This window comes from Pseudomonas sp. GW821-FHT09E04 (genome assembly GCF_059416185.1).
In genome coordinates, this window is sequence record NZ_JBWKOR010000009.1 from 114,137 (window position 1) to 171,807 (window position 57,671).

Consider the following 57,671-nt stretch of genomic DNA (forward strand, 5'->3'; position numbering starts at 1 on the left):
GTCTGCACCCATTCGATCTTCACGCCGAGACTGTCGGCCAAGGATTGCGCCATGGCGATGTCGATGCCTTCGAAACCGCCGTCTGCGCGCTTGAAGGTGTAGGGTTTGTAGTCGCCGGTGGTGCAGACGCGCAACTGGCCTTGTTGCTGGATGGTGTCCAGGTGTGAGACTGGCTCTTGCGCATGGGCGGTGCTGGCCAGCGCCAGCAAACCGCAGAGGATCATCGTGTTTTTTCGAATTGTCATGGAGATCGGGCTTGTGCAGTGGGAGTGCGGGCCAGTGTAGTGAAAGGGTTTGCCGGGTGTCATCCCGCGTCCGGCCCGAGCGTTCCCAGCCATGCCACCAACCCCACAATCAACAGCGCAATAACCAGCTCAAATAACACGCTGCGGCGTAGAGCATTGGCCGCCACCTGATGTTGCCCCGCGCGCAACGATTGTTCCAGCAACGGCCCGAGGTGAAAACGGTTCAGCGCTGCTAAAACCAGCATGCCGGCAAACAGCACGACCTTGATCGCCAGCAGCATCCCGTAGGTGCGGAGCAAGACGTCGTCCAGTGTCGGGCCAACGATGAACAGGTAGTTCAGCACGCCGGTCACCGAGAGGATGAACACAATCGCCGCGCCCACGCCTTCGAAACGTTTGACGGCCTCGGCCAGCGAACGAATACGTGTTTCGCTGAACAGAGCGTCGAGCCGCGACATCAAGATCAACGCCAGCATGGCGCCCATCCACGCACCTGCCGCGAGCAGGTGCAGGATGTCGCTGAGCAGATGCCAGGCGTTATCCATCGCGCCGTGCCCGCTCCAGGCCAGAGAGGCGAGGGCGAGTGCGCCGGCTATCGCCGCCAGCCACACACCCGGCCAGATCATCACGACGATCAGCGCAATCATCCGTACCGCCCACGCCAGCCCGACATCGGTTTCAAACAGCATCATTTGCAGATGCGGCCACAGCGCCGCGAATTCCGTTTCGCCGCTCATGGCGCGGGTCATCAGCACCAGGCCCGCCACAGACAGCAGTGCCCCGATCAACGCCATCCCGCGCAGCATCGGCCGACACCGCAGCGTCGCGTCAACGTTGTACAACCCAAACAACGCCACCCCGAACAACAGCAGCAAATCCACGTACAACGCCATCCGCAGGAGGATGTTGATCAGGTCGGCCATCGGTCACTTCACTTTGAACGTGACGTTGCCGGTGATCGGGTGAGTGTCCGACGACACCGCGCGCCATTCGACCTTGTAGGTGCCGGCCGGCAAAGGCGAGAGCGGGGTGACAAGCATGGTTTTCGGATCGCTGCCGGCGCTGACTTTGGCCTTCATCGGCATCGGCGAGTGGGCCATGCCGGGCATTTCGGTCATCACCAGTTTGGCGCCGGAGAACTGGGTCATCAGGTTCTCCGAGAAGCGCAGTTCGATTTTCTCCGGTGGCGCGCCGTCCGCGCCTTCGGCGGGGGTCGACGACAGCAGTTTCGGGTGGGCCTGAGCCAGGGAGCTCAAGAGCAATCCGGTGGCGAGGATGAAGGTTGTCTTGATCATGCGCATGCGAGGCCTCTTACCGCTCTTCGGCGGTGGTTTTCAGGGGTGGATGAAACGGATTCAGAACCACATCCGCACGCCGAGGACGAGTCGCGCTTCGCTGCGATCCTCGCCTTCTTCCCGTGCGTAATCGGCGGTGTTGCCGTAGGTGCGGTTCCAGGTCACGCCGATGTATGGCGCGAATTCGCGGCGGATTTCATAGCGCAAGCGCAACCCGGCTTCGGTGTTCGAGAGACCGGAGCCGAGGCCGCGTTGCGGGTCGTTTTTGCCATAGACGTTGAGTTCGGCGGTCGGCTGCAGGATTAGGCGATTGGTCAGCAGGATGTCGTAGTCGCCCTCCAGCCGTACGGCGCTCTGGCCGTTTTCGCCGATGAATGCCGTGGCTTCGGCTTCGAAGTTGTACAGCGCCATGCCTTGCAGACCGAACGCGGCCCAGGTTTGCGGGGCGCCGGGTTTGAAGTCCTGGCGCACGCCGCTGACCACGTCCCACCACGGCGAAATCGCGTGGCCCCACAGCGCCTGGATCTCCGCGTCTTCGGTCTTGCCGTTGCTGCGTTCACCCTCGGAACGCAGCCACAGACGATCGATGTCGCCGCCGATCCAGCCAGACAAATCCCAGGCCAGGGTGCTGGCGTCGTCGCCGTTCTGCCATTCGAGTTTGTCGGCGAGGAAGTAAGTGTTGAGGGTGCTGTCGTGCACCTGGTGGCCACCGTGACTGGTGAACACGGCGGCGCGGTCGGCGTCGGTCAGCTTCGGGATCGGCGTGCGGCTTTCAGTTGGCGCGGCGGGCTGCATCATGCCGTCATCCATGCTTTGCATATCGCCCATCTGGCTATGGTCCATGCCCTGCATGTCGTTGGCGGCAAACGCCGAGGCCATCGACAGGAGTGACAACGAAAACACGGCAAATCGAGTCATGGTCGGCGTCCTCATTCTTCCACCCGCACTTCACGGAACATGCCCATTTCCATGTGATAAAGCAGATGACAGTGAAAGGCCCAGCGGCCCAGCGCATCGGCGGTCACGCGATAGCTGCGGCGCGTGCCGGGGGGCATGTCGATGGTGTGTTTGCGCACCTGGAAGTCGCCGTTTTCGTCTTCCAGATCGCTCCACATGCCGTGCAGGTGAATGGGGTGGGTCATCATCGTGTCGTTGACCAGCACCAGCCGGATGCGCTCGCCGTACTTCAAACGCAGGGGCTCGGCGTCGGAGAACTTGATGCCGTTGAACGACCAGGCGAATTTCTCCATGTGGCCGGTGAGGTGCAGTTCGATGGTGCGGCTCGGGTCGCGGCCGTCGGGGTCTTCGAAGGTGCTGCGCAGGTCGGCGTAGGTCAGTACGCGGCGCCCGTTGTTGCGCAGGCCGAGGCCAGGGTCGTCGAGTTTGGGGGCGGTGGTCATGGCTTGCATGTCCACCAATGGATTGTCTGATTCGCTGTCGGGGTGCGACTGCATCGGGCCCATGTTCATGCTGGCGTGGTCCATGCCGCTCATGTCCATCGAACCATGATCCATGCCGCCCATGCCCATGCCGCCCATGCCCATGTCGTCCATGGTCACCAGCGGGCGCGGGTCCAGCGCCGGCACCGGGGCCGACAAACCGGTGCGGGCGGCGAGGGTGCCACGGGCGTAGCCGGTGCGGTCCATGGCCTGGGCGAACAGGGTGTAGGCGTCGGCGGCAGGCTCGACGATCACGTCATAGGTTTCCGCCACGGCGATGCGCAACTCGTCGACGGTCACCGGTTTGACGTGCAAGCCGTCAGCGGCGACCACGGTCATTTTCAAGCCGGGAATACGCACGTCGAAGTAAGTCATGGCCGAACCGTTGATCAGCCGCAGACGCAGCTTTTCACCGGGCCGGAACAGCCCCGTCCAGTTGGAATCCGGTGCGTGGCCGTTCATCAGGAAGGTGTACGTGGCGCCGCTGACATCGGCGATGTCGGTGGGATTCATCTTCATCTGCGCCCACATCGTGCGATCAGCGACGGTGGCGCCCCAGCCTTTTTCGCCGACGTCATGGATGAAATCGCCGACGGTGCGCTTGTGGAAGTTGTAGTAGTCGGACTGCTTTTTCAGGGTTTTCATCAGGCCGGCCGGGTCTTCGTCGGTCCAGTCGCTGAGCATCACCACATGCTCGCGGTCGTATTGGAACGGCTCCGGCTCCCGGGCGTCGATCACCAGCGGCCCGTAGACGCCGGCCTGCTCCTGCAACCCGGAATGGCTGTGATACCAGTAGGTGCCGTGCTGGCGCACCGTGAATTGATAGACGTACACGCCACCCGGTTCGATGCCGTGAAAACTCAGACCCGGCACGCCGTCCATGTTGGCCGGCAGCAGAATCCCGTGCCAGTGGATCGACGTGGTGTCCTTGAGCCGGTTGCGCACCCGCAGGGTCACGGTGTCGCCTTCGCGCCAGCGCAGCAGCGGGCCGGGCACGCCACCGTTGATGGTCATCGCGGTGCGCGGCTGGCCGGTGAAGTTGACCGGGGTTTCGCCGATGAACAGTTCGAAGTCTGTACCGCTGAGCTCATTTACCTGGCCGGGGCTGTTCAACGCCCAGACCGGCGTACGCCACAGACCGAGGCCGCCGAGCAGACCGCCGGCGGCCAGGCCTTTGACAAAGGTGCGTCTTGAGGTGGTGGAAGGCATGCGCTGGAAGTCCCCGTTTGACGAATGACGGGGAGGCTAACCAGCGCCGGCTTTCAGTTGGCTGAGGCGCGGATTACAGTTGTGTCAGGTTCGGCGGGCGAGGTTGTCCGCCAGGTCTCGTGCCTGTTGCGATGCGGCGAACCGTGAATCGCGATCCACCTCATCACCGAAGATCGTTTTCTCGACGATCAGCGCATGCACATCGCTGACGCCGATGAACTCCAGCCACGCTTCCATGTACGGTTTCTGAAAGTCGAAACGCTCGGCCGGCGTGATCGACTGCGCGGAAAAATCCATCCCCCGCGCATAGGCCACGACGGCTTTCTTGCCTTGCAGCAAACCTCGCAACCCGCGCTCCGGATCGAAGCTGAAGAGGATGTCTTTCTGCGACACCAGGTCGATGAAGTGCTTGAGCTTGTAGGGAATGCTGAAATTCCACAGCGGCACCGAGAACACCAGCACATCGGCCCCGCGCAGGTGGGCGGCGAGGTCTTCGAGGGTCTGCCAGGCCGATTGTTGCGACGGCGTCAGCGGCGTTCCACTCAGGCCTGCGTATTTGGCGTTCATCGCGTCCTCGTCGAACTCCGGCAGGTGCAGGCTCCATAAATCGAGCGTGCGAACCTGGGTCTGCGGATCATTTTGCCGATAGCGCTCAATGAAACGGTGCGCCACTTCAATGGACGCGGAGCGCTGTTTGCGGGGAGAGCATTCGATGTGCAGGAGGGTGGTCACGGTGAGCCTCGACATTCGGGTAGGGAAGGCGAGGCATTGCAACATAGCTGGCTTCTCACTATAAATCGTAAATAAATCGGCCATTGATCACGTATTCAACTATGTTCGACGCCCTGTTGTTGAAGACCTTTGTCACCGTTGTCGACGAGGACGGCTTCAGCCGTGCCGCCGAAAAACTGCACCTGACCCAATCGGCGGTCAGCGGTCATCTGAGACGGCTGGAAGAGCAGATCGGCAAACCGTTGCTCAAACGCACGACCCGCTCCCAGCAATTGACGGCGGATGGCGAGCGCTTGATCGCCTATGCGCGCACGATTCTGGCGCTGAATCGTGACGCCTGGGCACAGCTCACGCGCACGCCGTTTCAGGGACGGGTGCGGATTGGCGTGTCGGAGGATTTTGTCGAGCCACGGTTGCTGAGGGCACTGCAGGACTGCGCGGCGCAGCATCCGGGCATGGAGATCGATGTGCAGGTCAACATTCCCGGTACGTTGTTGAACCAGATGAAGCAGGGCAATCTGGAGTTGGTCATCGGGTCGCTGTGCGAGACCCGAGAGCCGGGGTTGTTGCTGTGGCAGGAACCGCTGGTGTGGGCGTGGTCGGCGCAACCGGTCGTCCAATTGCCGACGCCGTTGCCGCTGGCGCTGTTCCCCGAACCCTGTCCATATCGCGAAGCCGCGTTGACCCGCCTGGCCCAGGCCGGCATTGCCCAGCGCACCGCGATGCTCTGCACCAGCACCGCTGGCTTGCGTGCTGCGGCGTTGGCCGGGTTCGCGGTGGCGCCGATGGCCGCCAGCCAGTTGGGGCAGGGCCTGGCGGCGCTCGGTGTGGAGCTGGGTTTGCCGACGCTGCCGGACGCGGAGTTTCGCCTGTTCACGGCGAGTCATGCCGATCCACAGATGATCGAAGCGGTTTCCCGGGTGATCGTCGACTATTGCTCGGCGCGACGGGAGTGAAGCGTCCTACAACCCGAGACCTTCCTGAACCACCAGCAGCAGGTTGTTTTCCGTCAGGGCAATCGCATCCAGCTGTTGCCCGGTCTCGATCGTCTGCAACCACCAATGACTCTCGCCGTGTTCGTCGACGGTCCGCAGCAGGGAAGTGTCCCGGCCCGGCAGGACGATCTGCACGCGACCGGCACCGTCCTCGGTGAAACGCGCGATGGGATCAAAGGTCAGGCTGTGATGGTTGGCCTCGATGATCAATTGGTCGATGGCGTAGTCGTGCGTCTCGCCTTCCGGCGAACTTTCGCAAACATGGGTAGGATTTCGCCGAATCTTCAGTCCCACCTCGGTGACCGGTTGCAACCAGCCCTCGATGCGGTGATACAGGTCGTAGACCACCGCCGGCCAGCAATCGATTTCCAGTTCGGCGCAGGTGATGTCGTCCGCGTGGGTGTGCCGGGTTTGCTTGAGCTTCGCGGCGAGTTCGTCTGCTTTACTCATTTCGGGATCCCTGTTTTTGGTGTCTGCTTATTAATCGTAGACCTTTCAACGTAGTACAGCTTTGCCTTGCGTCATGCGCTTGCAATACTGGCATGACTCAATCAGCCCCTGACCACTTGACGGTCAGATCACAAAAACCATGGACGCCAGCGTCCCAAGGAACGGGAAGATGAAAAAGCTTTTTACAATTATGGCGCTGATGGCGCTGACGGTCGGTAGCATCGGTCTGAGTTCGGCGCGTCAGTCGCATGCCAACAAGGCACCCACGGAATCAGTGGCGGGGGTGTTCGATTACTACCTGCTGACGCTGTCCTGGTCGCCGACGTTCTGCCTGACTCACAAGGATGATCCTCAGTGCACCGGCAAGGGCTACGGTTTTGTCCTGCATGGCTTGTGGCCGCAATACGCCAAGGGCGGCTGGCCGGAATCCTGCCCGCCGCTGACCAACCTGTCGGCCGCCGAAACCGCCAAGGGCCTGACGCTGTTCCCGACCAAAAAACTGCTCGATCACGAGTGGAGCAAGCACGGCACCTGCAGCGGTCTCGGGGCAATGGGCTATTTCGACGAAGCGGATAAAGCCGTGGCGGCGGTGACAATCCCGCAAGAGCTGCAACCGTTCAGCAATTCTTATTACTTCGAAGCGCAGGAAATCGCCGACCTGTTCCGCAAGAGTAATCCGGGTATCCCGGCAGACGGTATTGCCGTGATCTGCAGCGGCCCGGAACTCTCGGAAGTGCGGGTGTGCATGGGCAAGGACCTGCAATTTGGCGCCTGCGGCAAGGGTGTGAAAACCCAGTGCCGGGCAGGGGATATCCGGGTTCCACCGTCGCGCTGACCTGAGCGGTAACCGACCACAAAAACAGGCGCCTTTTCAGGCGCCTGTTTTTTTGTGTTTACACGACTGGACTTATGTTGCACGGCAATACGCCGATACCGTTTGGCGGCACGGAAGCACCACTGACTCCATAGAAGGCAAGAAACTGAACAATGTTTGAATATATCTGGCGCAGCATCAATTCCCCAGGCTACTTCCCCAACGTACTGGATTGGATGATCCATATTCTCCTCAACCCGCTCATGGTGATGATGTGCCTGATGGCCGGAGCGCTGACCGGCAAATGGTGGAGAGCCATCCCCTACGGCAGCCTCACGTGTTATGTGGTGTTTCTGAGCCGGTCGTCATTTTATCGGTGGGGAAGCATTTTTCCCTCAGCCGGTCTGCCTGCGCTGTTCATTGATGGCGCACTGTTGGCCCTTCTCGGCTTTTATTTGAACGGCGTACTCAGAACTCGCTCGGAAGCTAAACCCGAAGGCCATTGGTTGCGCTGGCTTTATAAAAACCTGAAGGTCGTCATGCAGATACTTGTGGTGATGTTCTGGGTGCTCGTGGTGCTGTTTGTCGTGGCCTTCACCGTCTCGGTTGCTACCCAACCGTCACTGGTGAACTGACTCACCTCCTGCTAGCCAGCGGCTGTACGAAAAATCGCCGAGTGTCGATCAGGCAGTTTTCGTACATAGCCCAGGCCGGTCGCCGGCGAGCCTCTGCATTAACACAGGCAGGCCTTTCCTGTTTCAACGACGTTTACATTCTTCAAGCTCTTGCTGGCTGGCTAACTGAGTAGAGATACCAAGTCGATACCAGCAGTAGTCCATGACTTGCGTTCTCTCTTCATCATTGAGTTCGGACAGTTTTTTATCGTCTGACTCGTACGCGAAGATGTTCACGAATCTCAACTTGAGCGTCGGGTGCTTTTTGATGAAAAAAACTTTCTCTGGATACGCATCTTCCAATTTTTTGTAGTAACCCACAAAAAAGAGTGCTGAGGTCAATGCTGCTAGTGCGAGGACGATCAGTAATCTCATGAGGCCGGTGGCCGTAGCCGTGCAATGCCACTGGAACAGGTATCACCCTGGCGTGCAGCCGCCAGGCCATCGAAAAATACGTCCGGAGAGCCAGTCGCTATCGCATTGGTCCCGTGTCCGGGGAGTGGGCATTTGCTGGGATCGGTAAGACGGGCGGCAGGCTTTGCCATCATTTGACTCCTGTCATCACGTTTGTGGGGGAGAACTGTATCAAAGAAAAATAAATTACATCGCAGGTCATCCATTTCCGCTGCGCGCCGATATCAACGGGGTCGGGATTGTCTCGGTGGCACTTGGTTGCCCCGCACTATCCGGTGGGCTACGCTCACAAAAAACAAGGGTTTCGGGCCTTTGCCCCTGTCGTACCTGCCCAGGACACGCTTTTGCCTATCCCCATTCACGATCCGCATCAGGCCCCCGGCGGCACACTCAAGCGTTTGCCGCTGCGCAAGGCGGCGGTGCTGTTCATCGTTGCGGTGTGTCTGTGTCTGTCCGGTCTGCTGTATTTGCAGATCGAGCAGTCGCGCCGGCAGGATCTGGCGAATGCGCAGATGTCCTCGGCCAACCTGACCCGGGCGATGGCGCAGCAGGCCGAAGACACCTTTCTGGCCGCTGATCTGGTGATGACCAGCCTGGTCGACTGGATTCAGGAAGACGGCTATGGCGCGGCGCAGAAGCCGCGTTTGCAGAGAACCTTCGCGCGCCGGGTGCAGCAACTGGAGCAGTTGCACGGCATGTTCCTGTTCGATCGCGAAGGGCAGTGGGTGATCACCTCATTCCCTGATCTGCCGCGAGGCAACGGCGTGGCGGATCGCGAGTACTTCAAGTTTCACCAGCAGAACGTGTCGGCCGTGGCGCACATCGGCCCGGCAATCCGCAGCCGCGAAATTGGCGAGTGGATCATCCCGATCTCCAAGCGGGTCAACGATCGCGCCGGAAATTTCCAGGGCGTGTTGCTGGCCGGCATCAAGATGTCGTACTTCGACCGGTTCTTCAAAAGCTTCAGCCTGGATGACAACGGCACCATGTTCCTCGGACTGACCGACGGCACTTTGCTTGCGCGCCGGCCGTTCGACGATGCGTTGATCGGTACCTCGCTGGCCAAGGGCGAGATCTATCAGACGCTGCTTCCCAACGCCTCAGCCGGCACGGCGATGATCGATTCTGTGGTCGATGGGGTCACACGACTTTACGGTTATCGGCAGCTCGAAAGTTATCCGCTGGTGGTGTCTGCCTCTTCCTCGCGGGACACGATTCTCAAGGGCTGGCATGACCGCGCCTTCCAGTCCAGCGTCATCGTGGCGCTGGTGATGCTTGGGGTTGGGCTGTTTGGCTGGGTGTTCATCCATCAGGTGCGTGACGGCGAGCGGATCGAGAAAAACTTGCTCAAGGCCCAGCGGGCGCTGGAGCTGATTGCCACCCACGACAGCCTGACCGGGCTGGCCAACCGGCGCCTGTTCGAGCAATCGCTGGAGATTGAATTCGCTCGGGGCGCCCGGCAGTCGAGTCCGGTCAGCCTGATCATGCTCGATATCGATTTCTTCAAGCGCTACAACGATGCCTACGGCCATGTGGCCGGCGATCATTGCCTGACCCAGGTCGCTCTGGTGGTGAAGAACTGCTGCCAGCGCAAATCCGATCTGGCGGTGCGCTACGGCGGCGAAGAGTTTGCGGTGCTGTTGCCGGACACCGACATCAACGGCGCGCTGGCGATTGCCGGGCAGATCCGCCGCAGCGTCATGGACAAACACATCACCCACAGCGGCTCGCCCACCGGTTATCTCACCGTGAGTCTGGGCTGCTATTCGTTCATTCCGCTCGGCAACGACAGCCCGGAATTGTTCATCCAGCGTGCCGATGCGGCGCTGTATCAAGCCAAGAACGCTGGTCGCAATCGCGCTGCGGTGTTGTCGATGGACGGCGGCATTGGTGAGTTGATGCGTTCGGACCGCTGATCGCCAACATAAAAAAGAGCAGGCCACGGCCTGCTCTTTTTCGTTGGGGCGGCGGATGAAGTGCCGCGACTCAGAAGTCCACAGTCGCCGAGACTTTCAGCGTGCGCGGCGTGCCCTGGGTCAGGTAGCCGCCGTTGGCCGAGGCCCAGTAGGCTTCGTTGGCGACGTTTTCCAGATTGGCTCGCAGGGTGATCTGTTTTTCGTCCAGTTTGAAGGCGTAGCGCGAGCCGAGGTCGAAGCGGGTCCACGCCGGAATGCTCTGGGTGTTGGCCGCGTTCAGGTACTGTCCGCCGGTGCGCAACATTCGGGCGCTGAGGGCGGCGCCTTCGAGGCCCGGAATGTCCCAGTCGGCACCGAGGTTGAATTGAAAGCGCGGCACCCCGACGGCGCGGTTGCCGTCATTCACGCCGTTGGCGCTGCCTTCGAGCTCCGTCTTCATCAATGTCGCGCCGCTGAGCAGGCGCAGGCCGTCGAGCGGTTCGCCATAGACGTTGAGTTCCACGCCTTTGTTGGTCTGCTGGCCGTCGACCCGGAAGATCCCGTCCTGGGTGTAACTCGACGGCTGTTCGATGCGGTAGACGCCGAGGCTGGCGCCGTAGCTGCCCATGTCCAGGCGCACGCCGGCCTCGACCTGTTTGCTGCGCACCGGGGCGAAGGTTTCGTCGCGGTTGATCGCGGTGGTCGGCGGCGTCGGGCCCTTGGCCAGGCCTTCGATGCGGTTGGCGTAGAACGACACGTGTTCCCAGGGTTTGATCACCAGGCCGTAGACCGGGGTGGTGATCGATTCGTCATAACTTGACGTGCGTGCCCCGGTGACGGTGCTCCAGCCGTCGACTTTCAGTGTCTGACGGCGCACGCCGAGGGTCAGCAGGATGCGGTCATCGACGAAGCCGAGAGTGTCGGAAATCGCCTCGCTGCGCAGGGTGTTCTTGCCGGTGATGCGCGGGTCGTTGATGTCGCTGGCAAACGAGGTGGCGGGCGGGCGCGGCTTGTCGGTGACGTTGTACAGGTTGGTGCTGTAGCGTGCGGCGCTGCCGATGGTTTCGTAGGCCGAGCGCTGCTCGCCCCAGATGCCGGCCCAACCGAGGTTCAACTGATGGGTAACGGGACCGGTGTCGAAGCGACCGTTGAGCCCGGCCATGGCGCTTTGGTTGTCTTCGTCGTGGGGCGAATAGAGCATGCCGCCACGGGCGTTGCCGTTGAGGTCGGTGACGGTCAGCGACGAGTACACCCCGTTTTCCCGGGTGTGTTTGGCACCACCGGACACATAGGCGGTCCAGTTGTCGTTGAGGTCATATTCGGCGCGGGCCATGCCGAAGGTGTCTTCGAGTTGCGAATAGCTCCAGCGCTGGGCGTAGCTGGCGTTGGCGTCCGGCACCTTGGGAGCTTTTGTCAGGCTCGAATCGACATAGATCACCGAGCGCCCCTGATTGATCACCTGCTTCTGATAACCGAAGTCGGTCGAGACCCGCAGGCGTTCACCGCGATAGTCCAGGCCGACGCTGAACAGCGACGAGCGCTGGTCTTCGTCATCGACGGCGGTGTCACCTTCGCGCTGCATCAGGTTGACCCGCGCACCGAAGCGGTTGTCTTCGCCAAAACGCTGGCCCAGATCCAGATGCCCGCCGACCCGACCGTCAGCGCTGTAGTCGAGGGTGACGCTGCGCGTTGGCGTGTCCATGGCGCGTTTGGGTTGCAGGTTGATCCCGCCCCCAATGCCGCTGCCGCTCGGAGTCACGCCGTTGACGAACGCGTTCGGGCCCTTGAACAGTTCCACCCGATCCAGCGCTTCGACGGCGATGATCTGCCTTGGCAGCACGCCATAGAGGCCGTTATAGGAAATGTCATCGGAGGCCAGCGGCAGACCGCGGATCATGAACATCTGCGAGAAGTTGCCGAAGCCGTTGGACTGGCGCACCGAGGCATCGTTGAGCAGCACATCGCCGACGGTTTGCGCCTGTTGATCGGCCATGGTCTTGACGGTGTAACTGGTGACGCTGAACGGCAGGTCGTTGACTTCCTGGTTGCCGAGCATGCCGACCTGCGCGCGGCGGGCGACCTGTTCGCCGCCGTAGGTGTCGCCGCTGTCGTCGCGCAAGGCACTGACATTGGTGGCGCCCAATTCCAGTGCGCCGTCCGCCGCGACTTTCGGGGCTACCGTGTAACCGTTGTGGCCGGTGCTGATCAGCTCGAAACCGCTGCCTTCCAGCAAGCGGGCAAAACCGCTCTGGGCGGTGTAACTGCCTTGCAGGCCGGGGCTCTGGCGATTGCCCAGTTGCGCCGGATCGAACGACAACGGCACGCCGACGCTGACCGCAAATTGCGCCAGCACATGGCTGAGCAGGCCGGGGCCGATGTTGACACTTTGGCTGGCGCTTTCGCGGGTGCTGTCGGCGGCGTGGCCGAGGGTCGGCAGCAGCGCGCCGAAGGCCAGGGCAAGGCTCAGGTTCAGGGCCTTGAGCGGGAAAGTGGCGGGGCGGGACGTGGGCAATGCGGTCATTCGGCGATCCTGTCGAGCGCGTGGAATTAAAAGGTCTATCCACTCACCGAACGAGACGCGAAAAGGTATCAGTGAACATCGAAAATAATTTCACCGGGTTCAGACACGGGGTTCGACCGACAGCCAATAGCGGGTCAGGCTGTCGATGTTCAGCGGCAGGGTGTCGCTGAGTAGACGCAGGCTGGCGTCGGTGTCGCGCAGGGAAAACGCCCCGGACACGCGCATCGCTGCGACGTCCGGATGACAGCGCAAGACGCCCCGACGATAGCGGCTCAGTTCGCCGAGCAATTCGTCCAGGCGCATGTTGCTGGCCAGCAGCATGCCTTTGTCCCAGGCCAGGCTCGCGGTGTCGAAGGTTTCGGCGCTGTCGAAGCCGTTCAGTTTGAAGCGCTGGCGCTCGCCGGCCTTGAGCATTGCGTTTTGCTTGAGCAGTTCCGGGGTGATTTGTACTTGCCCCTCCAGCACCGACACCAGGCTGCGCGACCCCTCGGTGCGCACGCAGAACCGCGTGCCGAACGCACGGGCCACGCCTTGTGGGGTTTCGACCATGAACGGGCGGGCGGCGGCATCGCTGGCGGTGTTGATCAGTACTTCGCCGTTGAGCAGCAGGACCCGGCGCTCGACCGGGCTGAAAGCGATGTTCACGGCGCTGTCGGTGTTGAGCAGCAACTGAGTGCCGTCCGGCAGTTGCAGCGTTTTTTGCTCGCCGACGGCGGTGCGCTGATCGGCGGTCCATTGCTGCCAGGGCACATGTTGCGAGGCGATGCCCAGTGGTCCCGCCATCAACAGCAGGCCGAGGCGGGTGAGCGTCTGACGACGGCTGAGGCCTTCTTTGCGCGAAGCCCGTTGCAAGGTCTGGATCGCCACATTGGCCGGCACACTGCGTAAATCCCCCAGCAACGCTTCGGCCCGCAGCCAGGCCTGGGCGTGCTCGGTGCTGCGGTTGCGCCACTGGGCGATGGCCTGATGATCGGACGGCGAGGCGCTGCCCGAATGCAACTGCACCAGCCAGTCGGCGGCTTCACCGAGAATCTGCGGATTGATCATCGACGAACTCATCAGGCGACACTCAGGCAGGCAATGAACGCGGCGCGCATGTGGCGTTTCACGGTGATCAGCGAAACACTCAGGCGCGTGGCGATCTGCGCGTAGGTCAGGCCTTCGATCTGCGACAGCAGGAACGTGTCGCGGGTCTGCGCCGGCAACTCGCGCAGCAACGCTTCGATGCGCCACAGGGTTTCGAGAATCAGATAACGGGTCTCCGGCGACGGCACCTCGTCGGCGGGGAGGCTGGCGATGGTTTCCAGGTAGGCGCGCTCTATGTCCTGACGGCGCCAGCGGTCGATCACCAGACCTTTGGCGATGTGCGTCAACAGCGCCCGGGGTTCGCTGCCCAGCGGTTTGATCACCTGGCGGGTGAGCAGGCGCAGGAACGTATCGTGCGCCAGGTCGGCCGCATCGCAGCGATTGCCCAGCTTGCGCTGCAACCAGCCCTGCAGCCACCCGTGGTGTTCGCTGTAGAGCGTCTGGACTTGCTGATTCAAGGGCTGATCGAGGGACGACATGAAGGGCAGATACTCGTTTCGGGCGTCCGTTGCCTGGTTGCAATGTAGAGGTGCAATCGAGAGTGCGAAAAGTGTGCAATTAAGAATTGATCGCATTCTAGTGGCACGGAACGAGCGCTGGCAATTGCCCCCCGACACTTTCTTTTCTGACGCCAACCAAGTGGCCTACTCGTCTTCCGGGAGATTGGCTATTTGCCTGACCCACCCCCGGGACTAACGTAGCCACACATTCACTCGCCCCGGAGAACCACCATGAAACCTCGTGCCGATTTCTACACCGCTTCCCCAGACGCCCTGAAAGCGATGATCGCCCTGGAAACCGCCGTCTCGAAACTGCCGCTGGAAAAGACCCTGATCGAACTGGTCAAGCTGCGCGCCTCGCAAATCAACGGCTGTGCGTTCTGCATCGACATGCACACCACTGACGCGATCAAGGGCGGCGAAACCCCACGTCGATTGTTTGCCGTGACGGCCTGGCGCGAAGCCCCGTTCTTCACCGACCGTGAACGCGCCGCGCTGTTGTGGACCGAATCCCTGACCCAGCTGAGCCTGACCCACGCCCCGGACGAAGATTACGAAGCGGTCGCTGCCCAGTTTTCGCCGAAAGAAATGGTCGACCTGACCGTGGCGATCAGCACCATCAACAGCTGGAACCGTCTGGCCGTGGGCTTTCGCAAAACCCCACAAGCCTGATCGGTCAATGTGCATCGGCACTCGGCGCGGCCGGTGGTTGTACCTTGCGCATCAAGGGCACCATCGCCGTGGCGATCACGAAGCACACCATGATCATCAGGAACGTGTCGCCATAGGTTTGGGTCTGCGCCTCGCGGTAGGTCAGCAGCCATAGCTGATGCAGGCCGGCGGTGATGCCGACGTCACCGCTCTGACCCAGTGCGGCGAAGTTGCCGCCGACCTGGGCCAGCCACTGATTCAACGCTTCGTTGCTGCTGTTCAGATGCTCCGCCAACCGCGTGAAGTGCAGGTTGGTGCGGTCGTTGAGAATGGTCGCGCACGCCGCAATCCCGATCGCACCGCCCAGGTTGCGCATCAGGTTGAACAGGCCCGAGGCGTGTTTCAAACGCGCCGGGGCCAGCCCGCCAAGCGTCAGCGTCACGGCCGGCGGCACCGCCAGTTGCTGGGCAATCCCGCGCAGGGCTTGCGGCAGCATCAATTGCCCGGCACCCCAATCGTGGGTGATCGGGCTGAATTCCCACATCGACAACGCAAACAACGCCAGGCCCGCCATCATGATCCAGCGCAGATCGATGCGATTGGCCAGAAAGGCGTACAGCGGAATCGCCATGATCTGGAACACCCCGGTGGAAAAAACCGCCAGACCAATGTCCAGCGCACCGTAGCCACGCACCCGGCCGAGAAACAGCGGCGTCAGGTAAATCGTCGCGAACAGGCCGATCCCGGTGACGAAGGAAAAGAAGCAGCCGAGGGCGAAGTTGCGATCCTTGAGCGCGCGCAGGTCGACGATCGGATTGGCCACGTGCAGCGTGCGGCCAACGAACGCCACGCCGGCCAGGGCGCTGATCCACGCGGTGGTCAGGATGGTCTGGTCGCTGAACCAGTTCCAGCGCGGGCCTTCTTCGAGGGTGTATTCCAGGCAGCCGAGAAACAGTGCGAGAAACACCATGCTCAGATAGTCCGCGCCCTTGAGCAGCGACAGTTCCGGCTGATCGATCTTGACCAGCATCGGCACCGCCACGGCGACGAAAATCCCCGGCACGAGGTTGATGTAGAACAGCCAGTGCCAGGACGAGATGTCGGTGATCCAGCCACCAATCACCGGGCCCAATGTCGGCGCCAGCGAGGCCACTGCACCGATGGTCGCAGCGGCGATCACCCGTTGTTTGCCGGTGAAGAAAAAGAACGCCGTGGTGAACACCAACGGAATCATCGAGCCGCCGAGAAACCCTTGCAGCGCCCGAAAGGCGATCATGCTCTGGATGTTCCAGGCCGCGCCGCACAACAGGCTGGCGAGGGTAAAACCGACGGCCGAGGCGCAGAACAGCCAGCGGGTCGAGAACACCCGCGACAGCCAACCCGACAGCGGGATCACGATGATCTCGGCGATCAGGTAACTGGTCTGCACCCACGCCGTTTCATCGGTGCCGGCGGACAACCCGCCGCCGATATCCCGCAGCGAGGCCGAGACGATCTGAATGTCCAGCAACGCGATGAACATGCCGATGCACATCGTGGCGAAGGCGAACACTTTGGTTGCCGTCGCCATCTCGGCGGCATTGAACGGCTGCGCAGGGACGGCGAGGGCGCGGCTCATGGCGCGCTGGCCACGGCGGTGGTTTCAGGCTGGCCACGGGTGTCGACTTCAGCCGTCACCGACAGGCCCGGACGCAGGTGACCGAGCACGCCGTCGGCGGGGTCGAGCAGGATCCGTACCGGCACACGCTGGACGATCTTGGTGAAGTTGCCCGTGGCGTTTTCCGGCGGCAGCACGCTGAACTGCGAACCGGTGGCGGGGGCGAGGCTGTCGAGGCGGCCGTGGAATTCCTGACCGGACAACACGTCGGCGCGGATGCTCACGCGCTGGCCGGGTTTCATCCGCGCCAGTTGGTCTTCCTTGAAGTTGGCATCGACCCACAGACCGCTGGCCGGCACCACCGACAATTGTTGCGAACCGGCCTGAGCGTAGGCGCCGACCCGTGCGCGGCGGTTGCCGATCACGCCGTCGACCGGGGCGCGCAGTTCGGTGTAGCCGAGGTTGAGTTGCGCCAGATCACGCTCGGCCCGGGCTTGCTGGAGGGCGGCGCGGGCCTGTTGTTTCTGGGTTTCGATCACGGTGAGTTGGCGTTGCGCAGCCAGCAGTTCGGCCTGGGCCTTGGCGCTCAAGGCTTGCGCGGTCTTGAAGGTGGCGTCGGCCCGTTGCGCACTTTCCACCGAGACTGCATTGGTGGTCACCAGGCGTTTGTAGCGTGCGTTGTCGTCCCGGGAACGGGCGGTTTCGGCACCGGCAGCATCGATGCCGGCGCGGGCCTGACCGATCACCGCTTGTTGCAGTTGTTCGGTGGCGTCGAGGTTGGCCAGCAGCGCTTCTTCAGCGGCGACGGCGCCTTCGGCCTTGGCCAGATTGGCGCGATAGTCGCGGGCGTCGAGGCGGATCAGCACGTCGCCGGCCTTCACCGGCTGGTTGTCGCTGACCAACACTTCCTCGATGTAACCGGCGACTTTCGGCCCGATCACCGTGACGTCACCGCCAATGTAGGCATCGTCGGTCTCTTCGAGAAATCGACCGGCACCCCACCAATGCGCGGCGTACAACCCGGCGAACACCAGCGCGGCCAGACCCGCAGTGGGCAACAGCAGGCGTTTGAGCAGGGGAGGTTTGGAAGCGCTGACCGGAACGGCGAGATCGGGTTCAACGGTGGGCATGCTGGTCATGGCGTAATACCTGCGGCTGATACCGGCAAAAACGGGTTGTTATTACGGCTGTAATATGACGCAGGTAATATTTTGTGGCAAATGATTTTTGCTGCCGGTCGTCGTTTGCTTATCGCAGCCAGGTGCCGGGCGTCGTGCCGGTCATGGTCTTGAAGAACGCAATGAATGCGCTGTCGCTGGCGAAACCCAGTTCAAACGCGCAATAGCCGAGGTTACGGCCGGTAGCGAGCAATTCCATGGCGCGCATCAATCGCCATTGCTGGCGCCATTGTTGATAGCTCATGCCGGTTTCCTTCTGGAAGATCCGGCCGATGGTGCGGCTGCTGGCGCCGATCTGTTGCTCCAGCACTTGCAGCTCCGGTGGCAGTTGTTCGGGGCGTGCAAGCAGAGGCGCCAGGCGTTTGTCTTGCGGCAATGGCAAAAGCATCGGCTGCTGCGCCGCGTCACGGATTTCACTCAGGCACAGCCCCAGCAGATGGACGAATTTGCCCTGCTGCCAATCGGTGGCGAAATCGGCAATCGCCATCGGTTCCAGCACGGCGCGCAGCAGCGGGCTGACCTCGATCACGCAGACCTGTTGCGGCAGCTCGCGACACAACTCGGGCGTCAGGTAGATGGAGCGATAGTCGACGCTTTGCTGCATCACCGCCCGATGCGTGACGCCACCGGGAATCCACGCCGCCCGCGACGGCGGCAGCAGACACAGCTGCTGCGCCAGCGTGATGCGCGTGCAGCCCTGTCGGGTGTAGAGCAGTTGCCCGCGCTGATGCCGATGCAGGCCGGAGTCGTGATCGCCGAGGGTAGAGGCGATGCCGATTACCGGCGCCGGGAAGCGATCCGGGTCAAAACGGTCGTGGGCTTCGAGCCAGGCCATGGGTTGTCCGATTTCAACGATAAATTGTCAGGATTTGGATAATACGTCAGTCGCGACTTTTTAAACTCCTCGGCGTTTTTGTTGAGGAGTCATCGTGATGAACCCTGGAAAGTTGTTGATGTTGGCGATTGCGCTGCTGATGTTTCCGCAGATCGCCCAGACCCTGTTCAGCCCGGCGCTGGGGGATATCGGCCGTGCATTTGATGTTGGCCCGCAAGCGGCGGCGCAAACCCTGTCGGTGTACTTCCTGGCTTTCGCGTTTGGTGTAGTGACGTGGGGCCGGGTGTGCGACCGGATTGGCCGGCGGCCCTCGATGCTCGCCGGTCTGGCGATTTATGCGGTTGCCTGCGTACTCGGCTTGAGCGTGCGCAGTTTCAACGGTCTGTTGATGGCCCAGGCGCTGGCGGCATTTGGCGCCGCCGTCGGCTCGGTGGTGACCCAGACGCTGTTGCGTGACCGCTATCGCGGGAGCGAACTGGCCCAGGTGTTTTCTCTGGTGGGCATGGCGCTGGCGGCCAGCCCGGCCATCGGTCTGTTCAGCGGCGCGAGCCTGGTTCAGGGCTTTGGTTATCGCGGCGTGCTCGGTGCGCTGCTATTGCTGGCATCGGCCTTGTGGATTTGGAGTTGGCACGCCTTGCCGGAAACCCGTCCACCACAACTGACCTCCGTTGGCCTGTTCGCAACCATGGGCGACATGTTGCGCGATCCCGGTATCTGGCGTTCGACACTGTGGATCGCATCGTTCAACGTCGCGTTGTTCAGCTATTACAGCCTCGGGCCTTTTCAGTTCGAACGTCTCGGCTTGAGCGGCGAGTGGTTCGGCTACAGCGGCGTGATGCTCGCATTGGCCTCAGGGTTTGGAGCATGGCTCAACAAACGCTTGCTGCACATCGGTTGCAGGCCGCTGCAGTTGATTCGCCTTGCGGCCCTCACTGGTTTACTCGGTGGCATCGGCGTGTGGCTGTTGCAGACGCATGTCTGGTTCGTGCTGCCGATGCTGCTGGTGGTACTGGCGTTCGGCATGGCGATCCCGAACATTCTGGGCGCAGCACTGAGCAATTACACCGATCGTTTGGGCACCGCCGGTGCATTGCTGGGGCTGTTTTATTACCTGCTGATCGGTGCGGGATTGATGTTGGCAGCGTGGTCTCAGGCCCTCGGGGAAACCCTGATGATCTGCAACTTGCTCGCGTTATCGCTGGCGATTCGCGCGAAAAAGGCATTTGTTTAAGAAATGTAAGCAATGTAGGAAGCGTCTTGCAATTGTGTGGGAAGGCTCTGACTATCACTGCAATTGATGGGATGGCATTAAGCCATTTGATTGCAAGGATGTTGAGTGCCGTATTCGATTCGCGCTGTTACCCGTTGTAGTTTCCTGCCTCGCCCGCTGTTGTCGGCCTTGTTGTTGAGTGTGTGTGCGCCCAGCGTTCTCGCCGCCGAAGCTCCAGCCCCGGGCCAGGAAGTGCTGCGCCAGCAACAACTGCAACAGCGTGATCTGCAACAACTGCAACTCGAACAGCGCAAGCGGCAACTGGAGCGCGGTGCGTTCGGCCCGGCGCCTGCCACCCCGGCCATTGCTGAAACGATCAAACCCGACGAACGCTGCTGGCCCCTGAGCGGCACGCGCATCGGCGGCGTCACGCTGATCGATAAGGACAAGCTCAACGCCCGGATCAAACCGCTGCTGGCACCGTGCATGGGTGTCGGCCAGATCAACCATTTGCTGGCGACCATCACCGCGCTCTACGTGGAGAAGGGCTACATCGCCAGCCGTCCGTACCTGAGCAGTGCGCCGGCGGCGGGGCAGTCGCTGGATATCCTGATCGACGAAGGCTACATCGAATCCATCGAACTGGCCGACCAGAGCCTGCCGGTGTCCCTCGGCGGTGCATTCCCGGGCATGCTCGGCAAGCCGCTGAACCTGCGGGATCTGGAGCAGGGGCTGGATCAGTTGAATCGTCTGCGCTCGCTCGATCTGACCGCCGACATTGCTCCCGGCAGCCAGCCCGGCGCGTCAAAAATCATCTTGCGTTCGCGGACCTCGGGGCAGTCGCGCTGGGCACTCGGGGCCGGTTTCGACAACCTCGGCAGCGCCAGCACCGGCCGTGATCGCGACACGCTCAGCCTGACGCTCGACAGTCCGCTCGAACTCAACGACCTGTTGAGCCTCAGTGCCAGCGACACGCTCAATCAGGGCGACCGCTACAGCCGCAACGCCAGCCTCTATTACGCGATCCCCTACGGTTATTGGACGTTCAGCACCTTTGCCAGCCACGCCGAATATCGCGCGCCGTTCAAACTCAGCGCGGCGACCCTGCACAGCACCGGCATCACCGATCAGCTCAGCCTGCGCGCCGACCGCGTGTTGTGGCGCGACCAGAGCCATCAGCTCAGCGCCAACCTGCAACTGGCGCACAAGGACGTCGACAGCTACCTGGAAAACGTTCGCCTCGGCATCCAGAGCCCGACCCTGACCGTGGCCGAGGCCGGGCTCAATCTGTTCTGGCTCGATCGCGCGGTGTGGAACCTGGATTTCAACTACGCCCAGGGCCTGCGCTGGCTGGGTGCCGACGACGATGCCGATCATCAGGTCAAGAACCTGCCCAAAGCACAGTTTCGCAAGTACCGCGCCGGCCTCAGCCAGTGGCGCAACGGCCAGCTCGGCGCGCAAGCCTGGCAATGGCAGAGCCAACTGAACGTGCAGTACAGCCCGGATCCGTTGCCGGCGATCGAACAACTGCTCGGCACCGACGATTCCGCCGTGCGCGGTTATCGGGTCAGCAGCGCGTCCGGCGCCAGCGGTGCGATTTGGCGCAATACCTTGCGCCTGCCGCTGCGCAGTGATTTTCCCGTGCAGCTCACCCCGCGAATCGGACTCGACCACGGCTGGATCAAGGCCGACCACGGCGCCTCGGTTCAACGCCTGAGCGGCGCCAGCATCGGCCTCAACCTGGGCTGGAAAAACCTGCAAGTGGATGTCGATTACCAACGCAGCCTCAACACCCCGACCGGTCTGCACAGCGAGCCTGAAACCTGGCTGATGCGGGTCGGATTACAGATATGAACGTCAGTGAACAACAGCCATCGGACCTGAGCGCGACAGCCGTGGCCTTCTACTCAACGCGCAACGTGATGCCGCACTACATGGAGAGTTTTTTATGCCAATGAATACCTTTGCGTTTCATCTTTCCCCACGGGGCAAACTGCGCTGGGCCATCGCCAGCCTGTTCCTGGTCGCTCATCTGCCGGGCGCCATGGCCGGCGGTGTGGTGGTCGCACCCGGCCCCGGCGGCACCGCGCAACTGCAAACCCAGGGCGGCGTCCCGATCGTCAACATCGTCGCGCCGAACGGCTCGGGCCTGTCGCACAACCAGTTCCTCGACTACAACGTCGACCGTCAGGGACTGGTGCTGAACAACGCCTTGCAGGCCGGGCAATCGCAGCTCGCCGGGCAACTGGCGGCCAACCCGCAATTGCAGGGCCAGGCCGCGAGCGTGATCCTCAACGAAGTGATCAGCCGCAACCCGTCGGCCATCAACGGCGCCCAGGAAATCTTCGGTCGCGCCGCCGACTACGTGCTCGCCAACCCGAACGGCATTTCGGTGAACGGCGGCAGTTTCATCAACACGCCGAACGCCAATCTGGTGGTCGGCCGTCCCGAGCTGAACGACGGCAAGCTGCAAGCCCTGAGCACCCGCGATGCCAGCGGCCAGCTGCAGATTCAGGGCGGCGGGCTGCGCAATGGCGAAGGCTCGATCAACCTGATCGCCCCGCGCATCGACAGCCAGGGTGCGATCACTGCACGTGATCAACTGAACCTCACTGTCGGACGCAATCAGATCGACTACGCCAGCGGCCAGGTGAAAGCCGTGGACCCGGCGGGCAACACCACCGATCAGCGGATCGACGCCAGCCTGTTCGGCGCGATGCAGGCCGGGCGCATCAACATCGTCAGTACCGCCGAAGGTGCAGGCGTGAAGGTCGGGGCTGTGCAAGTCGCCGGGCGTGACGGCGTACAGATTCGTTCGGCTGGCGACTTGAGCGTCAGCGGCCAGGCGATCCCGGACAGCCTCGATGTGACCCGCGCCGGCATCCGCAGCAGCCAGGGCGACGTCGGCCTGCACAGCGGCAAGGACCTGACGCTGGCCGCCACCGACGTCAGCGGTCGTGACGTGAAGGTCGATGCCAAGCGCAATCTGACCTTGACCACCGTCGAGAGCCGCAAGCTCCAGGAACAGCGTGAGAACTGGAACAACAGCACCATCGGCATCACCTGGGAAACCTACGAGCGCACCAAGACTGACAGCGATTCGCGCCAGCACGGCAGCCAGATCGTCGCCAGCCGCGACGCGCAGCTGTCGTCCGGCAAAGACACCGAACTGAAAGCCGCCAAGGTCGAAGCGAAGAACAACCTCAGCGTGCAAAGCGGCGGCGACCTGCGTTTGACCGCCGCCACTGAAAGCCACACCCAGACCGATCAGGGCAAGCACCGCAAGCACCTGTGGAAAGCCGATTGGGACAGCAGCAGCGAAGAGCAGCGCAGCGTCACCAGCCAGTTGAAAGGCGGCAACATCGCCCTGCAAACCGCCGCACTGTTGCGCTCCGAAGGCGCCGAACTGAACAGCGCCGGCGATCTGCAACTGGCCGGCAAGCAAGTTGAAATCACCACCGCGACCCGCACCAACCGCAGCAGCGACAACCGCTATTCCGGTGATCTGGTCGGCGGCGGTTTCTTCGGCAAGACCGGCGACGCCGACAAGGGCCAGACCCAGCATCAGGGCAGCAAGATCAACGCGGCCGGCAAACTGGTGGTCAAGGCAGACGACGTGCGCATCAGCGGTAGCCAGGTGCGCGGCGGCCAGGACGCCAGCGTGATCAGCGACAACGGTTCGCTGACCATCGACGGCGTGCAGGACACCTCGCACAGCAACAACCACGACAAGGACAGCAAGTTCTTCGGCATCACCAAGGACGAGTCCCGGCAGAACAGCAAGGACAGCACCACGGTGCGCAGCGAGCTGGTGTCGGACAGCAACCTCAAGCTCAAAAGCGCCAAGGACATCGAAGTCGCCGGCTCCACGGTCAAGGCCGGCGGTTCGCTGACGGCGGATGCGGCGGGTGATGTGAATGTGCATTCGACGCAGAACACCCACGACAGCAGCAACAGCACGCAGACTCGTGGTTTTGACGCTTACGCCAAGGAGCAGACGGCGGAGCAATATCGCGCCGGCGTGCATTACGAAGACAAGGCGCAAACCGTCACTGCCAACGACGTCACGCAGCAGGGTTCCAGCCTCAGCGGCGGCACTGTGCAAGTGAAGGCGGGCGGCGATGTGACGCTCAAGGGCGCTGAGGTGAAATCCACCGCCGGCGACACCACCCTGAGTGGCAAGAACGTTTCGTTGCTGGCCGAGCAGGACAGCCACAATACTTCGACCGAGACCCGCAGCACCGGCGGCGGTTTCTACTACACCGGCGGCCTCGACCGCGCGGGCAGCGGCGTGGATTTCTCGCACAGCACTTCGCAAGACACCACCGGCAAAACCACTGCGCAAACTACCGGTGTGCAGAGCAGCGGCAGCCTGAACATCAACGCTGACAAACTCGTCACCGAGGGTGCGCAACTCAAGTCTGGCAACGGTCTGAACGTCGCCGCCAACGAAGTGGACAACCGTGCTGCCAGCAACACCGAGAGCAGCACCCACAAGGAGAGCAACTGGTCGGCAGACATCGGCGCCAACGTCGAGTACAAAGACATCGCCCGGCCGATTGCCGGCGCGGTGAAAGACGTGCTCGACGGCAAAGTGCCTGACAAGGACGCATTGGCCAATCTCGGTCAGCCGAACGTCGGTATCGACGTGGCGGTCGGTCATGCCAGCGCGGATAAAACCGAGCAAAGCAGCAACGCCGTGGTCAGCCAGTTCGATGGCAAGACCGTGGACGTGAAGGTCGGCGGCACGCTGCACGACCAGGGCACCCAGTACAACGCCAGCGCCGGCAAAGTGAACATCAGCGCTGACAAACTGGTGGCCGATGCCGCGAACAACATCCGCAGCAGCACCGAAAATTCGGTGGATGCCAAGGTCGATGTGCGCGTCTACACCAAGACCGGTGAAGACGTGAACGTGGCCGGCAGTGGCGCGGGCGGCAGCAGCCAGTCGAGCAAGAACAGCGCCACGGCGGTGGTCGGTGGTTACGCTGGCAATCAAGGCGTGAACATCAATGTCGCCCGCGACGCACAGCTCGAAGGCAACCGTTTCGACGGCGGCCAGGGCGGTGTCAGCGTCAAGACCGGCGGTGATCTGGCCCTGAATCAGGCCAACGACCGTCAGAGCAGCGACAGCTCCAGCCTGCGTGGCAACGGCTCGCTGACCGTCGGCACCTTGCCGGGCACCGACGGCACCAATGTCGATCTCGGCGCCGGGTTCCAGCTCGATCACAAAGGCAACAAGACCACTGACAGCCAGGCGCATGTCGCCAGTATCAGCGGCAACGGCCCGGTGCAATTGAGCAGCGGCGGCAACCAGGTTCAACAAGGCACGAAAATCGACAGCGTCGGCAACATCGACCTGAAGGCCGACGGCAAGCTCGACCTGCAAGCGGCCACCGACACGCACGTCGCCACCGGCAGCAATCTCGGCGGTGGCCTGAAGGCGGGCGGCAGCAAAACCAGCAGCGAGAAGAGCCGTGATCAGGGCGGCAACCTCAGCGGCAACTTCAACATCGGTCGGGTCAACGAGAACACGCAGACCCTCACCGGTGGTCAGCTCAACAGCCAGAACGGCATTGCGCTGAGCGGCGACTCGGTGCGCCTGCAAGGCACTCAGGTCAGCGCGCCAAACGTCAACATCGACGCGCAGAAGGGCGGCTTCGTTCAGGAGTCCGCACAGTCCAGCGACAACCGCAACAACTGGAACGTTGCGCTGAACGCCGGCGGCAATCTGAGCAAAAGTACGCCTACCGCCGCCGATGAAAAAGTCAGCAGCGATCACGGCTTCAATGCCGGGGCCAAAGTCGGCGTGGACTACCTGCAAGGCACCACCCAGCAGAACAGTCAGATCAAGGCTGACACTGTGGTGCTGAACAGCGCGGGCGATGCGAGCCTGAGCGGTGCGCGGATCGATGCGCGCAATGTCAGCGGCAAAGTGGCCGGTGATCTGACGGTCGAAAGCCGTCAGGACACCAGCACTCATGCCAAGGTCGATGTGGATCTGGGCCTGACCGCCAAGAAGACGCCCGCAGATGACAAAGGCAAACTGGCCGGCACCGACTACAAGCCAACGCTGAAAGTCGACGGCGAATACGCGCACAAGGACAGCGTGAAACAGGCTTCCGGTATCAGCGGCAGCCAGGGTGTGAACCTCACTGTCGGCGGCGCTACGCAACTGACCGGCGCGCGGATTTCCGCCACCGGGGGCAACGTCGATCTGGGTGGTTCGAAGGTCAGCAGCAGCGACCTGAGCAACCGCGACTACGGCGTGAAAGCCGGGTTGGATCTGCCGCACAAAACCGAAGAAAACGCACCGAAGGTTTCCCTTGAAAACGGTAACCTGAAAGTCGGCCCGGTGACCTTGAGCGGTCACCTGGACAGCCAGTCCCTGCAAGCGGGGATCGACGAAAGAGGTTGATTCGTCGGCAATAAAAAAGGTGGGAGCCCGGTAACGGGCTCCCACCTTTTTTTGTAGCGGTTAAACCGCGGTCAGCGTTTGAACGGTCTGCCGCTTGAGCAGTTCCTCCACAAAGCGTTTGCCGAATTGCTCCAGGTACTGACGCTGCAACAGGCACTCGTGGGGGGCTTCGACGTCATGCCGGATCAGCTCGCCGCTGATGTACGGCGACCACAGCGACGGCTGCTGTTCATCCTGACGCAGGATGTCTGCGGTGGCACGGATGAACAACATATCGCCCCGGTACTGTTCGTACTGCGTCCTGCCCAACAACTCCAGCATCCGCTTCGAATCGTCGACCAGACGGCTCAGGAACTCGTCGCCGATCTGCCGGCTGCCGAGCACTTCTTCCATCGCACTTTTCAGACCCTTGAGACCGGCCCGTGGCGTGCCGACGATGGCGCGGGTCATACGGCTGATGATCATCGCATCGTCGAGTTTCAGCGACGCCGGGCCACCCTGCAGCGGATAGCTGTCGAACATGCACAGGAAGCTCACCTCACGTCCCCGGGCCTGCAACATCGCCGCCATGCGCAACGCCAGGTTGCCGCCCACCGACCAGCCGGCCAGTTGATACGGCCCCTCGGGATACAGCTCGATGATGCGTTGCAGGTATTCCTCGGCCAGTTCATCCAGCGACTCGATCACCCGCGTCGGATCGCGCAGGATCGGCGATTGCAGCGCGTACAGCGGTTGATCCTCGGGCAGGTACGGCAACAGTCCTGCGTAGGGCCAGGCAATCCCGCCGCCGGGGTGGATGCAGAACAGCGGCGGCCGCTTGCCTTCGGTGCGCAGCGCCAGCACGGCATCGAACGGATCGCTGGCACCGGTGTTGTGTTGCAGGCGTCGGGCCAGTTGTCGCGGGGTCGGCCCTGCGAGGAAATCGGCGATGCCGAGTGCGATGCCGAACTGTTCCTTGATCCGGCTGACCAGTTGCAACCCGAGCAACGAATGCCCGCCGAGGTCGAAGAAACTCTGGTTGGCGAACACTTCGCTGCAACCCAGGGCTTCGGCGAACAGGTTGCACATCGTGGCTTCTTCCAGGGTCTGCGCAGGCGACAGTTCGGCTGCGTCCTGCCGCGTCGGCGCGGGCAGGCGATCGACAGCCAGTTTGCCGTTGGGGGTCAACGGGAATTCGGCCACGCGCATGATCACGCTCGGCACCATGTGTTGCGGCAGGTGTCGGCCGAGCGCCTGTTTCAGTTGCTGGCTGTCGAGGCTTTCATCCTTGCTCGCCACGTAGCCGACGATGGCCGGGCCGTGGGCCAGTTCACGCAGCATGACCGTGGCGTCATCGACACCGGCGCAACCGAGCAGGACGTTCTTGATCTCGTCCAGCTCGATGCGCAGACCGCGCAGCTTGATCTGGTTGTCCTGTCGGCCTAGGTAGTGAATGCGCCCGGCATGATCGAAAAACACCCGGTCGCCCGCGCGGTACATGGTGTCTTGCGCGTCGAGCAGGTCGGCGACAAAGCCCTTGGCCGTGAGGTCGGGACGATTGCGATAGCCCCGCGCGACGCCCGGCCCACCAATGAACAGATCGCCCCAGGCCCCCGGCGGCAACAAGCGCTGGCGGTTGTCGACCACGTACAGGCGGGTGTTGGCGGTGGCCGGTCCGATGGACAGATCACCGGCGCCGTAGCAGGCGTTGATCGAGGTGGCGAAGGAGGTTTCCGTCGGGCCGTAAACGTTGAGCAGGCGGCAATGGGAGAAACGCGCCAGCAGCGCCGGGGTGCACGGCTCGCCGCCAAGCATGAGTACGGTGTCCTGAGGGAAGTCCTCGGTTTGATGACAGGCCAGCAGACTCGGTGTCATCACCAGCAAATCGATGGATTCACGCTTGACCAGTTGCGCCAGGGCCCGGCCGGGAGCACTGGTGACTTTGTCGGTGATCACCAGTTCGGCACCGGCCAACAGGGTCATCATGATTTCCAGCACCGACATGTCGAAACCGGCGGCGATGAATTGCAGCACCCGCGCGCCGGGCTGCAACTGCGCGGCGTCGATGGCGGTGCGAGCGATCGGCACCAGATTGCGCTGGGTGACTTCCACGCCCTTGGGCTTGCCGGTGGAGCCGGAGGTGTAGATCAGGTAGCCCGGCAGCCCAGCTTCGAACGGCGCCAACGGCTCGTTGGCTGGCGGCAGTTGCGCCAGGAACTCGGTGTTCAGCCACAGCTGTTTGTCGGCGGCGATCTCGACTTTGAGCTGACTGCCGGGGGCGACGATCACCACCGCCGGATCGGCATCGCTGAAGATGTGTTCGATCCGTGCCTCGGGCAGGTCCGGGTCCACCGGTACATAGCAGGCACCGAGTTTGAACAGGGCCACGGCGGCCACCGCCCATTCGAGGCTGCGGGAGAACATCACCACCACGCAGTCACCGGCCTGCACACCGCGTTCGCGCAAATGCGCGGCCAGTCGGGTGGCCTCGTCATCGAGGCGTGCATAGCTCAGGTGTCGCCCACCCTGGCTCAGCGCCGGGCGCTGGGCATGTTCGCGGACGGACTCGGCGAAGGCCTCGGCGAAGACCGGCAACGGCGCATCGCTTTGCGGGTGCGAGTAGAAACGCTGCTGTTCGTCGGGCAGAAACAGATCGTAGTCGGCCGCCAGGGTTTCGGGCGCAGTGGCGAAACGTTCGAACAGCGCGGTCAGGCGTTGGTAATGCAGCTCCAGTGCTTCAGGGGAATACAGGTCGGCGTTGGCATTGAAGCCGATCTCCAGTCGGCCATCGGCGTGACGGTCGAAGATGTCGATGCCCAAGTGATCCGCCGGCCCGTTGGCGACGTTCTGCAGGGTGGTTTCGCACCCGGCAAACCCCGGCCCCTGATCGTAGGCGACGATGTTCAGCAGGGTGTTGAACAGCGGCTTGTTGCCGCGCTCGGCGTGCAGGTCGCGGATCATGCTTTCGCTGCGGTAGCTCTGGTGCAACAAGTGATGGCGCAGTTGCCGCTGAAGGTTGGCCGCCACCGTCAGCACCGTGCTCTCGGCGTTGAACGACAGGTGCAGCGGCAGGATGTTGGCGACCATCGACGGCACATTGCGCAGGGCCTTGAGCTGACGCGCCGCCACTGGCATGCCGAGCGCCAGTTCGTCTTGCCCGGTCATGCGCTGCAAGTAAGTCGCGCACAGTGCCAGCAGGATGCTCGACAGCCGCAGTTGGTGTTCGCTGGCGGCGGCGCGCAGGCGTTGCAGGGTTCTGCCGCCGAACACTTTGCGCAGGCGATTGAGCCGGATCAGCGGCGCATCGCCCGGCACCAGTTGGGTCGGTTCGGGCATCTTCAGGCAGTACTGGCGCCAGTAGGTGCGATCCTTGTTGTGCATCTCGCTGAGGCGATATTCCTCCTGCGCCTCGAATACGCTCGACAACGGCGCCAGCGTCAACGGCTCGACCCCTTCGCCGCGACTGAGGGCGTTGTAGTGGGCAGTGATGTTGCCGAACAGAATCCCGTGGCCGAACCCGTCCACCACCAGGTGCGAGGCCAGTTCAATCATGCGGTGGTGGTGGGGTGCGAGGCGGATCAGCACGTAACGGATCAACGGGCCGTGTTGCAGGTCCATGTCGGTTTGCAACAGGTGGTCGAGCACCTGGCGCCCGGCGGCTTCGGGGTCAGGCTGGTCGCTGACGTCCAGATGCTCGAAGGCCTTGGCTGGCAGAGTATCGATGGGCTGGATGTACTGGGCGAAGGTGCCGGTCTGCGGGTCGGTCCTGAAGGTGGCGCGCAGGGTGTCGGTTTGGCGGAACTGCGCGCCGATGGCGGCTTCGAGCCAGGTCAGGTTCAGCTCGCCGCGCAGTTCGATGACATCGCACAGATGGTAGTTGAGGTTGCTGTGGTTCTGGCTGATGGCCAGGCAGACTTCCTGCTGTGCCGTGGAAAGCGGGCACGAGTGTACGTCACGCATAAGAGTCATCCTTTCTTCCGTTGCGTCGGGTTTTCGGCAGGCAATACCGTGCCCATTCCGGTTGGCGCGAAAGCGACAGGTCCGGAATCGACGGCAAGCGCCGTTTTCAGTTTTTCAGGGGTGCGCCAGGTGTGTCAGGCGGGGCTGGAACCGTTGCATGACGCCAATCCTTGGCGGTGTTTCTTGTTGTGAGGTTGAAGCATTTGGTAACACTTCGCGGGGTAACGTAGGCGCATAAAACAGCCCTGTCAATTAACTGATTTGTGACTTTTGCCAGGTCTTCAAAAAACGGCAGCCATTGTCGCTTACCGTCAAGCACGGGCTTTTCAGGCGTCTACAGTGGACGAAAACCCCTGCCTGCCGGGAGCGCCCGAGCCATGAACGACAGTATCCCGACCCTGAGAATCCAGATGGCCTGCGCCCTGCGCTGGGCCGCGCGACTGAACCTGCACGAGTCCATCGCCAATCATTTCAGCGTGGCGACGTCACCGGACGGCCGCGAGTTTCTGATCAACCCTTACGGCAAACACTTCTCGCGGATTCGCGCCAGAGATCTGCTGCTGCTCGATGCCGACGATCCGGCCAGTCTCGACCGCCCGGACGCCCCGGACATCACCGCCTGGGCCTTGCACAGCGCCTTGCACCGCAACCAGCCCCAGGCCCGCTGCATCCTCCACACCCACAGCAAATACGCGACGACGCTGGCCTGTCTGAAGGACTCGCGGCTGCCACCGATCGAGCAGAACAGCATGCGGTTTTTCGAGCGGGTGGCGATCGATGACGGCTTTGACGGCATGGGGCTTGGGGAAGAGGCGGAGCGGGTGAGTCGGTTGCTCGGCGACAAGCCGATCCTGCTGATGGGCAATCATGGATTGCTGGTCGCGGCGCCGAGCGTGGCTCAGGCGTTCGATGATCTGTATTACTTCGAGCGGGCTTGCGAGGTGTACATCACCGCGTTGGCCACCGGGCGTGAGTTGCGGGTGGTCAGCGATGAAGTGGCGCGCAAGACGTGTCGGCAGTGGCTGGATTATCCGGGGTTTGCCGATAAGCATTTTGCGGCGTTGATGAACATCCTCGATGAGGAAGAGCCGGCTTACCGGCAGTGACTCACTCCTGCGGCAGGTGCGCCTTGCTCAACGGCTGGCGCATCACCGGCGCGCTCCACGCTTGGCGCCGATCTTCGCTTGGCGGGCAGCCAAACCGCGCACGGTAAGTGCGGGAAAAATGCTCTAGCGAACCGAACCCCGAGCACGCCGCCACCTGGGCCACGCTCATCTGCGTCTGTTGCAGCAGGTTGTGCGCCCGGGCCAGGCGCAGGGTGATGTAGTACTTGAGCGGCGAGAGCCCGGTCTGATGCTTGAACTGGCGCTCCAGTTGCCGTCGCGACAGGCCGACTTCGCTGGCAATTGCTTCGCAGTCCAGCGGTTCCTCCAGAGCCTTTTCCATCAACTGCACAGCGCGGCGGATCTTGCTGCCGTACATCCCGCTGTTACCCAAGCCACCGTCGAGCTGATTGTCCGCCGGGGCGCGCATCTGGCCCATCAACAGGTGCAGGCCGATTTCCCGGGCCAGGTCCGCATCGAAGCGCTGGCCGATCCAGCCCAGCAGCATGTCGAGAATGGTGGTGGCGCCCGCGCAGGTCAGGCGCTGGCGTTCGAGGGTGTAGAGCTGCGGTCGGGCGCGGACCTTGGGGTAACTCTCCTGAAAACCCTGCAGGTTGTCCCAATGCACCGCCGCCTCGTAGCCGTCGAGCACGCCGGCAGCGGCCAGCAGTTCGGTGCCGGTTTCCACGCCGATCAACACCGAACCGAACAGCGCCTGCTTGCGCAACCAGCTCTTGAGCGACGGGTTGCGGCTGTGTTGATGCACCTCGAAACTGGCCAGCACCACGCAGGCGTCGAAGGCCTGTTCAGTGTTCAAGCCAGCTTCGGCGATGCTCACCAGACCGTTGCTGGCGGTTACCGGGCCGGGCTGCAAGGACAACAGCGTCCACTCGAACAGCGTGCGCTGGCTCAGCCAGTTGGCGATGGCCAGCGGTTCCAGCACCGCCGCCAGCCCGAAGTTGGAAAACGCCGGCAACAACAGCACCGCCACTCGCAGCGGTGCGCCGTTTTGCAGTACAGCTTCAGCGGATCGGGTCATCACCATCTCGGCTTCATCGTTGTCCGGTCTGCCAGTGCGGGTTGATCCACACCGGTACATCGAGGGCTGGCAACGGCGCGAGGTTGCGGATCAGGTCGCTGGCCTTTTCCGCGATCATCACCGTCGGTGCGTTGGTGTTGCCGCTGACGATCACCGGCATGATCGACGCGTCCACCACCCGCAAACCGTCGAGGCCATGCACCCGCAATTGTGGATCGACCACCGCTTCAGGGTCGCCCGCCGGCCCCATCTTGCAGGTGCCGCTGGCATGGTAGCCGGTTTCCGTGACCTGCCGCGCCCAGGCGTCGAGCTCGGCGTCGGTCTGCACTGAACGTCCCGGTACCAGTTCTTCACCTTTGAACGGGGCCATCGCCGGTTGGTCGAGGATTTCGCGCACCAGTCGTGCGCCGGCGCGCATGTCGGCACGGTCCTGTGCGGTCTTCAGGTAGTTGAACAAGATCCTCGGCGGCCGCCGCGGTTCGGCGCTGTGCAACGTCACGCTGCCCAGGCTGGTGGGGCGCATCAGGTCGATGTGGATCTGGAACGCGTGGGTCGGCACCAGCTCGACGCTGCCCGGTTGCACCGCCAGCGGCATGAAGGTCAGTTGCAGATCCGGGTGCTCGACGCCGGCCCGGGAACGCAGGAACGCGCCGGCCTCGAAATGATTGCTTGCCGCCAGGCCATCGTGACGGACGAACCAGCGCGCACCGATCCACCATTTGCCCGGCGCGGTGGTCCAGCGATACAGCGACACTGGTTGCTTGCAGCGAAATTGCACCACGGCATCCGGGTGATCGTTGAGGCGTTTACCGACGCCGGGCAGGTCGTGAATCACGCTAATTCCGAGGTCGCGCAACTCTGCCGCCGGGCCCACGCCCGAGAGCATCAGCAACTGCGGCGAGTTGATCGCCCCGGCGGTCAGCAGCACTTCACGACGGGCGCGAACGGTGCAGGTTTCGCCGCTCTGTTCGTAATCGATGCCGACGGCCCGCCGGCCCTCGAACAGAATGCGCAACACCAGCGCATCGGTGATCACCCGCACGTTGCCCCGAGCCAAGGCTTCGCTGAGATAACCGCGTGAAGTGCTCCAGCGCCGACCGTGGCGCGTGGTGCGATCGACCGGGCCGAAGGCTTCCTGCCGATAGCCGTTCAAGTCCTCGCTGACGCCATAACCGGCCTCGGCGCCGGCCGCGATAAACGCTGCGCACAACGGTGTTTCGACATCGCCGGGAGTGACGTGCAAATGGCCGCTGGCACCGCGATAGTCATCGCCGCCGTCGGCGTGAGTCTGCGCACGCTTGAAGTACGGCAGCACTTCGCGATAACTCCAGCCGGTGCAGCCCTGTTCGGCCCAGCCGTCATAATCCCGGGCATGGCCACGGATGTAGACCATGCCGTTGATCGACGATGAACCGCCGAGGGTGCGGCCTCTCGGCGTACCGATCCGCCGGCCGTCGAGGTACGGCTCCGGCTCCGACTGATAGCGCCAGTTGTAGCGCGACCCGCCCACCACAAGGCCCACGGCGGACGGCATGTCGATCGTCCAGCTCTTGTCCTCGGGGCCGGCTTCCAGCAGCAGGATGCGTACGTTCGGGTCTTCGCTCAGGCGATTGGCCAACACGCAACCGGCCGAGCCGGCGCCCACGATCAGGTAATCAAACCCGGTTTCGTCCATGGTTTGCTCCTTTTTAACGAATGGCGAGGGAAGGGCGGATCAGTCCACGGTGTGGCCGTGAATGCCGTTGAACACCAGGCGATGAAAGTGATGCACCAGATGCTCGCTTTCATTGCTGCGCTGGGCATCGATCATGTAGCGGCCCTGGTCGTAGCCGAGCGAGCGCAGGCCTTTTTGCACCGAGATGTTCAGGGCGATGTCTTCGGGGCCGAGGTCTTCGTTCATCCACTTCATGCACGCGGTGCTGACCGCAGCGGTCTCGGGGTTGCTTGAGTAGTAACCGAAGCGCAGCAGCGAGCGTTCGGCATCCAGCGGAATCATGATGAACGAGCCGAGAAACTCGGAGAACGGGAAGGTGTAGAAGGTGTTGTTCGGCCACATGCCGATGTTGAAAAAGCATTCTTGCGGATTCGGCTCGCTTTTCAGCGGTACGCCATAGGCTTCGGTCGCCGACAGATTGGCCGGCGCGGCATAGGTCCACCAGTTGTCGCGTTTGATCAACTGGTAACCCTTGAAGTCGATCAGCCGGGCGAGGTCGATGTGGCACGGGCCGGACAGCTTGAAGTGATAGCCCTCGATGGAATTGTCCATGATCACTTTCCAGTTGGCCGGCACGATCACGTCCTGTTCCTCGATCAGTCGCATGTCGGTCAGGTCTGGGAACACCCGGCGCATTTCTTCGTCCGCGCCGGGGAACAGATCCCGCAGCGACGGCGCATTCGGGTCGAGGTTGAAGTAGATGAAGCCGCCGAGTTCTTCGATGCGCACTTGCGGAATGTTGAACTGCGCCAGCTCGAAATTCTTCATCCGCTCACAACGCGGCGCACCGCGCAGGCTGCCGTCCATCTCGTAGCACCACGAGTGATAGGCGCAGCGCACCACGCCGCCGGTGGTGCCACGGCGCTCCTCCAGCAAGCGATTGCCGCGGTGCTGGCAGACGTTGTGAAAACCGTGGATCTGCCCCTGCCGATTCTTCGCCACCACCACGCTCTGGTCGAACAGATCGGTGACCACGAACTGCCCCGGTTCGGCGAACTCACTGACATGCCCGGCGACATGCCAGGCCTTCATGAAAATGTTGTCGCGCTCGGCACGAAACAGGCTGTCGTCGTAGAAATAGCGCGAGGGCAGGGTGAAGGCCTGCTCCGGATCCTGCTGATCCCAGGCGTCGACCGGGCTGTGCTGCTTGCGGGTCTGGAAACTGTGCATGAGGCGATCTCCACGGTAGCGGGCCGCTCGGGGCGGCGTGTTGTTGTGGGATCTAATCTAGGGCGCGGGACGGGGGTGGGGTTGATGGATTGCGACCAGTTGATGGGTGGAATGATCAATCCCATGCTGTACCGGGGAGGCCTTGACAGCCCTGCGATAATGAAACTTCACCGCGATCATGATGCAGAGGAAGGTTTTCCATGGACAATCAAGCACTCAAGGCCTTGTTCGACCAGCAGTCCGCTGTCTATGACAAACAGTGGAGCGGGATGGCGCCCATTCGTGATGCGCTGTACCTGCTGCTGGATTCGGTGTTCGCGGGCCTGCCGGAAAATGCCCGAATACTCTGTGTTGGCGTGGGTACCGGTGTGGAAATTGCGCACCTGGCCCAGCGGTTTCCCGGCTGGCAATTCACGGCAGTCGACCCTTCTGGCGCCATGCTCGATGTCTGCCGCCAAAGAGCGACGGAGGGCGGTTTCCTTGCCCGTTGCCGTTTTCACGAGGGCTATCTCGATACGCTGACGGATGAATCGGGTTACGACGGCGCGACCTGTTTTCTGGTGTCGCAGTTTTTGCTCGAACCACAGGTTCGTATCGACTTTTTCCATGAGATTGCCCGTCGTCTGGTGCCGGGCGGGGTTCTGGCGAATGCGGATCTCGCCTCTGACACCGCATCACCAGTCTACGAGGCATTGCTGCGTCACTGGATGACGCTGATGGCTTCGGCCCAGGTGCCGCCGCAAATGCTCGAACGAGCGCGTGCGGCGTATGCCAGCGATGTGGCGATCCTGCCGGCGCCGCAAGTCGCCGGGCTGATCGAGTCGGCCGGGTTCGAGGCGCCGGTCCAGTTCTTCCAGGCGGGTTTGATGCATGGGTGGTTTTGCCCGCGCAAGGCCCGGATCGATGCGAGTCAGAGCGCTGGAGGCCTCTCACGGACCCATTTCGCCAAATCCTGAGAGGGTAAAGGACGAGCGATGCAATAACCCTGTGCGATCTGGTACCCCAGGCCGCGAAGAATTTCCAGCTGCGCATCGTTTTCAACACCTTCGGCGACGATGTTCAAATGCAGGCTCTTGCAGATCCCGGCAATCGACTGGGCCAATGTCCGGGCACTGGCGCTGTCTTCGATATCGTCGATGAAGCTCTTGTCCAACTTGATGGTGTTGACGGGCAGGCGCAGCAGGTAGCTCAAGCTGGAATAACCGGTGCCAAAGTCGTCGATGGACAAGCTGACACCGGATTGCCGGACTTCGGTAATGACCGATATGACAGTGTCGGTGGCGTCCAGTATGAAGTCTTCAGTGACCTCCAGTGTCAGGCAGGAGGGCAGGAGCCGATACTTTTCCAGCAGCGTTTCAATGAGTTCAACAATGGCTCTGTCGCGAAAGGCGACGGGGAAGATATTGACCGACATATGAGGCACTTCGAGCCCGGAATCGCGCCATTGCGCCATTTGCCGACAGGCTTCGGTAAGTACCCATTGATTGAGTCCGGGCATCATTCCCGCGTCGCGCACCAACGGGATGAATCGACCGGGAGGAATATCGCCAAGCTCGGGATGACACCAGCGGGCCAGCGCCTCGACACCAAAGAGCTGGTTGTTATCGAGGATTATCTGGGGTTGGTAATGCAGCGCCAGCTGGTTGGACTCCAGGGCACTCTTGAGTGCCATGCTGAGTGTCAGTTCGTCATCGGCTGAATCGCTGATCACTGGATCGAATACTTCAATGGCCTGGCGTCCTGCGGACTTGGCTTTGTACATCGCCTGATCGGCGTGCAAAAGCAAGGAATGAATGTCGTTACCGTGGTCTGGATAAATACCAATGCCAATACTGGCGGACGGTGTGATTTTTACATCGTCCAACATCACGGGTTCCGACAGTTTGTTGATCATTCTTTCTGAAAAGGCAATGGCTTGTTCAGTATTGGAGGGGGACAGAATAACGACGAATTCATCTCCCGAAAGACGGCTGACAAAATCATTTCCCCGCACAGAGCTCTGAAGCCTGTTGGCTATTTCGGACAGAAGCGAATCCCCGGCGGCATGCCCGAGGGAATCGTTGATCTGCTTGAACTTATTGATGTCGATGAACAGAACTGCCATGGATGATTGTGACCGCTGCGCATTCGCGATCATCGTGTTTGCTTTCATCATCAACAGTCGTCGATTGGGCAACGTCGTCAGGCTGTCATAGTAGGCCAGTCGTTCGATATCGTTGATGAAGCTGTCCCTCTCGAGGGCGAGGGCGCAAAGCTTCAGGCTGGTTTCAAGCAGTCTGTGGTGCTGGACAGCCGGGAGGTGGTTCTCGCGGTAATAAAGCGTGAATGTGCCTAAAGTACGTCCGTTGTTGGAGCGAATGGTGTTAACCCAGCCAGCCGTGAAACCGAATGATTGCGAGAGCTGATGATCGACGCATTCGCCATTGTCCGACGCAGGGTCAGTGAAATTCAGCATGATGCTTTTTTTCACGTCCATCTTTTTCAGGATGGATCTTTCAGCGAGGCTTTCCAGCGACTGAATCAATCCCGCCGGCAGGTTGAACTCCGCTACCAGTGGAAGGCAACCCTGCTCGTCGAACTGCCTTATTGAAATACCGATTTCAGGTGCAATTCGGCCAATCTCCTGGCAAATCAATTTCATGACGTCGGGAAGCGATTCTTCACGGGCCATGGCACTGAGTACCTTGAACTGCAACTCATCATTCATCTTGGCCTCGGTGATGTCAGTCACGATTGCCACTACGTCCTGTTGGACACCTTGTGGATCGAGCACCGGATTGGCGATCACTCGTACCCACAGAGGATTCTTCGATTTGTTGTAAACCAGTAATTCAGTGGTATGGCTTTTTCCGCTCTGGATACTGTTCCTGAAAGACAGGACCGCTTCCGGATCGGTATGCCGGCCATAAAAAACTTCATCCGGCCTCTTGCCCACCAGGTCGTCTGTTTCATAACCCAGCATGCGCACGAATCCCTCGTTTACATAAGTAATCATCCTGTTCGGATCGGTGACGATAATTGCACTGTCAGTTCGATTTACGGCAATTTTAAGAAGTCGGCTTTTCTCAACCTTTTTTATGATGTAGAGCAGGAAGAATGTAGTTGCCAATACCAGTAGAAGTATCATTGCGGCGGCAGCGATATATATCTTGAAACGATCACCCATGGACTGAAGTGAAGTCTGGCTGATGCTATTTCCGTACTTGATGAAGTTTTTCTGTTCCACCAGGAACTGCTCTTGGATGTCCTGTACCGGCTGGGCAAGAGCCCATTGCACATCGCCAGCCCCGGTGTACCGGACCAATCGATTGAGCACGTCCACATAACGTGAATACACGTCTTTTAATGCCTGTACACGGATGTGATTTTCTTCATCAACCCTTGTACTTGTCAGAAAACGGTCGAAAGATTCATTCGCCAGTGTCAACTCCGTGCGGGCGTGTTGCACCATTTCATGTGGAATTGTGTTGAACAGTACGATGCGGGTGTTGGCGCGCGACAGCGAGAGTCGCGCTTCCATCAAGTGTTGAACGGTTTCTGCTACAGCATCGACTTGATCGACGGCAACACTGGAAAGATTGCCGATGCTCGACTGGTTGCTGGTCACCAACCAAAAGCTGAGGACTAAAGTTGCACATTGGAATACCAGTGCAGTGGTCAGGATCGTTCTCAAGCCATGAGGCGGTGCAAACTTGCGCAGCAAATAATCCTCCTCTGTCGCAGACAGATAGGGAAAGGTTGGAAAAAACGAGCAGTCGGGCAGAAAGTGTCTGGCCGGTCGTTCAGGGTTGTGGCGAAGGAAGTTGTTTTTCGGGGTTGTGCCGGATGACGTCAAGACGAGAAGCAGCAGGATGTGGCATGTTTTTCAGATTCAAGAGTTCGTCAAGCTGTCAGGGTTGGTGGCTACGAGCCATTAAGGTGGCGTAGCTTATAAGAAATGCGGGTTGGAATGAAATGGAGGAAGCGTTGCAACGAGGAGAATTTTTTCTTCCGTTATTGGCTGACTGGTCAGGAAAGTTAATAAAAAAGCTTTAGCGTTAGATGCTTATAAAAGTCTGTCAGACAATCAGTCATTAAGGCTTTCAAGCGGCTGTTATTGTCGACCATTATTCATGGAAGTGATTATCTGTCGGGCTCTGTTGTGAACGCTGATGCCGGATCGAGCGCGATCACCCAGGCCTATGAAAACCCGTGGTGCCAAATCGGGCGCGTGTTTACATTTCTTGAGTGCCTGCGGTCGGTATCCCGAGTAATGCATTGCTTCGGCTTAATACGAAGCATTACTATTCACGCCCCTTTCCCCAGCACGCCGCAATGATCCCCATGCTGCCCCGCAGACCCGGCTTTCTCGAGCATTACGAAGAGTTGATCGGCACCTGGACCCGCCGCCTGCGCAATCGCTCGCAGGCCGAGGATCTGGCGCACGACACCTTTGTGCGGGTGCTCGAGTCCGATTCGTCGGCGGTGCAGCAACCCCGGGCGTATTTGCACCAGACGGCGCGCAACATCGCGGTGGACGGCTATCGGCGTGAGGACCGGCGGGGCGCCATGGAGTCGGAGGCGATCGATCTCAGTGAGTCGCCGACCGGTGACCCGGAGCATTACATGCATGCGATCCAGCTGGCCGATTCCATCGAGCGGGCGCTCACCGAATTGCCGGTCAACTGTCGGCGAATTTTTGTCTGGCAGAAGATCGAAGGCCTGACTCAGGCGGAAATCGCCGAACGCCTGGGCCTGTCCAAGAACATGGTGGAAAAGTATATGATCCGCACCCTGCGGCATCTGCGTGATCGCCTGGACGGGGCGCAATCATGAGCCGCGGCGTCTTTTCATCCCCAGCCAAACAGGACATTCCATGATGGATACTCGTGATTGCGCGTGCGGGCAAACAACGGTGCGCGATGACGCGGCACGCTGGTTTGTGCGTTTGCAGGAACCAGCCGTCGATGCCGAACAATACCGGCGCTTCGACGCCTGGCTGAACGAACATCCGCAGCACCGTGACGAATTCCAGTTGCTCCAAGGCCTGTGGACAGCGGCGGATCTGCTGCCGGCGCCACGGCTCAAGGCTCTGTGCGAAACCCCGCCAGCGCGTCGCGAACGCCGTCCGCTGTTGCGTTATGCCGTGGCGGCCAGTGTGGTCGCGGTGGCCCTTGGGCTCGGTCTGTTCAGTGGCTTGAATCACCCGGCGGGTTACCGCGCCGAATTCGCCACGGCGCTGGGCGAGCGTCGCCATGTGGCATTGCCGGACGGCTCGGTGATCGACCTCAACAGCCGCAGCCGCTTGCAGGTACGTTTCGAGAAGGATCGGCGGCTCATCGAGTTGACCGAAGGCGAAGCGATGTTCAGCGTCGAGCACGATACCTCGCGCCCGTTCGTGGTCGAGGCCGGCAGCGGCAAGGTCACGGTCACCGGCACCCGCTTCGATGTGCGCCGCGACGTGACGCAAACCCGGGTTGCGGTGGAGCAGGGCACCGTCAAGGTGCAGGGGCGTAATGCGCCGGACAACGAGTTCATCAACCTGACGGCCGGCCTCGGTACCCATGTCGATGCCCACGGTGTGGTGGCCCAGGCCTATGCGGTCAACCCGGCGGAACTGACGGCGTGGCGCAGCGGCAAACTGGTGTTCAACAACGCCAGCCTCAGCGAAGTCGTCGAAGAGATTTCCCGTTATCGCGAGAAGCCGCTGACCGTCGCCAACCCGACCGTGGCCAGACTGCGCCTGACCAGTGTGTTCAAATCCGACAACACTGACGCCTTGCTCAAGGCCTTGCCGAATATCCTTCCGGTGGCCGTGCGGACCCTCGCCGACGGCAGCCAGGAAATAATTTCAAAATAAAATTCAGGTTTTTTTCGAGTTCGTCGTCTTCCTGTTCAACTGCAACTGGTTTGCATTAACAGCCGCACACTCTTGCGATCCACAGGACTACGTACGACGTGAAAAACACCACTGCCAACAACAAAAAATCCCCTTGGTTGCCGCTGGCGCTCGCGCTGGCGGTCAACGCTGCGATGCCGATGGCATTTGCGGCCGACGCCATTCATATCCGCGCGCAGCCACTGGGCCAGGCGCTGAGCGAACTGGGTCAGCAAACCTCGCTGCAGGTGTTTTTCAGCCCGGATCTGGTTGCCGGCAAGCAGGCCCCGGCCGTCGATGGCAACCTCTCGCCGGAGGACGCACTGCGCCAGTTGCTGCAAGGCAGCGGCCTGAACTATCAGATCAATGAAGGTTCGGTGACCCTGTCGCCGGCACCGACCGCAGCCGCCAACGGCCCGCTGGAATTGGGCGTGACCGACATCAAAGTGGTCGGTGACTGGCTCGGCGACGCCGATGCCGCCGTGGTGCAGAACCACCCGGGCGCGCGGACGGTGATCCGCCGCGAAGCCATGGTCGAGCAGGGCGCGATGAACGTCAGCGACGTCCTCAAACGTGTACCGGGCGTGCAGGTGCAGGACTCCAACGGCACCGGTGGCAGCGATATTTCGCTGAACGTCGGCGTGCGTGGCCTGACTTCGCGTCTGTCGCCGCGCTCCACCGTGCTGATCGATGGTGTGCCGGCAGCGTTCGCACCGTACGGTCAGCCACAACTGTCGATGGCACCGATTTCCTCCGGCAACCTCGACAGCATCGACGTCGTGCGCGGCGCCGGTTCCGTGCGCTATGGGCCACAGAACGTCGGCGGCGTGATCAACTTCGTGACCCGTGCCATCCCGGAAAAAGCCACCGGTGAAATCGGCACCACCCTGGAAACCACCCGCTACGGTGGTTGGAAACACATCGACACCGCGTTCCTTGGCGGCACGGCCGACAACGGCATGGGCGTGGCGCTGTTGTACTCCGGCGTCAACGGCAACGGTTATCGTGAGCGCAACAACGGCAACGACATCGACGACGTGCTGCTCAAGACCCACTGGGCGCCGACCGATCAGGACGATTTCAGCCTCAATTTCCACTACTACGACGCCAGTGCCGACATGCCCGGCGGCCTGACGCAGAAGCAGTACGACGACAAACCGTATGACTCGGTGCGCGACTACGACAACTTCAGCGGCCGCCGCAAGGACGTGTCGTTCAAGTGGATCCGCCAGATCGACGAACGCACCCAGGCTGAAGTGCTAACCTATTACACCGACAGCTTCCGTGGCAGCACCATCGCCGCCCGCGACCAGAAAACCCTGAGCTCGTACCCGCGCTCCTACTACACGCTGGGCATCGAGCCACGCGTCTCGCGGGTATTCGATGTCGGCCCGACCACTCAGGAAGTCAGCGTCGGTTATCGCTACCTGAAAGAGGCGATGCACGAGCAATCGAGCCGTCTGGCGCTGGTCAACAATGTGCCGGTGGTCACCCCGTCGTCCGACGGCCATGTGTTCCAGGACCGTACCGGTGGCACCGAGGCCAACTCGGTCTACGTCGACAACAAGATCGACGTCGGTAACTGGACCATCACCCCGGGCATTCGCTTCGAGCACATCAGCACCGACTGGCACGACCGCGCCGTTCTCGACACCGCCGGCAAACGCGTGCCGGAGAAAAACCGCAGCATCGAGAGCAACGAACCGCTGCCGGCACTGAGCGTGATGTATCACCTGTCGGATGCGTGGAAGCTGTTTGCCAACTACGAAACCTCGTTCGGTAGCCTGCAGTATTTCCAGCTCGGTCAGGGCGGTTCGGGTGATCAGACCGCCAATGGTCTGGAGCCTGAAAAAGCCAAGACCTACGAGATCGGCACCCGCTACAACGATGACGTGTGGGGCGGTGAAGTGACGCTGTTCTACATCGACTTCGATGACGAACTGCAATACATCAGCAACGACGTGGGCTGGACCAACCTCGGCGCTACCAAGCACCAGGGCATCGAGGCTTCGGTGCACTACGACATGGCTGCGCTGGATCCGCGTCTCGATGGCCTGACCGCCAACGCCGGTTTCACTTACACCCGCGCCACCTACGAAGGCGAGATTCCGGGCTTCAAGGGCCGCGACCTGCCGTTCTACTCGCGTCAGGTGGCAACCGTCGGCCTGCGTTACGACATCAACCGCTGGACCTACAACATCGACGGTTTCGCCCAGTCCAAACAGCGCTCGCCGGGCACCGGCGTGAATGCCGACGGCAGTTTCAGCAACAACTACATCACCGAAGGCACGGCGGACGGGCAGTACGGCGACATTCCGGGTTACGTGACCTGGAACGTGCGTGGCGGCTATGACTTCGGTGCGCAGCTGTCGAACCTGAAGCTCAGTGCCGGGGTGAAAAACATCTTCGACAAGCAGTACTTCACCCGCTCCAGCGACAACAACTCGGGGATGTATGTCGGCGCGCCGCGTACGTTCTTCGTGCAGGCGAGCGTCGGTTTCTGACGCTGCTTGGCTCGTTCCCACGCTACGTGGGAACGAGCTGGCTCAGACCTTCAGCGCTTTCCCGCCAATTGCCACCGCTACCAGCAGCGCTGCCATCAACCCGAAGGCGAAACTCAGGCTGCTGGCATGGGCGACAAACCCGATCACCGCCGGCCCCGCCAGAATGCCTGCATAACCCAGCGTGGTGATCGCCGGTACCGCGATGCTTTCCGGCATCACCGTCTGCTTGCCGACCGCCGTGTACAGCACCGGCACAATGTTCGAGCAGCCGGCGCCGACCAGTGCATAACCGACCAGTGCGGCTTCCCAGCTCGGCGCGAACGTCGCCAGAAACAACCCCGCCGCTGCCAGCAGACCGCCGAACAGAATGACCCGCGTTGCGCCCAGTGCGCGAACGATCCGGTCACCGGTCAAACGGCCCACCGTCATCGTCAGCGCAAACGCTGCGTAACCCAGGCCTGCATATGCCGTATCGATTCCGCGTTCCTGCGCCAGAAACACCGCGCTCCAGTCCAGCGCCGCGCCTTCGGTGAGGAACACGATGAAGCACATCCCGCCGATGAACAGCACGATCCCGTGGGGTACCGCGAACGCCGGGCCCGAGCTTTCACTGCCGTAAGGCAGCATGTGCGGCACAGCTTTGAACAGCGCCGCGATCAGCACCACGACCACCACAAGCATCGCCGCCAATGGCGACAACCCAAGGCCGAGCAGGGCGCTGACGCCTGCCGCACCGACGATCCCGCCGAGGCTGAACAGGCCGTGAAAGCCCGACATCATGTTCTTGCCGCTGGCCCGCTCGACGATCACCGCTTGCAGGTTCACCGTCGAATCCACCGTACCCAATCCGGCGCCGAACATGAACAGCGTGGCGATCAACGCCGGGATCGACGACACCGTCGCCAGCAACGGCAATGCCGCGCAGATCAACAAGGTGCCGCCGGTGGCCACGCGCCGACAGCCGAACCGCGTGGCCAGAATCCCCGCCAGCGGCATCGCCAGAATCGAGCCCACGCCAAGGCACAGCAACAACAGCCCCAACGTCCCTTCATCGAGCCCGGCCCGTGCCTTGGCATACGGCACCAGCGGCGCCCACGCGGCGATGCCGAGCCCGGCGATGAAGAAGGCGATGCGCGTGGACATCTGTTGCAGGCGTCCGGGGGCGAGGGGAGGCGGGGTGTTGATGGCAGTCATGAAACGTCCTTGGTCTTGCGGTCAATGGCGTAATGCAGGGCAACATCCTTGCATATCAGTCCATGGGCCGCGACCTTGAGTTCCTGGAGCGGGTGGTTTTACTCGGCGTGATTGGCAGTCCCTTGCAGACAAGGGACTTCGATCAGTTTGTGGCGGTCACGCCCGTACCAGATTGCAGTCGAAAGCTTTTCAGTGTGTTCAAGAAGTCTTCCTTAGTCTGTTCAAACGATGTGCTTTGGGTTGAAGAGTAATTCTCGACCTTCAACACCATGCTCGGTTCGTACCCTTTGTTAGCGAGGCCGGCAGTCATCACGAATCGCTCGGATCCGGCGCCGTCAACGTCCTTGAAGGACTTGCCACCCATGATGCCTGTGCGGGTACCGATCTGAACCGATGTCGGGCCGAATGTCTGGATGGCGCCGGCGGCCGGGAACGGGTTGCCTTGAATGGGCGAGGCCAGTACCGGCAACAGGTTCAACGCTTTTCCGATGTCGTCACTCAAACTCAGGCTGTAGAGCGTGTCCGGGGTGTTTGTCGGGTGCCAGGCCATGGTGATCGAGTAGTGGGGCTTGCCATCATCGGCAATAAAACCGAAGGGCAGGCAGAACCCGCTTTCCTTGGGGATTTCAAACTCGGCACGCGTGCGAAAGCGCGAGAGCACGTCGCGGGCGGCGGGCAGCAGTTTTTCGAACGAGCTTCTGTGTTCGGAGTAGTTGCTTTGCTGGCCGAATGCAAAACGATAGACGCGCTCGTCACGCCACAACAGGACAATGAGTTTGTCGGGATAACGAGCGCCGTAGGCGTCCGGCATGCCGAAGTCGAAGGCGGACTGTTCGGCGTAGAGTTCGTCTGTGGGGTAGGTGTCGAATTCTTTTTTGTAGGCTTCCAGTTCAATCTCGAATTTTTCGTAGGGGCGGTTTTCTCTTTTGAATTGGGCGATTATGTCTGGCAGTAAAACAAGCTCTATGGTTGCTTTATCTAGTTTTTCCAGGTTTTCCTCAAGTTCGCTTCGTTCCTTTTTTAACGAGTTGTATTTAACAGGGTCAGAACGCCATAGTTCGCCTGTCATTGTGTTTGAGATTTCGTTTATCTTGTTTTTTATTACTCGTTCTTTAGCCTGGTGCGGGCTTGGGCTATGTCTGTCGACCAGTTTCTTGAAGGTTTCGAGATTTGTCTTTGGGCTAACTTCAATAGCGACGAGGCCGTAGGCATCATTTGTCGGGTCACTGCCGTAACTGAGCTGTTTGTCAGCTAGTCTGATGTCCGGTGAATAATCAGGGAAGTTGATGCCGTCGGTATAAGTCCACTGGTCGTTAAGCAGGTGCCATGTTATTTCGGGTTTTATGTCAAAAAGAGAGCGCCCCAAACATTCCGTTTGTGATTGCTGGGTGATATGGATAGTTTCTGCTTGCGTAGTTTGAATGGTAAGGAAAAAAGCACTGGCTAGAAGGTAAGCTATTTTTTTGCAATGCATCATGAGTTGTTGCGGGTCCTTGTGCTTTTACTCGGGGAACAGATTCATTCATGTCGTCCTGATGAACAAAACTGCCCCCTCCTTGAATGTCAGAGTCAGGCTTAGCCCCCGGATTTGTTGTCCACACCAGGTAGAAGCCGGAAGCTTTTCAGAGTGTTGAGGAAGTCTTCTTTGGTTTGTTCAAACGATGTGCTTTGGGTTGAAGAGTAATTCTCGACCTTCAACACCATGCTCGGTTCGTACCCTTTGTTGGCGAGGCCGGCAGTCATCACGAATCGCTCGGATCCGGCGCCTTCAGGGTCCTTGAAGGACTTGCCGCCCATGATGCCGGTGCGGGTACCGATCTGAACCGATGTCGGGCCGAACGTCTGGATGGCGCCGGCGGCCGGGAACGGGTTGCCTTGAATGGGCGAGGCCAGTACCGGCAACAGGTTCAACGCTTTTCCGATGTCGTCACTCAAACTCAGGCTGTAGAGCGTGTCCGGGGTGTTTGTCGGGTGCCAGGCCATGGTGATCGAGTAGTGGGGCTTGCCATCATCGGCAATAAAACCGAAGGGCAGGCAGAATCCGCTTTCCTTGGGGATTTCAAACTCGGCGCGCGTGCGAAAGCGCGAGAGCACGTCACGGGCGGCGGGCAGCAGTTTTTCGAACGAGCTTCTGTGTTCGGAGTAGTCGCTTTGCTGGCCGAATGCAAAACGATAGACGCGCTCGTCACGCCACAACAGGACTATGAGTTTGTCGGGGTAGCGAGCGCCGTAGGCGTCCGGCATGCCGAAGTCGAAGGCGGACTGCTCGGCGTAGAGTTCGTCTGTGGGGTAGGTGTCGAATTCTTTTTTGTAGGCTTCCAGCTCGATCTCGAATTTTTCGTAGGGGCGGTTTTCTCTTTTGAATTGGCTTATAAAGTCTGGAAGTACGACGAGCTCGGTGCTTATTTTTCTTACTCTGTCTATTTTTTCTCGGAGTTCGAATCTTTCATTTTGTAGTGACTTGTATAGGGCCGGGTTGGAGCGCGACAAATCTCCTGTCATTGTTTCTGATATTTTGTCGATTCTACTTTTTAAAACACGTTCTTTAGCTTCTCTTATGTCTGGGTGGTGCCTGCCGACTAGATCGTTGAAGGTTTCTATATTTGTTTTTGGGCTGACTTCTATAGTGACAAGCCCGTAGGCGTCATTTGTGGGGTCACTGCCGTAACTGAGCTGTTTGTCAGCTAGTCTGATGTCCGGTGAATAGTTAGGGAAGTTGATGCCGTCGGTATAAGTCCACTGGTCGTTAAGCAGGTGCCATGTTATTTCTGGATTTATATCAAACAAAGAACGCCCCAGGCATTCGGTTTTTGTTTGATTTTTTATGCTATGGGTTTCTGCTTGTGTAGTTTGGATTGATAACAAAAGGCAGCTGGAAAAAATTAAAATTAATTGAGTGGGGTGCATTAGGAGTTTTCCGTGACTCGATCATTAGTTAAAGCTGCGATAGCTTTGTAATCACTGTCCTGTTTGTTGGGCTGTATTTGAGCAAGGATAGTCAAATTGAATTCGGAATCATTATTTTCGTCTTTTGTCCAGTTGACGGGAAGTGCCGTAATAAACCCGAGGATTTCTCCAGGCATTCCGCTGGGTGTGTATTTCTTCCAGAATTCAGCCTCGAATGGCATTGGTTTTTCTTTTTTACCAGTTGAATAGCTCGTATTTGCTTCTTGCTTTTTGAGTGCTTTTTTCCAAGTCGGCCAGATTGACATATTGTCGCTAGGGATAAAAGGGAAGGCCTCTTTGTATGCGTCAGAGTTTATTTGTGCCTGCTCTTGAATCGCCTTCCAAGTTCCCGGTGATGCAGGCTCATTGATCAGGCTGCCCAACAGCGTAGCGGGCCGGACTTTGACGTTTTTATCGGTGACGTCAAGAGCAAATAGCTTGCTCCAGAGTTTGCTTCGAAGCGCCTTGATCTCAGGACAGACTGGATGTTGCTTTTTGCCGTTCACTGGTGCAGGCGTCGAAACGGTGCCTGACACGATCACAGCCAATTCGGAATCTCGATCACCCAGTTGGCTACGATCATTGATGTTTGCACTGCCAAGTATTGCCACACGATCATCTGCAATCAGCAATTTACTGTGTACGTAAATTTGTTCCGTCACTGGCCGATCAAGACTTTCCCAAGAGCGGAGGTTCAACAAAGTCAAATAGCGGGTCCACTTCATCGTTTCAAAAACTCGAAGTTTTTTATTTTCACCGGAAGGGACCTCCACGCCAGTCTTGGCCTGCTCCTCCGTTCTGCCTCTATCCATTTGCTCCTTGATCGCCATCGCCCGCTGCACCCGTTTTATCAAACTCTGCTCACCCAGCGAAATACTCTGCATCGTCAAGTGAACCTGGGTCATCAGGTTGATCGCGTTGAGCGGGCCTTCAGGGTGGACGGGAAGCACCATGTAGACGTGAAAGTTTTCGCCCATTTCAATCGCGCGTACAATCCGGTCGGCGAGTGCTTCGCACAGCGGGTTTATCAATGCTTTTTGTGGCGTCTGGAAGAGCTTCAAGCCTTCGACGGTCGCCTGATTGCTCAGCACCTGCATGATGCCTTGGGTAAAGGCTTCGGCTTCCTTGTTTCGTATCATCTCCGCCAAAGCGAAATAATCGATTTTGTGCAGTTTTTTGGGATCTTTATCGACCTCGTCCAGCCGCAGGCGTTTTTTATAGGTTTCATAGCCCGGCAACCCGGAGATGCTCATCAGGCTTTGCATCGGTCCATTGATGACCGTAGGCGCTGCCTTGTTGTCTTTGCCATAAGCGCTCTGAAAAAACTGGTTTTCAATGTAGATGAAATGCTGGGCCCCGGAGATCGCCTGCAACATGGCCTGCATGCAGTTCGCCTGAACGCCCGTCGGTGATGAGGCAGGACTGGTTGCGCCTGATTTTCTGGCGCCCTGGCGCTCTTCGTTTTGCAGATGCAGCGGGGCACTTCGCAGAACCTGCATGCTGATGTTTCCCTTGGGTGCGACAGGTTCAGGTTGAGCAAGGTAGCGCGCCTTGAACGGAACCGGTTCCAGTTTTTTGTCGGCAAACTTCAGGAGGCCGATCAGCGCGCTTGGCATCTTCTGCACCTTGCCGTCGAAGCGTGCCTGCAAACTGTTCCAGCGATCGATGAAGTTGCGTGACAGGTCAAAAACAGAGCTGCCCTCCAGACGCATGTGCACGTCGTGCCAGGGCATGCGCGGTTGTTTCGCGCTGTCGAGCATCATCCCCCCGCGCGGCAGCAAACGGGTCGCGGGATCCGCCAGGAAAGAATAGGGCTTGCCCACCTGGGCAGTACTCAAGCGGTCGAGAACTGAATGCAGGTAGAGGATGAAGGGGGTTGAGATCTTCTCGAACTCATCAATCGCCTTCGCCGTGAGGATCGGGGAGGGCGTGTTGTTGATCCAGGCGTAAAAGGCTCCCAGCCCGGTTTGCTGAATCCACAAACTGGCAATTTCGCTGCCCTTGTTCAACAACTCGTCCGTGATGTTCTCTCCGGACTTGATGATCTGGGTGGCCCATGCCGACAAGTCCTTTTGAAGTTGGTCAGCCTGTGGCGCGACTTTTTGCGACCAGGTTTGTACTTCGCCCTTGAGCCGGTTCACCTGTGTCTGCAACCTGGCACGCCCCGGTTGAGTGACGGAAGTCACCACCGGGATTTTCTGCTGCGCGCGTGCCAGCCAGTTCTCGACCCGCTGCTGAATCGCCGACGCTTGTTCCGGTTTGTCGAGCGCCACGCCGATGGCCGTGCTGATGGACTTGGCTTCCTGGCGCAGCTCAGTCAGCGCGCTGTCGGTTTTTTGCAGCGTCTGGACTTCTTGATCCATGGTGCTGACCGCGCCATCAAGCGAAGTTTTCCATTGGCGCAGAGTCTTTTTCCAGGCCTCCAGGTTGTCACCGGTCAACTGTTTCTGAACAAACTCGGCAATGTAGATCACGCCGCCGGTGGAGTACGCCGCGCCTGCTCCGAGCAAGCGCAAACCATCCTTGCCCTTTTCGGCGAACCATTCGCCAGCGTCTTTTTTTGCCTCGCGCATGACGTTGAACATCTTGTTGTCCATGGCCCACGCATACGTGCGCTGGCCTTTGCTCAGCGCATCGCCTTCCATCAGCGCGGCGCCGATCAGTTCGACGGTGGTCATGTAAGGGTATTGCTTGTGTGCCTCGATTTCCGTGAGTGGCGGGATGCACGGGTTGTAAAACTCGTTCGCGGTTCTCCCGTTCGCGGCCAGACGAAAGTTGTTGTCATCACGGCGACCGTAAGCCAGATCGATCCCGCCGACGTAGGCGATTTCGTTGTCGATCACCACCATTTTCTGGTGATGAGAAAAGAACAGTCCCAAGGTGCCCATGTCACTTTGTTGAATCGCCGGCAGGCACCAGACTTTTTTCTTTGGCAGACCGGCGTTCAAAACGAAGGCGGCTACCATGGTCTCCAGGTCACCGGTATCGACGGCAGCCTTGGGTGACAGCCAGGGCATCAGATAAATGTCGGGCGTTTCGCCTGGTTTGCGCAGCGCGTGATTCAAACAGTCCCAGAGACGGACATCACCTTCCAGCCGCACTTCGTAGTTGATCTGCCAGCCGGAAATGAAGATCGATTTTTTGGCGTTTTTTATCGCATTGGCAACGTCTTTGAAGTAATCGCTACCGGTGGTGAAGAACTTGACCTGGTTCCCCGAGCGCTCAGGTGAAAAGGCTTCACCGAACCTGGCATTGTGTTGTTTGATGAACCAGCCTGGGGCGGAGGTCGAGGTATAGGCTTTGCCGTCTTTTGAAATCAGTTGGTTCAATTGTTTGGGCTGAACGCCATTCAGATTGCTCATGCCTTGAATTCCTTAAACTTGTCGAAGAGTGCTAGGCCGTCCGCCAGAGACAGGTTTTCCAATGCACTGTTTTTATCCGTACCGGCTTGCGGGTGATGAGGCGCGGCATGAGGTTCGCTGCTGAAGTCCATGCTCGCCAGCGCCAGCAGTTCCCGTTGTTCGTCGCTCCAGCCATTGTCTGTGTGGGCCTTCAGGGCGACGCACTGGCCGGGATAAACCAGCCAGAACATTTCCGGGTTTTGCGGATACTCAAGGGAGAGTTTTTTCTGAGCGGCGTCTGACAAGGTGACACGCCCCGTGTCATCGGTTTCGCCTTGGGCAATCACATCGCTCTCTGGTACACGACCGAGTTTTTTCCAGCTCGGTTCGCTCATCCTGATGATTCGCCACGGCGTGTTCGCCAGCGCAAAGGCGCCTTCGCCCGGACGGTCGGCCAGACGAATGTCGAAGCTCAGTTTGGTCGGCTCGACCGGTGGCACCGGCAGTCGTTGGCCCGGTTGCGCGGGCGCCATGAGATTGCCAGCCCTGGCCGAAGGAGCAGGAATCGGCAGCAGCGGCATCAGGATCGCAATCCCGGAACCCGTTCCCGCCGAGCCACCTGCGTTGATCTTCACCACCGGCCCGACCACCGTGATGCCACTGCCATCGAGTTTGATGAAGCTGCCGCCAGCCTGGACGGTCAGTTCGCTGCCGGCCTCGATGACCATTTTGTCACCGGCCTTGAGATGGATTTCCTTGCCCACGCTGGTCAACTGCGCGGTGCCGAGTTTGATGTGCTGATCCTGGTTCACGGTCAGGTGGTCACTCGCCTTCACTTCCACTTTGCGATCGGAAATCGTGGTGCGGTGTTCTTCGGCCTTCAGCTCGGTGTAGGTGTTCTTCACCACGGTGTCGTGACGTTCGTTGCCGACCCGGATCTTCTGGTCGTGTTCGACGTTTTCATCCCAGTCGCGCTGGGCGTGGATGAAGATTTGTTCGGCGCCTTTTTTGTCTTCGATGCGCAGTTCGTTGTAGCCACCGCCGCCCGGGGAGCTGAGGGTTTTGAAGACGCTGCGGGTTTTGTTCGCCGGGAGGGCGTACGGCACCGGGTTTTCCTTGTGGTACAGGCAGCCGGTCACCAGTGGTTGGTCGGGGTCGCCTTCGAGGAAGGTGACGAGGACTTCCATGCCGATGCGCGGGATGGAGATCGCGCCGTAGCGGTCGCCGGCCCAACTGCTGGAGACGCGCAGCCAGCAGCTGGTCTTGTCGTCGGCCAGGCCTTCGCGGTCCCAGTGGAATTGCACCTTGATGCGGCCGTACTGGTCGCAGTGGATTTCTTCGCCTTTGGGGCCGGTGACCATGGCGGTCTGGCTGCCGAGGACGCGGGGTTTCGGGTGTTCGAGGGCCGGGCGGTAGAACACGTCCCACGGGGTGGCGAGGAAGGTGTTGCGGTAGCCCTGGTGGAAGTCGTCCTTGTTGTCGGTGGTGTCGCTGGTGACCGATTCTTCGAGGACTTGCGGCTGTTTGCCTTCGTGGAAAATTTCGGTGAGCAGCCACAGGTCGTTCCACTCGCTGCGCGGGTGGTCGGACATTTCCATGAAGTGGCCGCTGACCAGTCTGGTCTGGTCGCCGCGACCTTCGGCCTGACGGTAGTCGGCGCGATGGCGTTCGAGGGCGCGCTGGCTGAGGAACTTGCCGCGGGCGCGGTCGATGAAGCGGCCGGGGTAATCGTAGTCTTCCAGATCAGGTTCAGTGCTCTCGCCGTCCGGTTTGTAGGCCGCTTCCATTTGCAGGCGCGGTTTTTCGAAATCGTAGTCGCGGCGGGTGGTGCGGCTGGTGCGGGTTTCCAGGCGCAGCCGGAAGCCTTTGATCACCGGCTCTTCGGCGACCATGCCGCTGCCCTGTACGTACGCAGTGGGCTGGCCGAGATTCGGGAACACGGTCTGGTCATCGCCGAACACCAGCAGGTGACCTTTCTTGCTGTGCTGGAAGTGGTAGTGAATCCCTTCCTCTTCGCACAGACGCTGGACGAAATGCAGGTCGGTTTCGTCGTACTGCACGCAGTAGTCGCGATCCGGGCACGGCTGGCTCAGCTGGAAGCTGTAGGCGTTGCCCTTGATGCCGTGCTCGTCGAGGATCAGCGCGATGATTTTCGGCGCCGACACCTGCTGGTAGATGCGCTGGTTGGTACGGTGATGCAGGTATTGCAGCTGCGGCACCAGCGAGACTTTGTAGCGGGTCAGGCGCTTGCCGGCATCGCCCTGGGCAACGCGGTAGATCTGGCCGTGGATGCCCGAGCCCTGCGGGTCGAGAGCGAGGAACGCCTGTTTGTGCAGGAGCTTTTCCAGGTCCAGATCCGGGTTTTCGCTGACCAGTTCCAGGTCGAAACGGAACGGCTGGCTGATGCCTTCGGTGCCGGTGAACGACAGGACTTGCAGGTCGCCTACGTAGTCTTCAACGGTAAGGCTGAAGTGCGTTTCGTTGGCTGGACTGAACATTTGGCGCTCCTTGAGGTGAAACACAATCTCCTGAAAGTTCTACAGCGGGCAAAAGCCTGATCCAGAACCGAAGCGGATCATAAAGGCTTAAAGTTGCGCAAAAAGTTGCGCACATACCCTGAAGGCCACGGTTTATAAGGGCTGCTTGAAGTTGCTACGAGATATTTCTTGGCAAAGTGATATCACTTTTATTGATATTTCCAGGTGATTGTCGATCCCGTCAGGCAGTAGAGTGGAGCGCTGACAGGAGCCTGAGCGCAGGAAAACAGATGGCGAAGTTCTACGATGCCCGCGGCAATATCTATGGTGTGGTTTCACCTCGACAGGTGCGTGAGGCGGGCATCGACCTGCCGGCCAGTGCCAAGGGCGCCGTGTTATCCAGAGCTCTCTGGAGCGAGCAGGCCATAGAGACATTCTGCCAATGGCCTGACGCGATTCGTCCCGTCGGCGCCAAACATCATCGCAGCGATGGCTTGCTGATCGGCCCGTTTCAATCCTCGCCGCCGTTCGATCTGCTGATCGTCAACACCGACGGCACGCTGGCCGAGCGCAGTGGTAACGGCTTGACGATTTTCTCTCAGGCGTTGCATGAACAGGGGCTGATGCCAGAGCAGGGCGCATCGTTGCAGGTGCATCACGACAAACAGGATGCGCCATCGCCCGTGCCGACTTCGGTCAAACCGGCTGAGGTGGCGGGCGTGCAGGGCTTCTGGCTGGATCTCGGGCAACCCGGATTCGGTCCGGCAGCCGTCGGTGCGCTCGGCGTTGAACCCGTGTCTTTCAATGGTGTTGAGGTCAATCGCATCGAGCCACTGGCACAACTCGATCCCGCCTGGGCGCACAGCCAGTTCGTACGCATCGGCAATCCCCACTGCGTGACGCTGGTGTCGGAGGAAGCCGCATTACCGAGCAACGAGCAGATGCTTGAATCGCCACTGACTGACAATCTGACCGCAATTGCCTACGCCACCCCCGTCGGCGCCGGCCAGCCGTGTCCGGCCGGGGTCAATCTGCAATGGGCGATGCGCGCCGGCGATCAACGCATCGTTGCGCGGGTGTTCGAGCGTGGTGAAGGGCCAACGGCGTCCTCCGGCACCAGCGCCAGTGCGGTGGCGTCTGCGGCGTGGCGGGCAGGCTGGGTGTCGGCGGGAGAAGTGAAGGTGGTGATGCCGGGCGGGACGGCACCGATTTTACTGGAGGAGCAGGATGGCGAACTGACCGGTGTGCGTCTGTTCGGCACCGCGCATCAGACAAAAAGGTGAAGTCCCTTTCATGATCGTCCCCCCGGGAACGATGGATCCCTTGGACTTCACTGTGAGCCGGTTCGCTGCGGTTGTCGCCTGTCAGATCTGACAGGCCGGCTCTATCGTTTTGCGATAAGGCCGGCCCGATCCATAACCACGGCTCAACCCTCGATGAACTCCACCACCGGCATCTGCCGCTTCATCAACACCTTGCCGCCACGGATCGAATATAACGGCAGGCCCTGGCTGCGGATCACTTCGTAATCGCTGTCTGCCGACAGGATCAGCAGGTTCGCCGGGCGGCCCTGTTCAAGACCGTAGCGCTCACCGAGGTGCATGGCCTTGGCGCTGTTGTCGGTGACCAGATCCAGTGCGCTTTGCAGGTTGCGGTAACCGAGCATGTGGCAGATGTGCAGCCCGGCTTCGAGTACGCGCAGGATGTTGCCGTTGCCCAGTGGATACCATGGGTCGACGATCGAATCCTGACCGAAGCAGACGTTCATGCCTGCTTCAAGCAGCTCGTTGACGCGGGTCACGCCACGGCGTTTCGGGAAGGTGTCGAAGCGGCCTTGCAGGTGAATGCTTTCGGTCGGGCAGGAGACAAAACTGATCCCCGAGTGCCCGAGCAGGCGGAACAGTTTGGCGCAGTAGGCGTTGTCGTAGGAACCCATCGCCGTGGTGTGACTGGCCGTCACGAGCGCGCCTATGTCGCGGCTGCGGGCCTCTTCGGCCAGCACTTCGAGGAAGCGCGAATGCGGGTCGTCGGTTTCGTCGCAGTGCACGTCCACCAGGCAACCGGTGCGCTCGGCCAGGTCCATCAGAAACTTCACTGAGCTGACGCCCTGATCGCGGGTGTATTCGAAATGCGGAATCCCGCCGACCACGTCCGCGCCCATGCGGATCGCTTCTTCCATCAGTTCGCGGCCATTGCGGAACGACTCGATGCCTTCCTGAGGGAACGCGACGATTTGCAGGTCGATCAGGTGACGGCTTTCTTCGCGCACTTCGAGCATCGCTTTGAGCGCGGTGAGTTGCGGGTCGGTGACGTCGACGTGGGTGCGCACGTGCTGGATGCCGTGGGCGGCCAGGGTCTGGATGGTTTTTTTCGCCCGGGCTTTGGTGTCTTCCTGGGTGATGGTGACCTTGCGCTCGCCCCAGCATTCGATGCCTTCGAACAGCGTGCCGCTCATGTTCCAGCGTGGCTCGCCGGCGGTCAGGGTGGCGTCGAGGTGAATGTGCGGTTCGACGAAGGGCGGCACCACCAGATTGCCGCCGGCGTCGAGGTCGTCGGGGCCCAGGGTCGGCGCTTCGGTCTGGCGCGCGATGCTGCGGATCAGGCCATCTTCGAGGTGCAATTCGTGCAGACCTTCCTGGTTGCGCAGTCGGGCGTTGATGATGTGCATCGGGCGAATCCTTTTATAGATCTTGTAGAGGGGCGGCCGCGTTGCGGGCGCCGAGCAGGCCGGTCACTGCGATATACGTTAACGCGGCAACGGCGATGCCGACCAGCGGCGCGACCCACGGCGAGCCGAACGCAGCGACGGTTCCAGCCGCGTAGGCCGCCAGGCCCGGCCAGTTGAACGCGGGCAGGCGCGCATCGGCAAGACGTGGATATTGACCGCGCCAGCGGAAGAAAAAGTCCGCCATGATCACCCCGCCAATCGGCGGAATCACCGTGCCGAGCAGGATCAGATAAGGCACCAGCATGTCGTACATGCCCAGCAACGCGAGTGCCGTGCCGATCACGGCACCGACCAGGGTCACGGTCTTGCGGCGTCCGGTACGCAGCAGATTGCAACCGGCGACGGCGAAGTTGTAGATGGTGTTGTCCTGGGTGCTCCAGATGTTCAGCAACAGCATCGCCATCGCCGCCATGGCGAAGCCCTGCAACAGCAACACTTCGACCACGTCGGGTTGTTGATAGACGATCGCGCCGTAAGCGCCGATCAGCACCATCAGTCCGTTGCCGATGAAAAAGCCAATGAGGCTGGCCAGCACCGCGACCCGTGCCGAACGGGAAAAACGCGTCCAGTTGGTGGCCTGGGTCGCGCCGCTGACGAAGGTGCCGAACACCAGTGTGATAGCGGTCGACCAGTCCAGCGAACCGCTGGGTACGACGCTGAGCAATCCGTCGAGGCCGCCGACTTTCACGGTCGCGACCCACATCGACAGCATCAGCAGCAACATCATCGCCGGTACCGCGATGTACGACAGGATCTCCAGGCCGCGATAACCGACATACGCCGTGGCGCAGAACACCAGGCCGAACAGCACCATCAGCCCCAGCACCGTGCCTTCGTTCAGGTCGAAATACTTGCCGAGCACCACCGCCGCCGTCGCGGTGCCCCAGGCGTACCAGCCGATCTGGGTGAACCCGAGAATCAGGTCGCTGAGCTTGCTGCCGACTTCGCCAAAACAGAAACGTCCCATCAGCACCGAATTCAGGCCGCTCTTGAAGGCGATGTAACCGAGGCCTGCGGCGTACACGCCGAGCAGCAGGTTGCCGATGACGATGACGGCGAGCATTTCGCCGAAGTTGAATGCCACACCGAGCTTGCCGCCGGCAAACATGGTCGCGGTGAAGAAGGTGAATCCCAGCAGCACCATCGCCGTGGAGGCCAGGCCTTTGCGTGCGTGCATCGGGACTTCACTGAGGGGGTAATCGTTGCCGGGATCGTTCTGCGTCATGGGGGCGTTCCTTGCTGGAAAGGGGAGGACGCGAAGAGGTTGCAGCGGTCGTGCCAAACGCAATGTTGCGGATATTTATAGACGAGACACGGATGATCGGCGCGAAAGCAGTGCATTTGGCGCCTTGCCGAACCATGGGGGAGCAGGGCGTCCCCCACGAGGTCATGGGATTCGATCAGAGGAACCGCAGCAGTGCAGCAACGATGGCTTCAGGCGCATCTTCCTGTACCAGATGCCCGGCATTCGGGATCGGATGGAACTGCGATCCGGGGATCA

The 57,671-nt window shown here is 60.6% G+C and carries 41 protein-coding genes and 1 pseudogene (2 of these 42 running past the window's edge); 14 read left to right on the forward strand and 28 right to left on the reverse strand.

Features of this window, described 5'->3' with window-relative positions:
• The 6 genes from AC07N4_RS27465 to AC07N4_RS27490 form a co-directional block, all read right to left on the reverse strand.
• On the reverse strand, window positions 1–245 hold the 5' end (the start) of the coding sequence (locus AC07N4_RS27465) for a transporter substrate-binding domain-containing protein (RefSeq protein ID WP_493066525.1). Its footprint begins 541 nt before the window's first position; the window shows 245 of its 786 coding nt (coding positions 1–245); it begins with the start codon at window positions 243–245; its stop codon lies beyond the left edge, outside the window.
• A gap of 59 nt (window positions 246–304) precedes the next feature.
• The gene (copD, locus tag AC07N4_RS27470; RefSeq protein WP_493066526.1) at window positions 305–1,168 is read right to left on the reverse strand and encodes a copper homeostasis membrane protein CopD; all 864 of its coding nucleotides are present in this window, start codon (window positions 1,166–1,168) and stop codon (window positions 305–307) included.
• Between the two features lie 3 nt (window positions 1,169–1,171).
• Window positions 1,172–1,546: a copper homeostasis periplasmic binding protein CopC gene (gene copC, locus AC07N4_RS27475; RefSeq protein WP_102622334.1), complete on the reverse strand. Its 375-nt coding sequence runs from the start codon at window positions 1,544–1,546 to the stop codon at window positions 1,172–1,174.
• Between the two features lie 54 nt (window positions 1,547–1,600).
• Window positions 1,601–2,458, reverse strand: coding sequence for a copper resistance protein B (locus AC07N4_RS27480; RefSeq protein WP_493066527.1), 858 nt, complete (start codon window positions 2,456–2,458; stop codon window positions 1,601–1,603).
• Window positions 2,459–2,469: 11 nt separating this feature from the next.
• A complete protein-coding gene (locus AC07N4_RS27485; protein ID WP_493066528.1) occupies window positions 2,470–4,188 on the reverse strand; it encodes a copper resistance system multicopper oxidase in 1,719 nt (572 codons plus the stop codon).
• A gap of 84 nt (window positions 4,189–4,272) precedes the next feature.
• Window positions 4,273–4,920, reverse strand: coding sequence for an FMN-dependent NADH-azoreductase (locus tag AC07N4_RS27490; protein ID WP_493066529.1), 648 nt, complete (start codon window positions 4,918–4,920; stop codon window positions 4,273–4,275).
• A 101-nt stretch (window positions 4,921–5,021) separates the two neighbouring features.
• On the opposite strand from AC07N4_RS27490, the gene AC07N4_RS27495 reads away from it, so the two are divergent.
• Complete coding sequence (locus AC07N4_RS27495) at window positions 5,022–5,876, forward strand: LysR family transcriptional regulator (protein ID WP_493066530.1); 855 nt, start codon at window positions 5,022–5,024, stop codon at window positions 5,874–5,876.
• Between the two features lie 6 nt (window positions 5,877–5,882).
• On the opposite strand, the gene AC07N4_RS27500 is transcribed toward AC07N4_RS27495, so the two are convergent.
• Window positions 5,883–6,365, reverse strand: a complete 483-nt coding sequence (locus AC07N4_RS27500) for a hypothetical protein (protein ID WP_096822030.1) — start codon at window positions 6,363–6,365, stop codon at window positions 5,883–5,885.
• A 169-nt stretch (window positions 6,366–6,534) separates the two neighbouring features.
• Between AC07N4_RS27500 and AC07N4_RS27505 the strand changes: the two genes are divergently transcribed.
• Both AC07N4_RS27505 and AC07N4_RS27510 read left to right on the forward strand, forming a co-directional pair.
• Window positions 6,535–7,200, forward strand: coding sequence for a ribonuclease T2 (locus tag AC07N4_RS27505; protein ID WP_493066531.1), 666 nt, complete (start codon window positions 6,535–6,537; stop codon window positions 7,198–7,200).
• Between the two features lie 152 nt (window positions 7,201–7,352).
• On the forward strand, window positions 7,353–7,814 hold the full coding sequence (locus AC07N4_RS27510; protein ID WP_493066532.1) for a hypothetical protein: 462 nt from the start codon (window positions 7,353–7,355) through the stop codon (window positions 7,812–7,814).
• A gap of 123 nt (window positions 7,815–7,937) precedes the next feature.
• Here AC07N4_RS27510 and AC07N4_RS27515 read toward each other — a convergent pair whose 3' ends face one another.
• Together AC07N4_RS27515 and AC07N4_RS27520 are read right to left on the reverse strand one after the other, a co-directional pair.
• On the reverse strand, window positions 7,938–8,228 hold the full coding sequence (locus AC07N4_RS27515) for a hypothetical protein (RefSeq protein ID WP_102622341.1): 291 nt from the start codon (window positions 8,226–8,228) through the stop codon (window positions 7,938–7,940).
• A gap of 20 nt (window positions 8,229–8,248) precedes the next feature.
• Window positions 8,249–8,398: pseudogene (locus AC07N4_RS27520) on the reverse strand (PAAR domain-containing protein); the annotation flags it as partial.
• Window positions 8,399–8,611: 213 nt separating this feature from the next.
• Between AC07N4_RS27520 and AC07N4_RS27525 the strand changes: the two are divergent.
• Window positions 8,612–10,183 (forward strand): sensor domain-containing diguanylate cyclase, encoded by a 1,572-nt coding sequence (locus AC07N4_RS27525; protein ID WP_493066533.1) that lies wholly within the window; start codon window positions 8,612–8,614, stop codon window positions 10,181–10,183.
• 70 nt (window positions 10,184–10,253) lie between these two features.
• Here the strand turns inward: AC07N4_RS27525 and AC07N4_RS27530 are convergent, their stop codons facing one another.
• The 3 genes from AC07N4_RS27530 to AC07N4_RS27540 form a co-directional block, all read right to left on the reverse strand.
• On the reverse strand, window positions 10,254–12,683 hold the full coding sequence (locus tag AC07N4_RS27530; protein WP_493066534.1) for a TonB-dependent siderophore receptor: 2,430 nt from the start codon (window positions 12,681–12,683) through the stop codon (window positions 10,254–10,256).
• Between the two features lie 99 nt (window positions 12,684–12,782).
• Window positions 12,783–13,742: a FecR domain-containing protein gene (locus AC07N4_RS27535; protein WP_493066535.1), complete on the reverse strand. Its 960-nt coding sequence runs from the start codon at window positions 13,740–13,742 to the stop codon at window positions 12,783–12,785.
• The gene (locus AC07N4_RS27540) at window positions 13,742–14,248 is read right to left on the reverse strand and encodes a sigma-70 family RNA polymerase sigma factor (protein WP_192558533.1); all 507 of its coding nucleotides are present in this window, start codon (window positions 14,246–14,248) and stop codon (window positions 13,742–13,744) included. Before AC07N4_RS27540 ends, AC07N4_RS27535 begins: the two co-directional genes overlap by 1 nt.
• A gap of 252 nt (window positions 14,249–14,500) precedes the next feature.
• Here AC07N4_RS27540 and AC07N4_RS27545 point away from each other — a divergent pair, with 252 nt between their 5' ends.
• Window positions 14,501–14,941: a carboxymuconolactone decarboxylase family protein gene (locus AC07N4_RS27545; RefSeq protein WP_096822023.1), complete on the forward strand. Its 441-nt coding sequence runs from the start codon at window positions 14,501–14,503 to the stop codon at window positions 14,939–14,941.
• A 4-nt stretch (window positions 14,942–14,945) separates the two neighbouring features.
• On the opposite strand, the gene AC07N4_RS27550 is transcribed toward AC07N4_RS27545, so the two are convergent.
• From AC07N4_RS27550 to AC07N4_RS27560, 3 genes are all read right to left on the reverse strand, one after another.
• Window positions 14,946–16,538 (reverse strand): DHA2 family efflux MFS transporter permease subunit, encoded by a 1,593-nt coding sequence (locus AC07N4_RS27550; RefSeq protein ID WP_096822022.1) that lies wholly within the window; start codon window positions 16,536–16,538, stop codon window positions 14,946–14,948.
• Window positions 16,535–17,656, reverse strand: coding sequence for an HlyD family secretion protein (locus AC07N4_RS27555; protein WP_493066536.1), 1,122 nt, complete (start codon window positions 17,654–17,656; stop codon window positions 16,535–16,537). Before AC07N4_RS27555 ends, AC07N4_RS27550 begins: the two co-directional genes overlap by 4 nt.
• A gap of 109 nt (window positions 17,657–17,765) precedes the next feature.
• Complete coding sequence (locus AC07N4_RS27560) at window positions 17,766–18,530, reverse strand: AraC family transcriptional regulator (RefSeq protein WP_273539132.1); 765 nt, start codon at window positions 18,528–18,530, stop codon at window positions 17,766–17,768.
• Window positions 18,531–18,627: 97 nt separating this feature from the next.
• Between AC07N4_RS27560 and AC07N4_RS27565 the strand changes: the two genes are divergently transcribed.
• The 3 genes from AC07N4_RS27565 to AC07N4_RS27575 all read left to right on the forward strand — a co-directional run bounded on the left by AC07N4_RS27565 (window position 18,628) and on the right by AC07N4_RS27575 (window position 26,158).
• Window positions 18,628–19,761 (forward strand): MFS transporter, encoded by a 1,134-nt coding sequence (locus tag AC07N4_RS27565; protein WP_493066537.1) that lies wholly within the window; start codon window positions 18,628–18,630, stop codon window positions 19,759–19,761.
• Between the two features lie 105 nt (window positions 19,762–19,866).
• Window positions 19,867–21,594: a ShlB/FhaC/HecB family hemolysin secretion/activation protein gene (locus AC07N4_RS27570; protein WP_493066538.1), complete on the forward strand. Its 1,728-nt coding sequence runs from the start codon at window positions 19,867–19,869 to the stop codon at window positions 21,592–21,594.
• A 94-nt stretch (window positions 21,595–21,688) separates the two neighbouring features.
• Window positions 21,689–26,158 (forward strand): hemagglutinin repeat-containing protein, encoded by a 4,470-nt coding sequence (locus AC07N4_RS27575; RefSeq protein ID WP_493066539.1) that lies wholly within the window; start codon window positions 21,689–21,691, stop codon window positions 26,156–26,158.
• A gap of 60 nt (window positions 26,159–26,218) precedes the next feature.
• On the opposite strand, the gene AC07N4_RS27580 is transcribed toward AC07N4_RS27575, so the two are convergent.
• The gene (locus AC07N4_RS27580; RefSeq protein WP_493066540.1) at window positions 26,219–30,097 is read right to left on the reverse strand and encodes an amino acid adenylation domain-containing protein; all 3,879 of its coding nucleotides are present in this window, start codon (window positions 30,095–30,097) and stop codon (window positions 26,219–26,221) included.
• Window positions 30,098–30,474: 377 nt separating this feature from the next.
• Between AC07N4_RS27580 and AC07N4_RS27585 the strand changes: the two genes are divergently transcribed.
• On the forward strand, window positions 30,475–31,203 hold the full coding sequence (locus tag AC07N4_RS27585; protein ID WP_493066541.1) for a class II aldolase and adducin N-terminal domain-containing protein: 729 nt from the start codon (window positions 30,475–30,477) through the stop codon (window positions 31,201–31,203).
• Window position 31,204: 1 nt separating this feature from the next.
• On the opposite strand, the gene AC07N4_RS27590 is transcribed toward AC07N4_RS27585, so the two are convergent.
• Genes AC07N4_RS27590 through AC07N4_RS27600 form a run of 3 tightly spaced genes read right to left on the reverse strand, consistent with a single transcriptional unit; the run spans window position 31,205 to window position 35,123 of the window.
• A complete protein-coding gene (locus tag AC07N4_RS27590) occupies window positions 31,205–32,239 on the reverse strand; it encodes a GlxA family transcriptional regulator (protein ID WP_493066542.1) in 1,035 nt (344 codons plus the stop codon).
• Between the two features lie 13 nt (window positions 32,240–32,252).
• Window positions 32,253–33,914, reverse strand: coding sequence for a choline dehydrogenase (locus tag AC07N4_RS27595; protein ID WP_493066543.1), 1,662 nt, complete (start codon window positions 33,912–33,914; stop codon window positions 32,253–32,255).
• A gap of 39 nt (window positions 33,915–33,953) precedes the next feature.
• A complete protein-coding gene (locus AC07N4_RS27600; RefSeq protein WP_493066544.1) occupies window positions 33,954–35,123 on the reverse strand; it encodes an aromatic ring-hydroxylating oxygenase subunit alpha in 1,170 nt (389 codons plus the stop codon).
• A 200-nt stretch (window positions 35,124–35,323) separates the two neighbouring features.
• Between AC07N4_RS27600 and AC07N4_RS27605 the strand changes: the two genes are divergently transcribed.
• A complete protein-coding gene (locus AC07N4_RS27605; protein ID WP_493066545.1) occupies window positions 35,324–36,079 on the forward strand; it encodes a class I SAM-dependent methyltransferase in 756 nt (251 codons plus the stop codon).
• Here the strand turns inward: AC07N4_RS27605 and AC07N4_RS27610 are convergent.
• Window positions 36,034–38,826 carry an EAL domain-containing protein gene (locus AC07N4_RS27610; protein WP_493066546.1) on the reverse strand — a complete coding sequence of 931 codons (2,793 nt, stop codon included), beginning with the start codon at window positions 38,824–38,826 and terminating at the stop codon, window positions 36,034–36,036. The genes AC07N4_RS27605 and AC07N4_RS27610 overlap by 46 nt on opposite strands.
• 611 nt (window positions 38,827–39,437) lie before the next feature.
• Between AC07N4_RS27610 and AC07N4_RS27615 the strand changes: the two genes are divergently transcribed.
• The 3 genes from AC07N4_RS27615 (at window position 39,438) to AC07N4_RS27625 (ending at window position 43,484) form a co-directional block, all read left to right on the forward strand.
• Window positions 39,438–39,938, forward strand: coding sequence for a sigma-70 family RNA polymerase sigma factor (locus AC07N4_RS27615; RefSeq protein ID WP_045121794.1), 501 nt, complete (start codon window positions 39,438–39,440; stop codon window positions 39,936–39,938).
• Window positions 39,939–39,978: 40 nt separating this feature from the next.
• A complete protein-coding gene (locus AC07N4_RS27620; protein ID WP_493066547.1) occupies window positions 39,979–40,962 on the forward strand; it encodes a FecR family protein in 984 nt (327 codons plus the stop codon).
• A 98-nt stretch (window positions 40,963–41,060) separates the two neighbouring features.
• A complete protein-coding gene (locus AC07N4_RS27625) occupies window positions 41,061–43,484 on the forward strand; it encodes a TonB-dependent siderophore receptor (RefSeq protein ID WP_493066548.1) in 2,424 nt (807 codons plus the stop codon).
• 42 nt (window positions 43,485–43,526) lie between these two features.
• Here AC07N4_RS27625 and AC07N4_RS27630 read toward each other — a convergent pair whose 3' ends face one another.
• The 5 genes from AC07N4_RS27630 to AC07N4_RS27650 form a co-directional block, all read right to left on the reverse strand.
• Complete coding sequence (locus AC07N4_RS27630) at window positions 43,527–44,678, reverse strand: MFS transporter (protein ID WP_493066549.1); 1,152 nt, start codon at window positions 44,676–44,678, stop codon at window positions 43,527–43,529.
• A gap of 142 nt (window positions 44,679–44,820) precedes the next feature.
• A complete protein-coding gene (locus tag AC07N4_RS27635; RefSeq protein ID WP_493066550.1) occupies window positions 44,821–46,155 on the reverse strand; it encodes a T6SS immunity protein Tli4 family protein in 1,335 nt (444 codons plus the stop codon).
• Between the two features lie 98 nt (window positions 46,156–46,253).
• Window positions 46,254–47,585, reverse strand: coding sequence for a T6SS immunity protein Tli4 family protein (locus tag AC07N4_RS27640; RefSeq protein WP_493066551.1), 1,332 nt, complete (start codon window positions 47,583–47,585; stop codon window positions 46,254–46,256).
• A complete protein-coding gene (locus tag AC07N4_RS27645; RefSeq protein ID WP_493066552.1) occupies window positions 47,585–50,986 on the reverse strand; it encodes a hypothetical protein in 3,402 nt (1,133 codons plus the stop codon). Before AC07N4_RS27645 ends, AC07N4_RS27640 begins: the two co-directional genes overlap by 1 nt.
• Entirely contained in the window at window positions 50,983–53,463 is a 2,481-nt protein-coding gene (locus tag AC07N4_RS27650) for a type VI secretion system Vgr family protein (protein ID WP_493066553.1), read from the reverse strand. Before AC07N4_RS27650 ends, AC07N4_RS27645 begins: the two co-directional genes overlap by 4 nt.
• Window positions 53,464–53,732: 269 nt before the next feature.
• Between AC07N4_RS27650 and AC07N4_RS27655 the strand changes: the two genes are divergently transcribed.
• A complete protein-coding gene (locus AC07N4_RS27655) occupies window positions 53,733–54,725 on the forward strand; it encodes a diaminopimelate epimerase (RefSeq protein WP_493066554.1) in 993 nt (330 codons plus the stop codon).
• Between the two features lie 143 nt (window positions 54,726–54,868).
• Here AC07N4_RS27655 and codA read toward each other — a convergent pair whose 3' ends face one another.
• The 3 genes from codA to AC07N4_RS27670 form a co-directional block, all read right to left on the reverse strand.
• Window positions 54,869–56,110 carry a cytosine deaminase gene (codA, locus tag AC07N4_RS27660; RefSeq protein WP_493066555.1) on the reverse strand — a complete coding sequence of 414 codons (1,242 nt, stop codon included), beginning with the start codon at window positions 56,108–56,110 and terminating at the stop codon, window positions 54,869–54,871.
• Window positions 56,111–56,123: 13 nt separating this feature from the next.
• Window positions 56,124–57,395: a cytosine permease gene (gene codB, locus AC07N4_RS27665; RefSeq protein ID WP_102622361.1), complete on the reverse strand. Its 1,272-nt coding sequence runs from the start codon at window positions 57,393–57,395 to the stop codon at window positions 56,124–56,126.
• A 175-nt stretch (window positions 57,396–57,570) separates the two neighbouring features.
• Window positions 57,571–57,671, reverse strand: the end of a protein-coding gene (locus AC07N4_RS27670) for an alpha/beta fold hydrolase (protein WP_493066556.1). Its footprint extends 712 nt past the window's final position; only the last 101 of its 813 coding nucleotides appear in the window; the start codon falls outside the window, past its right edge — the gene reads right to left on this strand; its stop codon occupies window positions 57,571–57,573.

What these genes read in the sequence shown, in the direction of transcription:
- AC07N4_RS27595 (WP_493066543.1), bottom strand. Translation starts at nt 33,914, where the DNA reads ATGGACGAAACCGGGTTTGATTACCTGATCGTGGGCGCCGGCTCGGCC.
- AC07N4_RS27500 (WP_096822030.1), bottom strand. Translation starts at nt 6,365, where the DNA reads ATGAGTAAAGCAGACGAACTCGCCGCGAAGCTCAAGCAAACCCGGCAC.
- AC07N4_RS27515 (WP_102622341.1), bottom strand. Translation starts at nt 8,228, where the DNA reads ATGAGATTACTGATCGTCCTCGCACTAGCAGCATTGACCTCAGCACTC.
- AC07N4_RS27495 (WP_493066530.1), top strand. Translation starts at nt 5,022, where the DNA reads ATGTTCGACGCCCTGTTGTTGAAGACCTTTGTCACCGTTGTCGACGAG.
- AC07N4_RS27480 (WP_493066527.1), bottom strand. Translation starts at nt 2,458, where the DNA reads ATGACTCGATTTGCCGTGTTTTCGTTGTCACTCCTGTCGATGGCCTCG.
- AC07N4_RS27505 (WP_493066531.1), top strand. Translation starts at nt 6,535, where the DNA reads ATGAAAAAGCTTTTTACAATTATGGCGCTGATGGCGCTGACGGTCGGT.
- AC07N4_RS27550 (WP_096822022.1), bottom strand. Translation starts at nt 16,538, where the DNA reads ATGAGCCGCGCCCTCGCCGTCCCTGCGCAGCCGTTCAATGCCGCCGAG.
- AC07N4_RS27540 (WP_192558533.1), bottom strand. Translation starts at nt 14,248, where the DNA reads ATGTCGTCCCTCGATCAGCCCTTGAATCAGCAAGTCCAGACGCTCTAC.
- AC07N4_RS27635 (WP_493066550.1), bottom strand. Translation starts at nt 46,155, where the DNA reads ATGATGCATTGCAAAAAAATAGCTTACCTTCTAGCCAGTGCTTTTTTC.
- AC07N4_RS27530 (WP_493066534.1), bottom strand. Translation starts at nt 12,683, where the DNA reads ATGACCGCATTGCCCACGTCCCGCCCCGCCACTTTCCCGCTCAAGGCC.
- AC07N4_RS27575 (WP_493066539.1), top strand. Translation starts at nt 21,689, where the DNA reads ATGCCAATGAATACCTTTGCGTTTCATCTTTCCCCACGGGGCAAACTG.
- AC07N4_RS27640 (WP_493066551.1), bottom strand. Translation starts at nt 47,585, where the DNA reads ATGCACCCCACTCAATTAATTTTAATTTTTTCCAGCTGCCTTTTGTTA.
- AC07N4_RS27590 (WP_493066542.1), bottom strand. Translation starts at nt 32,239, where the DNA reads ATGACCCGATCCGCTGAAGCTGTACTGCAAAACGGCGCACCGCTGCGA.
- AC07N4_RS27580 (WP_493066540.1), bottom strand. Translation starts at nt 30,097, where the DNA reads ATGCGTGACGTACACTCGTGCCCGCTTTCCACGGCACAGCAGGAAGTC.
- AC07N4_RS27560 (WP_273539132.1), bottom strand. Translation starts at nt 18,530, where the DNA reads ATGGCCTGGCTCGAAGCCCACGACCGTTTTGACCCGGATCGCTTCCCG.
- copD (WP_493066526.1), bottom strand. Translation starts at nt 1,168, where the DNA reads ATGGCCGACCTGATCAACATCCTCCTGCGGATGGCGTTGTACGTGGAT.
- codA (WP_493066555.1), bottom strand. Translation starts at nt 56,110, where the DNA reads ATGCACATCATCAACGCCCGACTGCGCAACCAGGAAGGTCTGCACGAA.
- AC07N4_RS27645 (WP_493066552.1), bottom strand. Translation starts at nt 50,986, where the DNA reads ATGAGCAATCTGAATGGCGTTCAGCCCAAACAATTGAACCAACTGATT.
- AC07N4_RS27630 (WP_493066549.1), bottom strand. Translation starts at nt 44,678, where the DNA reads ATGACTGCCATCAACACCCCGCCTCCCCTCGCCCCCGGACGCCTGCAA.
- AC07N4_RS27650 (WP_493066553.1), bottom strand. Translation starts at nt 53,463, where the DNA reads ATGTTCAGTCCAGCCAACGAAACGCACTTCAGCCTTACCGTTGAAGAC.
- AC07N4_RS27555 (WP_493066536.1), bottom strand. Translation starts at nt 17,656, where the DNA reads ATGACCAGCATGCCCACCGTTGAACCCGATCTCGCCGTTCCGGTCAGC.
- AC07N4_RS27615 (WP_045121794.1), top strand. Translation starts at nt 39,438, where the DNA reads ATGATCCCCATGCTGCCCCGCAGACCCGGCTTTCTCGAGCATTACGAA.
- AC07N4_RS27585 (WP_493066541.1), top strand. Translation starts at nt 30,475, where the DNA reads ATGAACGACAGTATCCCGACCCTGAGAATCCAGATGGCCTGCGCCCTG.
- copC (WP_102622334.1), bottom strand. Translation starts at nt 1,546, where the DNA reads ATGCGCATGATCAAGACAACCTTCATCCTCGCCACCGGATTGCTCTTG.
- AC07N4_RS27605 (WP_493066545.1), top strand. Translation starts at nt 35,324, where the DNA reads ATGGACAATCAAGCACTCAAGGCCTTGTTCGACCAGCAGTCCGCTGTC.
- AC07N4_RS27600 (WP_493066544.1), bottom strand. Translation starts at nt 35,123, where the DNA reads ATGCACAGTTTCCAGACCCGCAAGCAGCACAGCCCGGTCGACGCCTGG.
- AC07N4_RS27655 (WP_493066554.1), top strand. Translation starts at nt 53,733, where the DNA reads ATGGCGAAGTTCTACGATGCCCGCGGCAATATCTATGGTGTGGTTTCA.
- AC07N4_RS27565 (WP_493066537.1), top strand. Translation starts at nt 18,628, where the DNA reads ATGAACCCTGGAAAGTTGTTGATGTTGGCGATTGCGCTGCTGATGTTT.
- AC07N4_RS27485 (WP_493066528.1), bottom strand. Translation starts at nt 4,188, where the DNA reads ATGCCTTCCACCACCTCAAGACGCACCTTTGTCAAAGGCCTGGCCGCC.
- AC07N4_RS27545 (WP_096822023.1), top strand. Translation starts at nt 14,501, where the DNA reads ATGAAACCTCGTGCCGATTTCTACACCGCTTCCCCAGACGCCCTGAAA.
- AC07N4_RS27620 (WP_493066547.1), top strand. Translation starts at nt 39,979, where the DNA reads ATGATGGATACTCGTGATTGCGCGTGCGGGCAAACAACGGTGCGCGAT.
- AC07N4_RS27535 (WP_493066535.1), bottom strand. Translation starts at nt 13,742, where the DNA reads ATGAGTTCGTCGATGATCAATCCGCAGATTCTCGGTGAAGCCGCCGAC.
- AC07N4_RS27510 (WP_493066532.1), top strand. Translation starts at nt 7,353, where the DNA reads ATGTTTGAATATATCTGGCGCAGCATCAATTCCCCAGGCTACTTCCCC.
- codB (WP_102622361.1), bottom strand. Translation starts at nt 57,395, where the DNA reads ATGACGCAGAACGATCCCGGCAACGATTACCCCCTCAGTGAAGTCCCG.